The sequence below is a fragment of the Roseivivax jejudonensis genome (assembly GCF_900172265.1).
Lineage (GTDB): Bacteria > Pseudomonadota > Alphaproteobacteria > Rhodobacterales > Rhodobacteraceae > Roseivivax > Roseivivax jejudonensis.
Map to the genome: position 1 here is coordinate 500,664 of NZ_FWFK01000001.1, position 53,303 is coordinate 553,966.

Annotated in this window: 64 protein-coding genes and 1 riboswitch (2 of these 65 cut by a window edge); of the genes, 30 read left to right on the forward strand and 34 right to left on the reverse strand. The window is 70.2% G+C overall.

Annotation, left to right across the window (positions count from 1 at the left end; translation table 11 throughout):
- Positions 1-459, reverse strand: the 5' portion of a protein-coding gene (petA, locus tag ROJ8625_RS02465; protein ID WP_085790249.1) for a ubiquinol-cytochrome c reductase iron-sulfur subunit. 105 nt of this gene lie to the left of the window's left edge; only the first 459 of its 564 coding nucleotides appear in the window; its start codon is at positions 457-459; its stop codon lies beyond the left edge, outside the window.
- 221 nt (positions 460-680) lie between these two features.
- On the opposite strand from petA, the gene ROJ8625_RS02470 reads away from it, so the two are divergent.
- Positions 681-1,361: an outer membrane protein gene (locus ROJ8625_RS02470; protein ID WP_085790250.1), complete on the forward strand. Its 681-nt coding sequence runs from the start codon at positions 681-683 to the stop codon at positions 1,359-1,361.
- Between the two features lie 4 nt (positions 1,362-1,365).
- Here ROJ8625_RS02470 and ROJ8625_RS02475 read toward each other — a convergent pair whose 3' ends face one another.
- The 6 genes from ROJ8625_RS02475 to ROJ8625_RS02500 all read right to left on the reverse strand — a co-directional run bounded on the left by ROJ8625_RS02475 (position 1,366) and on the right by ROJ8625_RS02500 (position 6,995).
- Positions 1,366-1,971, reverse strand: a complete 606-nt coding sequence (locus ROJ8625_RS02475; RefSeq protein WP_085790251.1) for a glutathione S-transferase — start codon at positions 1,969-1,971, stop codon at positions 1,366-1,368.
- Positions 1,972-2,041: 70 nt separating this feature from the next.
- Positions 2,042-2,968, reverse strand: coding sequence for a tyrosine recombinase XerC (locus tag ROJ8625_RS02480; protein ID WP_085790252.1), 927 nt, complete (start codon positions 2,966-2,968; stop codon positions 2,042-2,044).
- The gene (locus ROJ8625_RS02485) at positions 2,965-3,672 is read right to left on the reverse strand and encodes a DUF484 family protein (RefSeq protein WP_085790253.1); all 708 of its coding nucleotides are present in this window, start codon (positions 3,670-3,672) and stop codon (positions 2,965-2,967) included. Before ROJ8625_RS02485 ends, ROJ8625_RS02480 begins: the two co-directional genes overlap by 4 nt.
- Before the next feature lie 143 nt (positions 3,673-3,815).
- Positions 3,816-4,514 (reverse strand): thiamine ABC transporter ATP-binding protein, encoded by a 699-nt coding sequence (locus tag ROJ8625_RS02490; protein ID WP_085790254.1) that lies wholly within the window; start codon positions 4,512-4,514, stop codon positions 3,816-3,818.
- Positions 4,501-6,018 (reverse strand): ABC transporter permease family protein, encoded by a 1,518-nt coding sequence (locus ROJ8625_RS02495; protein WP_085790255.1) that lies wholly within the window; start codon positions 6,016-6,018, stop codon positions 4,501-4,503. Before ROJ8625_RS02495 ends, ROJ8625_RS02490 begins: the two co-directional genes overlap by 14 nt.
- Positions 5,994-6,995 (reverse strand): thiamine ABC transporter substrate-binding protein, encoded by a 1,002-nt coding sequence (locus ROJ8625_RS02500; protein ID WP_085790256.1) that lies wholly within the window; start codon positions 6,993-6,995, stop codon positions 5,994-5,996. Before ROJ8625_RS02500 ends, ROJ8625_RS02495 begins: the two co-directional genes overlap by 25 nt.
- Positions 6,996-7,047: 52 nt before the next feature.
- A riboswitch (TPP riboswitch) is annotated at positions 7,048-7,168 on the reverse strand.
- Between the two features lie 124 nt (positions 7,169-7,292).
- Here ROJ8625_RS02500 and ROJ8625_RS20910 point away from each other — a divergent pair.
- Positions 7,293-7,433, forward strand: a complete 141-nt coding sequence (locus ROJ8625_RS20910) for a hypothetical protein (protein WP_159456708.1) — start codon at positions 7,293-7,295, stop codon at positions 7,431-7,433.
- Between the two features lie 48 nt (positions 7,434-7,481).
- On the opposite strand, the gene ROJ8625_RS02505 is transcribed toward ROJ8625_RS20910, so the two are convergent.
- Positions 7,482-7,922, reverse strand: a complete 441-nt coding sequence (locus ROJ8625_RS02505; protein WP_085790257.1) for a MarR family winged helix-turn-helix transcriptional regulator — start codon at positions 7,920-7,922, stop codon at positions 7,482-7,484.
- Between the two features lie 126 nt (positions 7,923-8,048).
- On the opposite strand from ROJ8625_RS02505, the gene ROJ8625_RS02510 reads away from it, so the two are divergent.
- Both ROJ8625_RS02510 and aroC read left to right on the forward strand, forming a co-directional pair.
- Positions 8,049-8,519: a hypothetical protein gene (locus ROJ8625_RS02510; protein WP_085790258.1), complete on the forward strand. Its 471-nt coding sequence runs from the start codon at positions 8,049-8,051 to the stop codon at positions 8,517-8,519.
- 48 nt (positions 8,520-8,567) lie between these two features.
- Positions 8,568-9,668, forward strand: coding sequence for a chorismate synthase (aroC, locus tag ROJ8625_RS02515; RefSeq protein ID WP_085790259.1), 1,101 nt, complete (start codon positions 8,568-8,570; stop codon positions 9,666-9,668).
- Between the two features lie 253 nt (positions 9,669-9,921).
- Here aroC and ureG read toward each other — a convergent pair whose 3' ends face one another.
- The 6 genes from ureG to ureC all read right to left on the reverse strand — a co-directional run bounded on the left by ureG (position 9,922) and on the right by ureC (position 14,181).
- The gene (ureG, locus tag ROJ8625_RS02520; protein WP_085790260.1) at positions 9,922-10,557 is read right to left on the reverse strand and encodes an urease accessory protein UreG; all 636 of its coding nucleotides are present in this window, start codon (positions 10,555-10,557) and stop codon (positions 9,922-9,924) included.
- 3 nt (positions 10,558-10,560) lie between these two features.
- Positions 10,561-10,968 (reverse strand): DUF3995 domain-containing protein, encoded by a 408-nt coding sequence (locus ROJ8625_RS02525; protein ID WP_085790261.1) that lies wholly within the window; start codon positions 10,966-10,968, stop codon positions 10,561-10,563.
- Positions 10,965-11,594 (reverse strand): urease accessory protein UreF, encoded by a 630-nt coding sequence (locus ROJ8625_RS02530; RefSeq protein WP_085790262.1) that lies wholly within the window; start codon positions 11,592-11,594, stop codon positions 10,965-10,967. Before ROJ8625_RS02530 ends, ROJ8625_RS02525 begins: the two co-directional genes overlap by 4 nt.
- A complete protein-coding gene (locus tag ROJ8625_RS02535) occupies positions 11,584-12,108 on the reverse strand; it encodes an urease accessory protein UreE (protein ID WP_085790263.1) in 525 nt (174 codons plus the stop codon). The genes ROJ8625_RS02530 and ROJ8625_RS02535 overlap by 11 nt, the downstream gene beginning before the upstream one ends.
- 22 nt (positions 12,109-12,130) lie before the next feature.
- Positions 12,131-12,349 carry a hypothetical protein gene (locus tag ROJ8625_RS02540; RefSeq protein ID WP_085790264.1) on the reverse strand — a complete coding sequence of 73 codons (219 nt, stop codon included), beginning with the start codon at positions 12,347-12,349 and terminating at the stop codon, positions 12,131-12,133.
- 119 nt (positions 12,350-12,468) lie between these two features.
- Positions 12,469-14,181, reverse strand: a complete 1,713-nt coding sequence (gene ureC / locus ROJ8625_RS02545; RefSeq protein ID WP_085790265.1) for an urease subunit alpha — start codon at positions 14,179-14,181, stop codon at positions 12,469-12,471.
- Positions 14,182-14,260: 79 nt separating this feature from the next.
- Here ureC and ROJ8625_RS20535 point away from each other — a divergent pair, with 79 nt between their 5' ends.
- Entirely contained in the window at positions 14,261-15,118 is an 858-nt protein-coding gene (locus ROJ8625_RS20535; protein ID WP_143535021.1) for a hypothetical protein, read from the forward strand.
- 230 nt (positions 15,119-15,348) lie between these two features.
- Here ROJ8625_RS20535 and ROJ8625_RS02555 read toward each other — a convergent pair whose 3' ends face one another.
- From ROJ8625_RS02555 to tsaA, 6 genes are all read right to left on the reverse strand, one after another.
- The gene (locus ROJ8625_RS02555; protein ID WP_085790267.1) at positions 15,349-15,714 is read right to left on the reverse strand and encodes a lysozyme inhibitor LprI family protein; all 366 of its coding nucleotides are present in this window, start codon (positions 15,712-15,714) and stop codon (positions 15,349-15,351) included.
- Complete coding sequence (locus tag ROJ8625_RS02560; protein WP_085790268.1) at positions 15,714-16,019, reverse strand: urease subunit beta; 306 nt, start codon at positions 16,017-16,019, stop codon at positions 15,714-15,716. The genes ROJ8625_RS02555 and ROJ8625_RS02560 overlap by 1 nt, the downstream gene beginning before the upstream one ends.
- Entirely contained in the window at positions 16,016-16,183 is a 168-nt protein-coding gene (locus tag ROJ8625_RS21125; RefSeq protein WP_200813265.1) for a hypothetical protein, read from the reverse strand. The genes ROJ8625_RS02560 and ROJ8625_RS21125 overlap by 4 nt, the downstream gene beginning before the upstream one ends.
- A 28-nt stretch (positions 16,184-16,211) precedes the next feature.
- Positions 16,212-16,514 (reverse strand): urease subunit gamma, encoded by a 303-nt coding sequence (locus ROJ8625_RS02565; RefSeq protein WP_085790269.1) that lies wholly within the window; start codon positions 16,512-16,514, stop codon positions 16,212-16,214.
- A 3-nt stretch (positions 16,515-16,517) separates the two neighbouring features.
- Positions 16,518-17,339 carry an urease accessory protein UreD gene (locus ROJ8625_RS02570; RefSeq protein ID WP_503128377.1) on the reverse strand — a complete coding sequence of 274 codons (822 nt, stop codon included), beginning with the start codon at positions 17,337-17,339 and terminating at the stop codon, positions 16,518-16,520.
- A gap of 154 nt (positions 17,340-17,493) precedes the next feature.
- Complete coding sequence (tsaA, locus tag ROJ8625_RS02575; RefSeq protein WP_085790765.1) at positions 17,494-17,982, reverse strand: tRNA (N6-threonylcarbamoyladenosine(37)-N6)-methyltransferase TrmO; 489 nt, start codon at positions 17,980-17,982, stop codon at positions 17,494-17,496.
- Positions 17,983-18,086: 104 nt separating this feature from the next.
- On the opposite strand from tsaA, the gene ROJ8625_RS02580 reads away from it, so the two are divergent.
- A complete protein-coding gene (locus ROJ8625_RS02580; RefSeq protein WP_085790271.1) occupies positions 18,087-18,965 on the forward strand; it encodes a substrate-binding domain-containing protein in 879 nt (292 codons plus the stop codon).
- Between the two features lie 4 nt (positions 18,966-18,969).
- On the opposite strand, the gene ROJ8625_RS02585 is transcribed toward ROJ8625_RS02580, so the two are convergent.
- The 7 genes from ROJ8625_RS02585 to ROJ8625_RS02615 all read right to left on the reverse strand — a co-directional run bounded on the left by ROJ8625_RS02585 (position 18,970) and on the right by ROJ8625_RS02615 (position 25,432).
- Positions 18,970-19,617: an RluA family pseudouridine synthase gene (locus ROJ8625_RS02585; protein ID WP_085790272.1), complete on the reverse strand. Its 648-nt coding sequence runs from the start codon at positions 19,615-19,617 to the stop codon at positions 18,970-18,972.
- Between the two features lie 43 nt (positions 19,618-19,660).
- Positions 19,661-20,557 (reverse strand): homocysteine S-methyltransferase family protein, encoded by an 897-nt coding sequence (locus ROJ8625_RS02590; RefSeq protein ID WP_085790273.1) that lies wholly within the window; start codon positions 20,555-20,557, stop codon positions 19,661-19,663.
- Positions 20,558-20,591: 34 nt separating this feature from the next.
- On the reverse strand, positions 20,592-21,206 hold the full coding sequence (locus ROJ8625_RS02595) for a LysE family translocator (protein WP_306372281.1): 615 nt from the start codon (positions 21,204-21,206) through the stop codon (positions 20,592-20,594).
- The gene (msrC, locus tag ROJ8625_RS02600) at positions 21,203-21,667 is read right to left on the reverse strand and encodes a free L-methionine (R)-S-oxide reductase MsrC (protein ID WP_085790274.1); all 465 of its coding nucleotides are present in this window, start codon (positions 21,665-21,667) and stop codon (positions 21,203-21,205) included. The genes ROJ8625_RS02595 and msrC overlap by 4 nt, the downstream gene beginning before the upstream one ends.
- Before the next feature lie 178 nt (positions 21,668-21,845).
- A complete protein-coding gene (gene smpB, locus ROJ8625_RS02605) occupies positions 21,846-22,319 on the reverse strand; it encodes an SsrA-binding protein SmpB (RefSeq protein ID WP_085790275.1) in 474 nt (157 codons plus the stop codon).
- 117 nt (positions 22,320-22,436) lie between these two features.
- Positions 22,437-23,324, reverse strand: a complete 888-nt coding sequence (locus ROJ8625_RS02610) for an FAD:protein FMN transferase (protein WP_085790276.1) — start codon at positions 23,322-23,324, stop codon at positions 22,437-22,439.
- Entirely contained in the window at positions 23,321-25,432 is a 2,112-nt protein-coding gene (locus ROJ8625_RS02615; RefSeq protein ID WP_085790277.1) for a 4Fe-4S binding protein, read from the reverse strand. Before ROJ8625_RS02615 ends, ROJ8625_RS02610 begins: the two co-directional genes overlap by 4 nt.
- A 493-nt stretch (positions 25,433-25,925) precedes the next feature.
- Between ROJ8625_RS02615 and ffh the strand changes: the two genes are divergently transcribed.
- The 16 genes from ffh (at position 25,926) to ROJ8625_RS02695 (ending at position 36,647) form a co-directional block, all read left to right on the forward strand.
- Positions 25,926-27,455: a signal recognition particle protein gene (gene ffh, locus ROJ8625_RS02620; RefSeq protein WP_085790278.1), complete on the forward strand. Its 1,530-nt coding sequence runs from the start codon at positions 25,926-25,928 to the stop codon at positions 27,453-27,455.
- The gene (locus ROJ8625_RS02625) at positions 27,452-28,033 is read left to right on the forward strand and encodes a GNAT family N-acetyltransferase (RefSeq protein ID WP_234984146.1); all 582 of its coding nucleotides are present in this window, start codon (positions 27,452-27,454) and stop codon (positions 28,031-28,033) included. Before ffh ends, ROJ8625_RS02625 begins: the two co-directional genes overlap by 4 nt.
- Positions 28,030-28,602, forward strand: a complete 573-nt coding sequence (locus tag ROJ8625_RS02630) for a GNAT family N-acetyltransferase (RefSeq protein WP_085790279.1) — start codon at positions 28,030-28,032, stop codon at positions 28,600-28,602. Before ROJ8625_RS02625 ends, ROJ8625_RS02630 begins: the two co-directional genes overlap by 4 nt.
- The gene (locus ROJ8625_RS02635) at positions 28,599-29,126 is read left to right on the forward strand and encodes a GNAT family N-acetyltransferase (RefSeq protein ID WP_085790280.1); all 528 of its coding nucleotides are present in this window, start codon (positions 28,599-28,601) and stop codon (positions 29,124-29,126) included. Before ROJ8625_RS02630 ends, ROJ8625_RS02635 begins: the two co-directional genes overlap by 4 nt.
- Positions 29,123-29,647, forward strand: coding sequence for a GNAT family N-acetyltransferase (locus ROJ8625_RS02640; protein ID WP_085790281.1), 525 nt, complete (start codon positions 29,123-29,125; stop codon positions 29,645-29,647). Before ROJ8625_RS02635 ends, ROJ8625_RS02640 begins: the two co-directional genes overlap by 4 nt.
- Entirely contained in the window at positions 29,644-30,249 is a 606-nt protein-coding gene (locus ROJ8625_RS02645) for a GNAT family N-acetyltransferase (protein ID WP_085790282.1), read from the forward strand. Before ROJ8625_RS02640 ends, ROJ8625_RS02645 begins: the two co-directional genes overlap by 4 nt.
- A complete protein-coding gene (locus ROJ8625_RS02650; RefSeq protein ID WP_085790283.1) occupies positions 30,242-30,541 on the forward strand; it encodes a chorismate mutase in 300 nt (99 codons plus the stop codon). Before ROJ8625_RS02645 ends, ROJ8625_RS02650 begins: the two co-directional genes overlap by 8 nt.
- 49 nt (positions 30,542-30,590) lie before the next feature.
- Complete coding sequence (rpsP, locus tag ROJ8625_RS02655) at positions 30,591-30,977, forward strand: 30S ribosomal protein S16 (protein ID WP_085790284.1); 387 nt, start codon at positions 30,591-30,593, stop codon at positions 30,975-30,977.
- Between the two features lie 225 nt (positions 30,978-31,202).
- Positions 31,203-32,021, forward strand: coding sequence for a MipA/OmpV family protein (locus ROJ8625_RS02660; RefSeq protein WP_085790285.1), 819 nt, complete (start codon positions 31,203-31,205; stop codon positions 32,019-32,021).
- Positions 32,022-32,062: 41 nt separating this feature from the next.
- On the forward strand, positions 32,063-32,578 hold the full coding sequence (rimM, locus tag ROJ8625_RS02665; protein ID WP_085790286.1) for a ribosome maturation factor RimM: 516 nt from the start codon (positions 32,063-32,065) through the stop codon (positions 32,576-32,578).
- Between the two features lie 94 nt (positions 32,579-32,672).
- Positions 32,673-33,818 carry a hypothetical protein gene (locus tag ROJ8625_RS02670; protein WP_085790287.1) on the forward strand — a complete coding sequence of 382 codons (1,146 nt, stop codon included), beginning with the start codon at positions 32,673-32,675 and terminating at the stop codon, positions 33,816-33,818.
- A gap of 84 nt (positions 33,819-33,902) precedes the next feature.
- Positions 33,903-34,730, forward strand: a complete 828-nt coding sequence (gene trmD, locus ROJ8625_RS02675; protein ID WP_085790288.1) for a tRNA (guanosine(37)-N1)-methyltransferase TrmD — start codon at positions 33,903-33,905, stop codon at positions 34,728-34,730.
- 54 nt (positions 34,731-34,784) lie between these two features.
- A complete protein-coding gene (rplS, locus tag ROJ8625_RS02680) occupies positions 34,785-35,192 on the forward strand; it encodes a 50S ribosomal protein L19 (protein ID WP_085790289.1) in 408 nt (135 codons plus the stop codon).
- Positions 35,189-35,410 (forward strand): 50S ribosomal protein L31, encoded by a 222-nt coding sequence (gene rpmE / locus ROJ8625_RS02685; RefSeq protein WP_085790290.1) that lies wholly within the window; start codon positions 35,189-35,191, stop codon positions 35,408-35,410. Before rplS ends, rpmE begins: the two co-directional genes overlap by 4 nt.
- Positions 35,411-35,640: 230 nt before the next feature.
- On the forward strand, positions 35,641-36,450 hold the full coding sequence (locus ROJ8625_RS02690) for a division plane positioning ATPase MipZ (protein ID WP_085790291.1): 810 nt from the start codon (positions 35,641-35,643) through the stop codon (positions 36,448-36,450).
- Positions 36,450-36,647, forward strand: coding sequence for a hypothetical protein (locus ROJ8625_RS02695; protein WP_085790292.1), 198 nt, complete (start codon positions 36,450-36,452; stop codon positions 36,645-36,647). Before ROJ8625_RS02690 ends, ROJ8625_RS02695 begins: the two co-directional genes overlap by 1 nt.
- On the opposite strand, the gene ROJ8625_RS02700 is transcribed toward ROJ8625_RS02695, so the two are convergent.
- Entirely contained in the window at positions 36,648-37,241 is a 594-nt protein-coding gene (locus tag ROJ8625_RS02700) for an HdeD family acid-resistance protein (protein ID WP_085790293.1), read from the reverse strand. It abuts the gene before it with no gap.
- A gap of 153 nt (positions 37,242-37,394) precedes the next feature.
- Here ROJ8625_RS02700 and nth point away from each other — a divergent pair, with 153 nt between their 5' ends.
- The gene (gene nth / locus ROJ8625_RS02705; RefSeq protein ID WP_085790294.1) at positions 37,395-38,039 is read left to right on the forward strand and encodes an endonuclease III; all 645 of its coding nucleotides are present in this window, start codon (positions 37,395-37,397) and stop codon (positions 38,037-38,039) included.
- On the forward strand, positions 38,036-39,025 hold the full coding sequence (locus tag ROJ8625_RS02710) for an adenosine kinase (protein WP_085790295.1): 990 nt from the start codon (positions 38,036-38,038) through the stop codon (positions 39,023-39,025). Before nth ends, ROJ8625_RS02710 begins: the two co-directional genes overlap by 4 nt.
- A gap of 623 nt (positions 39,026-39,648) precedes the next feature.
- On the opposite strand, the gene polA is transcribed toward ROJ8625_RS02710, so the two are convergent.
- From polA to ROJ8625_RS02725, 3 genes are all read right to left on the reverse strand, one after another.
- The gene (polA, locus tag ROJ8625_RS02715; protein WP_085790296.1) at positions 39,649-42,462 is read right to left on the reverse strand and encodes a DNA polymerase I; all 2,814 of its coding nucleotides are present in this window, start codon (positions 42,460-42,462) and stop codon (positions 39,649-39,651) included.
- Between the two features lie 79 nt (positions 42,463-42,541).
- Complete coding sequence (trhA, locus tag ROJ8625_RS02720) at positions 42,542-43,219, reverse strand: PAQR family membrane homeostasis protein TrhA (protein WP_085790297.1); 678 nt, start codon at positions 43,217-43,219, stop codon at positions 42,542-42,544.
- 45 nt (positions 43,220-43,264) lie between these two features.
- Entirely contained in the window at positions 43,265-43,444 is a 180-nt protein-coding gene (locus ROJ8625_RS02725) for a zinc-finger domain-containing protein (protein WP_085790298.1), read from the reverse strand.
- Between the two features lie 74 nt (positions 43,445-43,518).
- Between ROJ8625_RS02725 and ROJ8625_RS02730 the strand changes: the two genes are divergently transcribed.
- The gene (locus tag ROJ8625_RS02730) at positions 43,519-44,469 is read left to right on the forward strand and encodes an ABC transporter ATP-binding protein (protein WP_085790299.1); all 951 of its coding nucleotides are present in this window, start codon (positions 43,519-43,521) and stop codon (positions 44,467-44,469) included.
- Positions 44,470-44,659: 190 nt separating this feature from the next.
- On the opposite strand, the gene ROJ8625_RS02735 is transcribed toward ROJ8625_RS02730, so the two are convergent.
- Together ROJ8625_RS02735 and ROJ8625_RS02740 are read right to left on the reverse strand one after the other, a co-directional pair.
- Positions 44,660-45,028 (reverse strand): histidine triad nucleotide-binding protein, encoded by a 369-nt coding sequence (locus ROJ8625_RS02735; RefSeq protein ID WP_085790300.1) that lies wholly within the window; start codon positions 45,026-45,028, stop codon positions 44,660-44,662.
- 8 nt (positions 45,029-45,036) lie between these two features.
- Complete coding sequence (locus ROJ8625_RS02740) at positions 45,037-46,614, reverse strand: DUF5928 domain-containing protein (RefSeq protein WP_085790301.1); 1,578 nt, start codon at positions 46,612-46,614, stop codon at positions 45,037-45,039.
- A 155-nt stretch (positions 46,615-46,769) separates the two neighbouring features.
- Between ROJ8625_RS02740 and ROJ8625_RS02745 the strand changes: the two genes are divergently transcribed.
- Together ROJ8625_RS02745 and ROJ8625_RS02750 are read left to right on the forward strand one after the other, a co-directional pair.
- Positions 46,770-47,588 (forward strand): sulfotransferase family protein, encoded by an 819-nt coding sequence (locus ROJ8625_RS02745; RefSeq protein ID WP_085790302.1) that lies wholly within the window; start codon positions 46,770-46,772, stop codon positions 47,586-47,588.
- 76 nt (positions 47,589-47,664) lie between these two features.
- Positions 47,665-47,982, forward strand: coding sequence for a hypothetical protein (locus ROJ8625_RS02750; protein ID WP_234984147.1), 318 nt, complete (start codon positions 47,665-47,667; stop codon positions 47,980-47,982).
- A gap of 52 nt (positions 47,983-48,034) precedes the next feature.
- On the opposite strand, the gene ROJ8625_RS02755 is transcribed toward ROJ8625_RS02750, so the two are convergent.
- A complete protein-coding gene (locus ROJ8625_RS02755; RefSeq protein WP_085790303.1) occupies positions 48,035-48,625 on the reverse strand; it encodes a DUF1285 domain-containing protein in 591 nt (196 codons plus the stop codon).
- A 67-nt stretch (positions 48,626-48,692) separates the two neighbouring features.
- On the opposite strand from ROJ8625_RS02755, the gene ROJ8625_RS02760 reads away from it, so the two are divergent.
- The 3 genes in view from ROJ8625_RS02760 to ROJ8625_RS02770 are tightly spaced (each overlapping or abutting the next) and all read left to right on the forward strand, a layout consistent with a single transcriptional unit that may run on beyond the window.
- Positions 48,693-49,700 (forward strand): AAA family ATPase, encoded by a 1,008-nt coding sequence (locus ROJ8625_RS02760; RefSeq protein WP_085790304.1) that lies wholly within the window; start codon positions 48,693-48,695, stop codon positions 49,698-49,700.
- Positions 49,697-50,572: a DUF58 domain-containing protein gene (locus ROJ8625_RS02765; RefSeq protein ID WP_085790305.1), complete on the forward strand. Its 876-nt coding sequence runs from the start codon at positions 49,697-49,699 to the stop codon at positions 50,570-50,572. Before ROJ8625_RS02760 ends, ROJ8625_RS02765 begins: the two co-directional genes overlap by 4 nt.
- A protein-coding gene (locus ROJ8625_RS02770; RefSeq protein ID WP_085790306.1) for a DUF4159 domain-containing protein crosses the window boundary here: on the forward strand, positions 50,569-53,303 show its 5' portion. The gene runs 49 nt beyond the window's last position; the window shows 2,735 of its 2,784 coding nt (coding positions 1-2,735); the start codon lies at positions 50,569-50,571; the stop codon falls past the right edge of the window. Before ROJ8625_RS02765 ends, ROJ8625_RS02770 begins: the two co-directional genes overlap by 4 nt.

A 53,303-nucleotide genomic window follows, 5' to 3' on the forward strand; every position in this document is an offset into this window, starting at 1 on the left:
GCCGTGGCAGGGGCAGAACCACCCGCCGAAGTCGCCGGCGCCGTTGCCGAGCGGGACGCAGCCCAGATGGGTGCACACGCCCATCATCACGAGCCAGCGGCCCTCTTCGTCGAGCGTCCGGTTTTCGTCGGTCGCGTCGGCCTGCCCCTGAATGTTCTCGTTCCGGGCGATCGGATCAACGAGATCGGACAATTCGACGCTGCGCGCCTGCTCGATCTCTTCCTGCGTGCGGTGCCGGATGAAGACCGGTTTGCCCAGCCACTGCACCGTGAGCTGCGTGCCCTCGGACACGCCGCCGATGTCGACGCGGATCGACGACAGCGCGCGCACGTCGGCGGAGGGGTTCATCTGGTTGACGAGGGGCCAGACCGCCGCGCCTGCGGCGACGGCCCCGGCACCCGCGGTGGCGTAGTAGAGGAAATCCCTACGGGTGCCTTCGGTATCGTCTGCGTGGGACACGAGGTTTTCTCCGTTCCTGAGCCCCGGACCCCGGGGCGCAATTGCCGAGCCGCTCGCGGACGCACCGCAAGCCTTGTGGGAGCGGTGTTTAACGGCGGTGCCCGCACGCGTCCAGAACACAAACGCTTGTAATCGCGCACAGCGCCGATCTGTCGCGGTTGAGCGGAACCCGCGAACGGTATATCGGTTGGTCCTGCGTCAAGACGCCGACTGGATACCCGATGACTCTTACCGTGCATGCGCCCCGCGCATGGATCTTTGCGACCGCTTTCGCCCTCCCGACCGTCGCGGCCCTGCCCGCTGCGGCGCAGGACTACGAGTTCTCGCTCTATTCCGGGGTTCAGAGCTCTCCGCACAGCCGCATCGAGGGCGAGCTGCCGAACGGCGACTCGTTCGACGAACTGATCGGCTGGGAGGGGCGCTCGTTCGAGATGCCGCCCTATTACGGTCTGCGCGGCACCTATTGGCGGACCGATCGGCTCGGGTTCGGCGTCGAGTTCACGCATTCCAAGGTCTACGCGCCCGATGACGAAGCTGAAGATGCCGGCTTCGACAATTTCGAACTGACCGACGGCGTGAACGTCCTGACCGCCAACACGATGTACCGCTGGCCCGACAACTTCCGCGCGCTGACGCCCTATGTCGGCGGCGGGCTCGGCGTGGCCGTGCCGCATGTCGATGCCGATCCGTCGGACGGCGACTCGACATACGAATACCAGTTCGGCGGTCCCGCGCTGCGACTCATGGCCGGTGCGAGTTACGACCTGACCGACCGGCTGGCCGTGTTCGGCGAATACCAGTTCACCTACTCGACGATGGATCTCGATCTCGAGGATGGCGGCGACGTCGAGACCGACATCAAGACGAACGCCGTGAATGTCGGCCTGACGCTAAAATTCTGAAGTCTCAGGCGGGTGCGCTGTCGCGCATCGAGTCACGCTCCGCAAATCCGGCCTGCCACCCCGCGAGGGTCGGGCGCCCCGTACGCCAGGCCCGTGCGTCGTGGCGCAGGTCGAGATAGCCGAGCGCACAGGCCAGCGCGATCTGAGCCGCCGTCACCCGCCCGGCAAGATGCGACGACCAGCGCGATTCCACCGCGTCCAGCGCGCGGGCGACCTTGGACCACTGCGCCTCGATCCACGGTTCGTGCACCTTGTCCTCCGGGCGGAACCGTGCCTCGTAGACCATGGCGACCGCGGCCTCCATGACGCCGTGTGCCGTGGCCTCGAGGGTCAGGATTTCCCACAGGCGGCTCTCGGGGTAGAGGCCGGCATCGCTCCTTGCGTCGAGGTAGCGGCAGATCACCCGGCTATCGTACAGCGTCGGCCCGTCCTGCCGGCCGAGCGCCGGGATCTTGGCCAGCGGGTTGGCGGCGGTCAGCGCCGGGTCGGGATCGAGCGCGTCAGCGCGGACGTCGCGCAACTCCGTCCCTTGGAGAAGGCCCGTTTCGGCGAGCGTGACGCGCACGGTGCGCACGAAGGGCGAAGCGGCGGAGCCGTAGAGAACGAACATGGCGAACCCGTGAACGGAGTGGCAGGAACGCGCGCAGCCTAGGCCCGTGCGGCGCAGGGCGGAAGGGCCGTCAGCGCGCCTTCGGGTGCGCGGCCTCGTAGACCCGCATCAGGTGCGCACCGTCGACGCCGGTATAGGCCTGCGTCGTCGACAGCGACGCGTGGCCGAGAAGTTCCTGGATCGCGCGAAGATCGCCGCCCGAGGCCAGAAGATGTGTCGCGAAGCTGTGGCGGAAGGCGTGCGGGGTCGCGGTGGCCGGAAGGCCGAGCTGCATCCGGGCCCGCTCGCACGCCTTCTGGACGAGCCGGGGATTGAGCGGCCCGCCCCTTTGTCCGCGAAAGAGCGGCGCGTTCGGCGCTGCGGGATGCGGGCAGGCCGCCGCGTATCGTTCGACCGCCGTGCGCGCGATCGGCAGTAGCGGCACCACGCGTTCCTTTCCGCCCTTGCCGCGGATGCGCAACGCCTCGGCAAGCGGCAGGTCGGCGCCGGTGAGGCCCAGCGCCTCCGACACGCGCAGCCCGCAGCCGTAGAGCAGAGTCACCACGGCCACGTCGCGCAGCGCGATCCATTCCTCGCGGGCCTGCAGTTCGACCGTGCCGATCATCTCCCGCGCGGCCTCCTCGGCCATCGGGCGCGGCAGCTTTTTCTGAAACCGCGGCGCGCGGGCCGACAGCACGGCAGTAGGCTCCACGCCCTCGCGTTCGGCGAGCCAGCGGTAGAAGGCCTTGACCGCAGAGAGCTTGCGCGCGACCGACCGCGCACCCACCTCGCCAGAGCGCAGGCGCGCCATCCAGGCGCGCATGTCGCGGGTCTCGACCCGCATCAGGGCGGCGAGGCCCTGCGGATCGGCGCGATGCCCGGTCATGAAGGCGATGAAGTCCGCCACGTCGCGGCGATAGGCGTTCACCGTCGCGTCGGCGGATCCTTCGACCGCGCGACGCGCGGCCAGCCAGTCCTCGAGCGCGTCGCGCGCCTGAGGGCTGATCGTCAGGGTCACGAGAGCCAGCGCCGCATGGACCGCTCGAACACGCCGGCGAAGAAGGCGAGGAGGTCGGTGCCGTGCTGTGGCGTGAACTGGTGCGGATCCTCGGCCCCGAGCACGAGCAGCCCGGGCAGACGGCCATCGCCGAAATCGAGCTTCAGGCACGCCTCGGACCGGATCCAGTCGCCCAGATCGCCGTAGATCGCGGTATCGCCCGCCGCCCGCTGGCGCAAGGTGACCTGCCGGATCGGGGCGCCTCGGCCCTCCGAAATGTAGGCATCGACGAAACCGGGCTCGGCGACCGTAAGCACCTCGCCCAGCTTGCGCACGGCGGGCACCTCGCCGCCCTCGCGGCTTTCGAGGACGAGTTTCACGCAATCCACGCGCAGGATGTCGGCGACGTCTCCGCCGAGATCGCGCAGGAACGCCTCGAACTCGATGGGATCGAGCAGGCGCAGGATCGCGCGATGGATCTGGTTGGTCCCTGCGAGGTTCTCGTAGGCGGCCGCGATGACCGAACGGTGGGTCTCTTCGAGCCGGTCGAGCCGGGTCTCCAGCCGCTCCATCGCGATGCCGCGCAGATCGACGATATTGGCGCCCATGGCGCGCTCGTTCGCGGCGACGAGCGCGCGCATGAGATCCTTGTCGTCGAGGACCATGTCGGGCTTGGCGATGATCGTCTCGCGCAGGGTGTCTTCGATGCGGGCGGGATCGGTCATCAATACCTCTTCGTGCGGCAGCGCAGGATGGCGCGGTCCAGCGCGCCGGTCGGTTCTTTCGTGTGTCTCCGGCCGGGCGGGCCAAGTCAATCTGGCACGGGGCCGCCGCCGTGCCGGGGTGACCTCCACGCCACGGCCGCTCCTCAGTCGCCGAGATACGCGCGGAGCGCGTCCGGCGGGTCGGCGAACAGCGCTTCGGTGTCCCGAGGCGCTGCCGCCCGTCCCTCGGATACGAGGATCGTGCGGGGCGCGACGCGGTGCGCATCGGCCGGATCGTGCGTAACGAGAAGCGCGAGCGCCCCGGTTTCGGACACGACGCGGCGCGTCTCCTCCAGCATCTCGGCGCGAAGCGCCGGGCCCAAAGCCGCGAACGGCTCGTCGAGCAGCAGGATCGGACGCGCCTGCAGGAGCGCGCGGGCAAGCGCCGCGCGGCTTTGCTGCCCGCCGGAGACCGCGCCGGGTTTCCGGTCGCCCAGCCCGTCGAGCCCCATGCGCGCGAGCGCGGCATCGCGGCGCGCGCGCGCCTCGTCCGTCAGGCGCCCGCCCCGGGGCCGCAGCGCAAGGTCGAGGTTGCCCGCGAGCGTCAGGTGCGGAAACAGGTTGTTGTCCTGAAACAGCGTCGCCACCGGCCGGTCGCCCGGACCGAGCGGGGTCAGGTCCTGCCCATGCCAGAGGATCCGGCCCTCCGACGCGGGGCGGAAGCCCGCGATCACGTCGAGAAGCGTCGACTTGCCCGCGCCCGAGGGCCCGATCACTGCCACGAGGCCCGGCGCCTCCACGCGCAGATCCGCCGCCAGCCGAAAGGCCCCGGCACCGGTGACCACGCCCTCAAGCGTCAGCATTCACGCGCCCTCCGCGATCGAAGACCCAGAACAGCCCGAGCGACAACGCCAGCAGGACGAGGGCCGCACCCTGCGCCGCCTCCATCCGGTACGATGCCATCAGCCGGTAGACCTGCAGCGGCAATGTCGCCCTTTCGGGATCGGCAAAGAGCGCGATCACGCCGAGGTCGCCCATCGACAGCGCCGCCGTCAGCCCCGCCGCGAAACCGAGTGGCCGGCGCAGGCGCGGCAGGAAGACCCGGATCAACCAGACCCGCCCCGACAACCCAAGCGCCGCGGCGAGGCGGCCGTAATCGGCGCGCACCGCCTCCGCCTCCGGCCGCAGGATCCGCAGCGCGAAGGGCAGCGCCATCAGCGCGTTGACAATCGCCGTGACCGGCAGCGCCAGCGCCACCGGGTTCACGTAGGGCCGCGCGAGGATGAAGAGCCCGGTGCCCAGCACGAGCGGCGAGACCGCGATCCCGGGAAGACCCGCGACCTCGCCCCGGCGGGTCGCCAGCGGCAAGGCCCAGAGCAGGCACAGCGCCGTCGAGGCCAGCGCCACCGTCACGGACCGCCCCGCCGCGCGCCAGACCGGCGCGTCGAGATCGAAGAGCCCCGCCGCTCCGTTGCCCCCGACGAGCGCCAGCGGTGTCAGCAGAAAGACTGCCGCGGCGCCGATCGCGATTGTATCCACGAACCGCGCGCCGGCCCTTTGCGCATCGTGGCGGGGCACCGTCCGGTCGAGCCCGGCGCCCATCCCGGCCGCGCCCGACAGCGCCAGCGCCGCGAGCCCGGCCGCCATTGCGAGCGCCAGCTGCAGGCAGGCCAGCATCGCCGCGCGGCCGAGGTCGAACTCGAACCGCATCGCCTGGTAGATCGCGAGCTCGACCGTCGTTGCCCGCGGCCCGCCGCCGAGCGTCAGCGCCACGGCGAAGGACGACAGGCAGATGACGAAGATCACCGCGGCCGCCTGCGGCGCGACCCGGCGCAGCATCGGCCACTCGACGACGCGGACGACCTGCCACGGCCCGAGGCCGAGCGCCGCGGCGAGCCGCAGCCGTTCGCCCGGGATCGCCAGCCATCCCTGCAGGATCATCCGCGTCGCCAGCGGCAGGTTGAAGAAGACATGCGCCAGGATCACGCCGTGCGCGCCGTAGACGGTGACACCCGGCAGGCCCAGCGCCTCGAGCCCGCGATTGAGGATCCCGGCATTGCCGAAGACGGCGATCAGGCCCAGCACCGCAACGATGACCGGCAGGATGAACGGCGCCCCGAGCAGCGTCACCAGTACCGCGCGCCCGGGAAACGCGCGCCGCGCGAGCGCCCGGGCCACCGGCACGGCGAGCGCCACCGACACCGCCGCCGAAACGGCGGCCTGCCACAACGTGAAGCGCAGCGCCTGCCCGTCGCCCGCCGCGAAGGTCGCCGGCCCGCCGGCGCGCCAGAGCACCGCCGCAACCGGCACCAGCGTGAGCGCGGCGACGAGCCCGCCCGCGATCAGCGCGAGAGGCCGGCGCGCCACGCTTCGATCGCCGCGTCGCGGCGCTGCGCCGCTTCATCCTCGTCGTAGAACAGCACCGTCTCGGGCAGCTCCAGCGCCTGGAACCCCTCGGGCCATTCCTCGCGCGGCAGCTTCGCCGGGATCGACCAGTTGCCCGTCGCGATCATCTGCTGGAACTCCTCGCTCATCATGAACGCCATGAACGAATCGGCGAGTTCGGGCACGTCGGTCGTGGCGACCTTGGCCGCCAGTTCGACCATGAAGTAGTGCCCCTCGGGAAAGATCGCCGCCTTCACCGTGTCGTCGTCCTCGGCGATCAGGTGATAGGCCGGCGAGGTGGTGTAGCTCAGCACCATGTCCGCCTCGCCCTCGGTGAAGAGGCCGTAACTCTCCGACCAGCCCTGCGTGACCGTCAGGATGTTGTCCGACAGGTCGGCCCAGGCGGCCTCGGCGTCCTCGCCGTAGACGGCATCGACCCAGAGCGCGAGCGCCAGCCCCGAGATCGAGGTCCGCGGATCCTGGATCACCAGCGTCAGGTCGTCCGGCGCCTCCCGCAGCGCGTCGAAGCTCTCGGGCGGCTCGGTCACGCGCTCGGTATCGTAGACGAAGGCCGTGTGCCCGTAATTGTAGGGCAGGAAGACGTCGTCGGTCCAATCGACCGGCAGCGTCAGCGCCCCGGTGTCCTGCCCGTGCGGGGCGAACAGCCCGCTCTCGCGCGCCCGCCGCGTCACATCGGTATTGAGCCCGAAGACCACGTCGGCATCGGTGTTTTCGCCCTCGAGCAGAATCCGCGGCAGCAGGTCGCCGGTCGAGAACTGCAGGTCGCAGTCGCAGCGCGCCTCGAACAGCTCCTCGATTCGCGGGCCGGGGCCCCATTCCGACGCGACGTAATCGCCGGCATAGACGGTCAGCACCCGTTCCTGCGCGCCGGCGGCGGATGCAAGGACCGCAAAGCCGGCGGCGGTCGCGGTGGCAGTGAAGATCGTGGTGGCGCGCATGGCCCGTCCTCCTCGTGGTGGCGGAGGGGCAAGGGGACCGGACGATGTCTGTGCTCGCCCGCGCGACCTTCCCTCCGCCGGTCTTAACCGGTTCAGGTTCAACGGGTTCGCGGGCTCTCCCGCATCTCAGCCCGGCGCGCGTCCGCACGCCCAGGGCACCCCGAGGTGTGACACACAGGTAGACGGGCGTCGCACGATGGGCAAGGGTCGGCCTGTTCTCGCGCAGGGGGTTGGCGGATCGGACGACCGCCCCATCGTCATCCGACAGGCATCGGACACACGAAAGGAGCCGCGGCCATGACCGACATTCGCGACACGATCAAGCGAGTCTGGACGAATCTCAATCCCAGCGAACCGAGCCCGTGGTTCCTGCTGAAGCTCTGGGTCTTCATGGTGAGCTGCATGTTCGTGGCCCTGATCATCGGCCTCGTCACCTGATCTCCGCCCGCGCGGCGTCCTCGGCCGCCGTCGGCGAATCCACCGGGTTCAACCGGCCGCATTCCCCTCGAACTGCGCGATCGTCTTCTGCATCAGCTGCACGAACGCGTCCCGCTCTCTCTCGCTCAGACCCGACAGCGCCGCGGCGTTGACCTCCTCGGCCGCCGCGACCGCCGGCGCGCGCAGCGCCCGGCCCCGCTCCGTCAGCCAGCTGCGCGCGATCCGGCCGTCATGCGGATCGCCCCGGCGCACGATCAGCCCGTCGCGCGCCATGCGCGACAGCGTGTTGGCGACGGTGGCCTGCTCGAGTCCCAGCCGGTCGACCAGCTCGCGCTGGGTCAGCCCGTCGCGCTCCCACAATTGCAGCATGAGCGGGAACACCCCGACCGACAGGCCGAGCGGCCGGATCCGCGCCTGCAACTCGGCGGCAAAAAGCCGCCCCAGGTGATTGACCAGGTAGCCCGGAGAGCTGCGCATCGTGAACGTCATGCGGCTCTCGTGCCACTCAATAGCGTGCTATGCAAGTCACCAATAGCATGCTATACTATAGACCGTGCGGCGCCCCGCGACCCCGTTTCCGCGCGCAATTACATAGCAAGCTATCGGATATCGCCCATGTCACTCCGCTCCCTCCGCGCGATCGCCGGAACGCTGGCCCTCGCGATCGTCATCGCTTTCTGGACGGCCACGGTCGTGGTCGAAACGCTGGGCGAAAGCACCGCGATCGTCGCCGTGAAGACCGCCATCCCTTGGGCACTTGCGCTGCTCGTGCCGGCGTTGATCGCCGCGCGCGCCACCGGGCAGGCCCTTGCACGCGGTCGTGGCGGTGCGCTCGTGGCGGCCAAGCGCCGCCGGATGTCGATCGTCGCCGTGAACGGCCTCGCCATCCTGGTCCCCGCCGCGCTCTACCTGTCGCACAAGGCCCGCGCCGGCGAGTTCGACGCCCTGTTCTACGCCGTGCAGGCGGCCGAACTCGCCGCTGGCGCGATCAACATCGCGCTTCTCGGCCTCGCCTTCCGCGACGGGCTGCGCCTCGGTGGCCGTCTGCGCACCGACCCGGCCGCGTCCCCAGCGTCCCGGCCTTGAGCCGCGCCGCGGCCTCGCCTAACAGGGGGCGATCAACGGAGCGCCCCAATGTCCTTCAACACTTTCGGCCACGTCTTCCGCGTCACCACCTGGGGCGAGAGCCACGGGCCCGCGCTCGGCTGCACGGTGGACGGCTGCCCGCCGAACGTGCCCCTGGACGAGGCGGCGCTCCAGCACTGGCTCGACCGCCGCAAGCCGGGCCAGAACAAGTACACGACCCAGCGGCGCGAAGCCGACGAGGTGCGCATCCTCTCGGGCGTGTTCGAGGGCCGCACCACCGGCACGCCGATCCAGCTGATGATCGAGAATACCGACCAGCGGTCGAAGGATTACGGCGACATCGCCGAGACCTTCCGCCCCGGCCACGCCGACATCACCTACTGGCAGAAGTACGGGATCCGCGACTATCGTGGCGGCGGCCGGTCGTCGGCGCGCGAAACGGCGGCGCGGGTGGCCGCCGGCGGCGTCGCGCGTGCCGCGCTGGCGGCGCTGGTCCCGGGCCTCGCGATCACCGGCTACATGACGCGCATGGGCGCGCACGGCATCGACGGGCCGCGCGACATGGCCGAGATCGACCGCAATCCCTTCTGGGTGCCCTCAGCCGCCGCGGCCGAGAGCTGGGCCGACTATCTCGACGCGTTGCGCAAGTCCGGCAATTCCTGCGGCGCGGAGATCGAGATAACGGCCGCGGGCGTGCCCGCGGGCCTCGGCGCCCCGGTCTACGGCAAGCTCGACACCGATCTCGCCGCGGCGATGATGTCGATCAACGCCGTCAAGGGCGTCGAGATCGGCGAGGGCATGGCGGCCGCCCGGCTGACCGGCGCGGACAACGCCGACGAGATCTTTCTCGGCAACGCGGACGCCCCGACCTATTCCTCCAACCACGCCGGCGGGATCCTCGGCGGCATCTCCACCGGTCAGGACGTTGTGGTGCGCTTCGCGGTGAAGCCGACCTCGTCGATCCTGAAGCCGCGCGCCTCGATCACCAAATCCGGCCGCCCCACCGAAGTCGTGACCAAGGGCCGGCACGATCCCTGCGTCGGGATCCGCGCCGTGCCCGTGGGCGAGGCGATGATGGCCTGCGTGCTGCTCGATCACCTCCTGCTCGACCGTGCCCAGACCGGCGGACACCGCGGGCAGATCGGCTGAGGGCCCGTCCCGCCAACGATCCGCCCGGACCAGGGCGTCTGCGCAGGGAGAGAGTCCCCGAAACGACGCCCACCAGCCCCGCGACCCGCACCGCACCGCTCCGCCAGAACGTCCGGCACCGGGCTTCTTCTTGGCCCCAGTACTCCGGGGGTGAATTGCGCCACAGGCGCAAGAGGGGGCAGCGCCCCCTCAGCCCGGCACAACGACGACCGGGCGGACCCGCGGACCAGCCGCCCCCTTCGCCGCGCCCGCCCTACTCCGCCGCCTGGCGTGCGAGGTCGAGCCCGCCGATCTCCGCAAGCGTCGAGACGATCTCGTCCACGCCCGCCCCGTGCTTCAGTTGCGCGAAGATCGTCGGCAGCGCCGGGCGCATGCGGGCGGCATCGCGCGCCATCGCCTCGAGAGAGGCGCCGACATGCGGCGCCAGGTCGGCCTTGTTGACGACGAGGATGTCCGAGCGGGTGAGGGCCGGCCCGCCCTTGCGGGGGATGTCCTCCCCGGCCGCCACGTCGATCACATAGATCGTCACGTCCGCGAGCTCTGGCGAGAACGTCGCCGAAAGGTTGTCGCCGCCGCTTTCGATGAGCACCAGCTCGAGGTCCGGCAGCGCCTCCGTCAACTCGGCGATGGCGGCGAGGTTGATCGAGGCGTCCTCACGGATCGCGGTGTGCGGGCAGCCGCCGGTCTCGACCCCGCGGATACGGTCGGAGGGCAGGACCTGCAGGCGCATCAGCGCCTCGGCATCCTCGCGCGTGTAGATGTCGTTGGTCACCACCGCCATCGACAGCTGCGGCGCAAGCGCGCGCGCGAGTGCGGCGGTCAGCGTCGTCTTGCCGGCGCCGACCGGACCGCCGATGCCGACGCGCAGGGGACCGTGGGGGGATGGCATGGCTCAGCCTCCTGTGCCGTGGACGAGGAACGCCGCGCCCAGCGCCGCCCAGAGCGGGCCGTAGACGCGGCGGTCGAGAGTCGCGAAGGGCTCCTCCGGCGCCAAGCGCCGGACCGCCGGCAGGTAGGCGGCGCCGGCGCGCGCCAGCATCGCCGCCCCCGCAAGCGTCAGGAGCGCCGACCGGAGCGGAAACCAGGCGAGTGCCGGCAGGATCGCCAGGAAGAAGAACGCCACGGCCGCGAGCGCGCAGGGCACCGCGCCCGGCATCCGGGTCACGCCGTCGAGCCCGTAGACCGTCCGCGCGAGCCGGGTCTCGTCGCGGACCGGCACCCAGTAGCCGATGGCCCAGAGCAGATGCAGGGCCGCGAGCACGACCAGCACGGCGCAGGTGATCCAGCCGAGCGCGGTCACGAGCGGAACACCCGGACCGGCAGCGTCTCGTGGCGCGCCGCGGCGGCGTCCATCACCGGGGCGAACCCGCCGAGGTCGTCGGGATCGGCCGCGAAGGCCGCGTCGGCGGCGGCGGCGCAGGCCGGCGCGAGCGCGGCGAGCGCGGCCTGCCCCGCGCTTTGCCCGATGGGCAGGAGGCGCTGTGCCGCGCCGACGAAGCCGGAGGCGGTGTTGAGCAGCATCGTCCCCAAAGCCGTGCGCGGATCGAGTCCGAGCAGGGCGACGGCGCGCCCCGCGGCCACCGGGTAGGCCATGTCCGACAGGTCGAGCGCCCAGACGTGCCGGCAGGTCGCGGCGAAGGCCGCGCCCTGCTGGACCGCTTCGCGCCGGCGTTCGGCGCTTCCCGCGAGCGCGCGGGCCAGCGCGTCGAGCGGCGCGGGATCCTCGCCCCGCGCGGCGCGCGCGAACAGGATCGCGTCGCTGCGCCCGGCGCCGTGCGCCAGCCACGTCCGAAGCCAGTCCGTCAGAGTGTCGGCATCATGCACGAGGCCCTCGGCGGCCAGCGTCTCCAGTCCATGGGAATAGGCGAACCCCCCGGTGGGGAACGCGGGCGAGAACAGCTGATGCAGCTTCAGATCAGACGTCATGCCCCTGCCCGATCTCTGCGTGTCCAGGCGCGGAGCCGTGGCCGTGCGCGTGGCCGTGGTCATGTCCGTGATCGTGGCCGTGCGTACGACCGTGGCCGTAGGCGCCGCCCTCGGGCCGGAACGGCGCGATCACCTCGGACACGCCGGCGCCAAGCCGCGCGAGCAGGTCGCGCATGACGTGGTCGCGGCGGATCAGCAGGCGGTCGGGGTGGATTTCGCAAGGAGTGTGGCGATTGCCGATGTGCCAGGCGAGCCGGGCAAGATCGCCGGTGACCGCCAGGAGTGGCTCCTCGGCCGCAGCGACGCGGATCTCGTCGCCGGCCTCGGTCACCAGCACCGCGCCGTCGTCGAGCGACACGGTCTGCGGCAGGTCGACGAGGCAGCGCCGTCCGTCCTCCAGCGTCAGGACGCGCCTGCGCAGGAAGCGGCTGTCGTAGTCGAGCGCGACACGACCCGACGGGGCGCCGTGGCCATGTGGGTGCCAGGCGCGGGCGACGAGGGCGGGCGCGCTCATGGCGCGCCCCCCTCGGCAAGGATCAGAGGTAGAACTGGTCCTGGAAGGCGCGGCGCACCATGTCGGCGCGCGACGTGCCGCGGGCGGCGAGTTCGTCGTCGGTCATCCGGTTGACGGCCGCGATCTTGCCGTAGCGCGGGTTGTTCTCGATCAGGAAGGTCAGGCCGCGCGACAGGCCCTGCGAAAGTCTGGAGACGAGGCTGTCTGCGGTGGAGAAGTCTGCGGGTGCACTCTGTGCCATTGATATGGTCCGTTCTGTCGGTTTCGTCTCCTCCCGTGCCCACGAAATAGGCAGGATAAGAACGCGCCCCAACCGACAATGCGGTATCGCTGCGATGCGGCAAACGCATGGCTCGGGCCTCAGAACAGGAAGTATCGCTGCGCCATCGGCAGCTCGGTCGCCGGCTCGCAGGTCAGCAATTCGCCATCGGCGCGCACCTCGTAGGTCTCGGGGTGCACCTCGACCTGCGGACAGTGATCGTTGAGCACGAGATCCGCCTTGCCGATGCCGCGCGTGCCGCGGACCGGCAGCGTCTGCTTTGCGAGGCCGAGCTCGGCACCGATGCCTGCGCCCGCTGCGGCCTCGGCCACGAAGAGCACGGCGGAGCGTTCGACCGCCCGGCCGAACGCGCCGAACATGGGGCGGGAATAAACCGGCTGCGGCGTCGGGATCGACGCGTTTGGATCACCCATCTGGGCACAGACGATCGACCCGCCGATCAGCACCAGTTCCGGCTTCACCCCGAAGAAGGCCGGCGACCAGAGGCAGAGATCGGCGCGCTTGCCTTCCTCGATCGATCCGATCTCGTGCGCCATGCCGTGCGCGATGGCCGGGTTGATCGTGTATTTCGCGATGTAGCGGCGGACTCGGAGATTGTCGTTCTCGCCGGTCTCGTCGGACAGGCGACCACGCTGCTTGCGCATCTTGTCGGCGGTCTGCCACGTCCGGAGGATGACCTCGCCGACGCGGCCCATAGCCTGGCTGTCGGAGGCGATGATCGAGAACGCGCCCATGTCGTGAAGGATGTCCTCGGCGGCGATGGTCTCGCGCCGGATCCGGCTCTCGGCAAAGGCCACGTCCTCCGGCACGCGCTTGTCGAGGTGGTGACAGACCATGAGCATGTCGAGATGCTCCTCGATCGTGTTCACCGTGTAGGGCCGCGTCGGGTTCGTCGACGAGGGCAGGACATGCGGCTCGCCGCAGATGCGGATGATGTCGGGCGCGTGTCCGCCCCCCGCGCCCTCCGTGTGGAAGGCGTGGATCGTGCGACCCTTCATCGCCGCGACCGTGTTTTCCACGAAGCCCGACTCGTTGAGCGTGTCGGTGTGGATCATCACCTGCACATCCATCTCGTCGGCGACGCTCAGGCAGTTGTCGATCGCGGCCGGCGTCGTGCCCCAGTCCTCGTGCAGCTTGAGCGCGCACGCCCCCGCCGAGACCATTTCCTCGAGCGGGGCGGGCAGCGACGCGTTGCCCTTGGCCGACAGGCCGAAATTCATCGGGAAGGCGTCGAGCGCCTGCAGCATCCGGCCGATATGCCACGGCCCCGGGGTGCAGGTGGTGGCGAGCGTGCCGTGCGCCGGGCCGGTGCCGCCGCCGAGCATCGTCGTGATCCCGGAGTGCAGCGCGTCCTCGATCTGCTGCGGGCAGATGAAATGGATGTGGCTGTCGAACCCACCGGCGGTGAGGATCTTGCCTTCAGCGGCGATCGCCTCGGTGCCCGGACCGACGACGATGTCGACATCGGGCTGGGTGTCCGGGTTCCCGGCCTTTCCGATCTTCGCGATGCGCCCGTCGCGCAGGCCCACGTCGGCCTTGTAGATGCCGGTCGCGTCGACGATCAGCGCGTTGGTGATGACGGTATCGACGGCGCCCTCGGCGCGGGTCGTCTGCGACTGGCCCATGCCGTCGCGGATCACCTTCCCGCCGCCGAACTTGACCTCTTCCCCGTAGGGACCGGTCAGATCGCGCTCGACCTCCACGATCAGGTCGGTGTCGGCCAGGCGCACCCGGTCGCCGGTGGTGGGGCCGAACATGGCCGCGTGATCGGCGCGGGAGATCGTGGCGGGCATGGGCTCGGCTCCTTGGCTGGACCGGTCCGGGCGCAAGCGGCGCCCGGACCGGAGGGGTCAGTTCCGCGACTTCTCCGGCATGGCCGGCGGGGTCGAGGGCTGCTTGCGCGCGCGGCGGCGGGGCGTCGCGGCGGGTTTAGCGGTCGTTTCGTCACCTTTGGCGCGCGGCGTGTCCGGCGTCTTCGGCGAGGTCGCGACGGTCCTGGTCGCGGGATCGGACGTCGATGCGGCCTTGGTGCCGGATCCGCTGCCTTTCGACGGGGTCGAGGTCGACGATGCGGTCTTGGCCTTGTCCGCTGACGACGTGGTGTTGGTCGCGCTTGCGCCGGTCGCCTTACCGGCAGTGCCGGTGGCCTTCGGGTCGTCGCTCTTGGGCGTGGCCGCCTTCGCCTCCTCCGTCGGCTTGGCGACGGGATCCTTGGCCGGCGTCGAAGCCGACGCCTTTTGCGCCGAAGCGGAGGATGCGGAGGATCCGCCCGATTTCGCGCTCGCGGCGGCCGCGTTCGCGCTTGCGGTCGAGGCCTTCGCACTCCCAGCCGACGTCTTCGCACTCTCGCTCGACGTCTTCGCGGAGGACGCTTTCGGCGCGGCCTTGCGCGCGGTGCTGGCCGCCGCCTTCGCGGTGCTGGCCGCGCTCTTGGAGGTCGTCGCGCGTCCGCCGCTCGCCGCGGACTTGGCGGTCGGTTCGCTTTTCGCGGTCGTCTCGGCACGGTCCGCCGGCGCCTTTGCGGCAGGGGCCTGTCCCGCCTTGGTGCCGGCAGCGCGCGCCGGCGAGACCTCCGCGCGGCGCGGCGTGTTGGCCGCCGCGCGCGGCGCGCTCGCCGTCGCCTTGGGCGCCGGGGCCGCCGCGGCGCGCGGCGTGTCGCGGGCGGGAGCGACGCCGCACAGGCTTTGCATCTGTGCCGCCGGCAGGCCCCAGATCATCCGGTTGCCCTGAAGCGCGGCGTCGTAGAACACGCGCGCCATGCGCATCTGCGCGCCGACGGCCTGGGCCGACCAGACCGCCATCACGCTTGCCGCGGTCATCGGTGTCATCACGAACATGTCGTCTCTTCCCTTGTCCTGCGATCGGGCGCGGCGCCCTCACGGCCCCGCATTGCAGGTGCAGAAAACCACGACGCCGCAGCGCGGCACAAGGGCGACGAGAGGCCCCGGCCCGACCTCGCGTCAATAATCATATTGCCACAGCTCCTGCGTGCGCGTGCGCGTCACGCGGGCCAGGCAGGCAAAGCCGATCATGGGCGCGATCGTTCCGCCCTCGTACTGGTTGCGTTCTGCGTCACAGGTCGCGTCACGAAACTGCAGCCACGCCCGTTGCGCCTGCAGAAGACCCTGCCCCTGCCCGCGCCGGTCGGCCTTGGGCTTCACGATCTTCCACGCGCGGTTGAGCTCGGCATCGGCCGCCTGCCAATCCTCGTAGGCACATTGGGTCAGTTCCATCTGCGTGGCTTCGGACCGGCACGGAAAGGACTGTGCCGCAGCCCAGGACGGAGCCGTGGCCGCCAACAGCGCGAACATGCACACCAGTCGCATCAGAGATCTCCCATGACATGCGCGTTGAAGCCGAAGACGCGCCGCGCGCCGGCATAGGGCACCAGCGCGACCTCGCGCCGCTGGCCCGGCTCGAAGCGCACGGCGGTTCCGGCCGCGATGTCGAGCCGGCAGCCACGCGCCGCGTCGCGATCGAAGTCGAGCGCGGGGTTGGCCTCGGCGAAGTGGTAGTGCGACCCGACCTGCACCGGGCGGTCGCCGGTATTGGCGACCATCAGCGTGACCGGCTCGCGCCCCTCGTTGAGGGTCAACTCGCCCTCGCGGACAAAGATCTCTCCGGGGATCATCGCGGCCTCCGGCTCTGACGCAGCGCCACAAGAGCCGCCACAGCGACGAGGGCCAGCGCGGCCGCCAGCCAGGGCGTCGCGACGTGCGGATGCGGATGCGCGCCCGGATGCGCCGCCGCCGGCGCGGCGAGGATCCCGAGCGGGAGGACAAGGCTGCGGATCATGCGGGGTCTCCTCGTCAATTCGGTCTGGTCAGCGGATCGGGTTGTGAACGGTCACGAGCTTGGTGCCGTCCGGAAACGTCGCCTCGACCTGCACCTCGTGGATCATCTCGGGCACGCCCGTCATGCATTGCTCGGCGGTGATGACCTCGGCGCCGGCCTGCATCATCTCGGCCACCGACCGCCCGTCGCGCGCGCCCTCGACGACGGCGTCGGTGATGAGGGCAATGGCCTCGGGGTGGTTGAGCTTCACGCCGCGGGCGAGCCTGCGCCGCGCCACCTCGGCGGCCATGGCGACGAGAAGCTTGTCCTTTTCTCTTGGGGTCAGTTGCATGGGTCAGATCATCCAGGGTCTGGGAAGGTCCGCGCCGGACAGGCGCGCGAGTATGGGGCAAAGCGCGCGGCGCATCTCGAACCCGTCGGGCGCGAGGAGGCGCGCGACCACGAGGTCGTCCGACAGCGCCGAGGCACCGGACATGGCCGGCAGCGCCGCCCGGAGATCATCGAGCGCCGTGGCCGCGCCGGTGCGCGCGAGCACGATAGTCGCCATCGCCCCGGCGCCGTCGGCGACGCAGCGTTGCCGGAGCGTCTCCTCGGCGTCCCCCTCGAGACGGAGCCTGTCCGCGTAGAGCAGCGCACCCTCCCGGCGCAGATCGATCCGGTCGCGCAGGTGGATGCCGCGCACGCGCTCGCCCATCGCGCGGCGCCCGAAGATCAGGGTCTCGACCCCGAGAAAGGCGGCATCGCCGGCGAGATCCACGGACAGCGTGCGGTCGAGCGCGGCCCGGTCGTAGAGGATGGTTTCCTGCGGCAGCCAGTGCAGGACCGCGCCGGCCTCGGCCGACAGCGTCGTCTCCACGCGTCCGACCTCTCCCGGCAGCGCGCGGTAGACCCGCTCGGCCGCTTGCGTGGTCAGCGTGGCGGCCGCACCCGCCGCCACCGCGACGTCGAGCGCGAAACTGTCGCCACCGGTGATCCCCCCGGCGGTGTTGAGCCATACCGCGTCGAGCCGCGGCGCACGCGAGTTGGGAAACAGGAGCTTGGCCGAGCCGGACATGGCCAGCGCGGCGATCCCGCAGCGCGCGCCACGCCGGCGGACGCCGAGCCGCGCGCGACCGCGGGCGCGCTGCGCCGTGCCTATGCCTTGATCGTAGGGGATGAGTCCGCCTCCGCCTGTCCCGCGCCAAGCCTCACGCGGAGGCCCGGGCGCCGCAAACGATGCGCCTGATCGGACGGCACTCCACCGCTCGATAGGTGTGCGGATGCCCGATTCCCGGGCGTATCACGACCGGACTGCCATCGAATTGGGCAGGTCATGATTCGGCCACGTCCGCGGCCTTGCGCGGTGCTTCGGGCGAATAGCTGCAGGCGTCGGGCTTGATGTCGAGAAGCGGCGTGCCGTCGAGGCAGTCGAGCCCGCGCACCACCAGCCGCGGCCCGTCCCGCCGTACGACGCGCACCCGCGACAGCCCGATCGGGTTCGGCCGGACTGGCGAGCGCAGCGCGAACGTACCCCGAAGAGCGCCGTCGCTCTTGGGGCTCTGCTGCACGAGGTCGCGGCGCGACCGGTCGAGCCAATAGAGCACGTCGGCGAAGTCGAAGCGCTCGATTCCGTCGAGCGCCCCACCCCAGACCGGATCGAGCTCCAGCACGCAGTCCGGCCCGTCGTGCCGGCCCTGCCGGGGGCAATCGGCCCGACTGGCGAAGGGCGTGCGAATCCGGCCGATGAAGCGCAGCCGCGCATCGTCCGGCGGATCCAGTTCGATCGCCCGCTCCCCGGGCCTGAGGTCGGTGTCGTCCATCGCGCGCCCCTCTCGATCCGCGATCAGTTGGCCCGGCTTCGCGCGCCGGCGCAAGGGTCTTGCCACTTGCTCCTCGCCCGGATCCCGGTCCATTCTCCGCTCCCATGACCGCCCTCGCCCCCGATCCCGAGTTCCTGACCGTCCGCGAGCTCGCAGAGCTGCTGCGCATCAAGGAGCGCAAGGTCTACGACCTCGCGGCCTCGGGCGAGGTGCCCTGCACCAAGGTCACGGGAAAGCTCCTGTTTCCGGCGCGCGACGTGCGCGCGTGGATCGCCGCTGGCGCGATCGGCGGCAGTGACTCCGGCGCGGCGCAGTCGCCGCGCCCGTCGGTCTTCCTCGGCAGCCACGACCCCCTTCTCGACTGGGCCCTTCGGCAGGCGCGCACCGGCCTCGCCACCTATTTCGAGAGCTCCGGCGACGGGCTGACGCGGTTCGCCGCGCGCGAAGGCGTGGCGACGGGGCTGCACGTCTTCGAAGACGGCGCATGGAATGTCGCCGCCGCGCAGCGCGCGGGCGGCGCTGCGGTGCTCCTGGCGTTCGCCACCCGCCGGCGCGGGCTCGTGACCCTGCCCGGGGCCGACATCGCCGGCCTCGCCGACCTGCGCGGGCGCCGCTTCGCCCCGCGCCAGCCCGGATCCGGCACGGAATCGGTCTTCGCGCATCTGCTGACCGAGGCGGAGATCCCCGCGGACGCGATCGACACCGCCGATCCCACGCGCAGCGAGGGCGACGCGGTCACCGCGATCCAGCAGGGCACGGCCGAGGCGACCTTCGGGCTCGAGGCGCTCGCCGTGGCGCACGGGCTCGCCTTCGTGCCGCTGATCGAGGAACGCTTCGACCTTCTGGTGGACCGCGCGGCGTATTTCGATCCGCCGCTCCAGGCGCTCTTCAATTTCTGCCGGACCGGCGCCTTCCGAGAGCATGCCGCGCGGCTCGGCGGCTACGACGTCTCCGACGCCGGTACCGTGCGCTGGAACGGCTGAGCCCTCAGAACGGCGCCGGCGCGCGAAAGCTCTGACCGGCGCCGCCGTCGGGATGGCGCAGGCGCAGCTCCTCGGCATGAAGCATCATCCGCGGATGCGCCGCGGCGGTCTCGGGCGCATAGAGCGGATCGCCCAGGATCGGATGGCCGAGCGACAGCATGTGCACCCGAAGCTGGTGCGACCGCCCGGTTTTGGGGAACAACCGCACGCGCGTCTCGTCCGGGCCCTGCCGCTGCACACGCCATGTCGTCTGCGCCGGACGCCCGGCCTCGGGGTCGACCTTCTGCAGCGGGCGGTTCGGCCAGTCGACGCCGATCGGCAGGTCCACCTCGCCCCGCTTCTCGGCCAGCACGCCGGCAACGCGCGCGACGTAGGTCTTCTTCACCTGCCGCTTCTCGAATTGCAGACCAAGATGACGCTGCGCATGCGGGGTCAGGGCAAAGACCATCACGCCCGAGGTGTCCCGGTCGAGCCGGTGGACCAGGAGAACCTCCGGGAACGCGACCGCGAGCCGCGCGATCAGGCAATCGGCCAACTCCGGTCCCTTGCCCGGAACCGACAGCAGGCCCGCGGGCTTGTCGACCACGAGGATCTCGTGATCGGCATGCAGGACCGGGATGTCGCCCGAGGGCGGATCGTAGGTGTCGCTCATGGCCGCGCGGCTTGCCAGCCCGCGCGCCCCGCCGCAAGGCGCCTCAGACGATCGCGTGGCCGGCGCCCGCCAGCGCGGTGGCGATCGCGGCGATATGGGCCGGCCCGGTCTCGCAGCAGCCGCCGACGATTGTCGCCCCGCGGGCGACCCAGTCCATCGCGTGCGCGGCATAGCGCTCGGGCCCCATGTCGCGCCGCCGCGACAGCCGGTCGACCGTCGGGCTGACGGACAGGAAGTCCTTGGTGATGCCCTCGAACCCGTTGGCATAGGCCCCGACGGGCAGCCCCGACGCGGCCAGCGCATCGATCGCCGGCCCCATCGCCTCGGGCGCCGAGCAATTGGCCAACGCCGCGTCCGCCGGTCCGTCGGCGAGGGGCTGCGCGAGCGCCGCCACCGGTTCACCGGAGCGCAGGCGCGTGCCGTCGTCATCGTCGACCGTCACGGCGATCCAGCCGCGCCGCCCCTCGGCGGCCAGCGCGTCCAGCGCGGCACGCGCATGCGCCACCGACGCCACGGTCTCGAACACCACGAGATCGGCCTGCGGCGCCAGCGCGGCGACAACCTCGCGGTAGATCGCGACGGCCGCGTCGTGCGGCGGCACCAGATCGGGGCGATAGCTCGCGCCGAACGGCCCGATCGTGGCCGCCACCCGGCCTCCGCCATGCGCGTCGCGCGCGGCACGGGCCTCGGACATCGCCATGGCGCGCAGCGCGTCGATCTCCGCCAGCCGGCCCGCCGGCGCCAGCCGGTCTGGCAGGATCGCGTAGGTGTTGGCCATCGCCACCGTCGCCCCGGCAGCGAAGAAATCGGCGTGCACCGCCTGCGCCAGCCCCGGGCTCTCGCGCATCGCCTCGGTCGACCAGAGCGGCCGGTCGAACACGCCGCGACGCGTCACGATTTCCTGTCCGACGCCGCCATCCAGAAGGGTGATCTCCGCCATGCTCCGTGCCTCCTCCTTGCTCCCGCCGGCGGACCTAGGCCAGCGCGAGCCGCGCGGCGAGCCCCGCGAAGACCCCTGCGGCAATTCGGTTCAGCAGCCGTGCGCGCCGCGCCAGGCGCGTGCGAAGCGCGCCGCCTGCCGCGCCGTAGAGCGCCGTCACGAAAAAGGCGGTGAGCGCGAACAGCCCCCCGAGCAGCAGCAGCTGCGCCCAGACCGGCCCGCGCGCCGGATCGGCGAATTGCGGCAGGAAGGCGAGGATGAAGAGCGCCACCTTCGGATTGAGGATGTTGGTCAGCGCGCCGCGCCCGATCGCCGCGAGCCCGCCACCCGCGCGCGCCTCCGCCGTCGCCAGTCCGGCCCGCCACGACCGGACCGCGAGCCACAGCAGGTACGCCGCCCCGGCATAGCGGATCGCGTCGAACGCCGCCGGCGACGCCGCGAGCAGGGCCGCGACCCCGCCGGCCGTCAGCGCCACGTGGAAAAGACAGCCGAGGCTCACGCCCAGCGCCGCGGCGATGCCGGCCCGCGGACCACCGCGGGCCCCCGACGCAAGCGCGAACATCACGTCGGCACCGGGCGTCAGGTTGAGGATCAGCCCCGCCCCCAGGAACCCCAGGAGCCCGGCCGGATCGGGCAGGAGCGCGATCACCCGACGCCGGGCCGCGCGAAGGTGTCCGACAGGAGCGCCGCCAGGCCCGCCGCGTCGTCCGGGCCGAACGCGTCCGGACGGTCACTGTCGATGTCGAGCACGCCGATCAGCCGCCCCGCCGCGTCGCGGACCGGCAGCACGATCTCCGACCGGGTGCTGGCCGAACAGGCGATGTGGCCGGGAAAGGCCTCCACATCCGCGACGACCTGCACCTCCCCGGTGCGCGCGGCGGCGCCGCAGACGCCGCGGTCGAACGGGATGACGAGGCAGCCGTGCCCGCCCTGGTAGGGCCCGATCTTGAGCCGCTCCGGCGCCACGACGCGGTAGAACCCGGTCCAGTCAAAGCGCCCGTCGGAGTGATGGATCTCGCAGGCCAGCGTCGCCATCAGCGCCACCGCGTCCGTCTCGCCCTCGGCCAGCGCCGCCACCCGCGCGCGCAGCGCTTCGTAATCCACCGTCATGACACGCCTCCCTGCGACCCTCGTCCGCCGCCGCTAGCCGAGCCCGCCGCGCGGCGCAAGCCGGCCGGCGGACCCGGAGGCTGCTCCCGCCCCCCTTCTTCTTGGCCGAAATACTCCGGGGAGCGCGAGGGGCCGGCCCCTCGCTCCGCCGCGCGCCACCAGGTCTCCCGGGCCGGTATCAGCCGTGCTCCTTCAGGAGCCGCTGCTTCTGGCGGTTCCAGTCGCGCTTCGCCTCGGTCTCGCGCTTGTCGACGGTCTTCTTGCCCTTCGCGATGGCGATCTTGATCTTCGCGATGCCGCGATGATTGAAGTAGAGCACCAGCGGCACCAGCGTCATGCCCTTGCGGCTGGTCTCGTTCCACATCCGCGACAGCTCGCGCTTGCTCGCGAGGAGCTTGCGCGGGCGCCGGTCCTCGTGCCCGAACATCGCCTGCTCGTATGGCGCGATGTAGCTGTTGATCAGCCACAGCTCGCCGTCCTTCACCTCGGCGTAGCTCTCGGCGATGTTGGCCGTGTTGAGCCGCAACGACTTCACCTCCGACCCCATCAGCACGATGCCGCATTCGACATCCTCCTCGATGGCGTAGTCGAAGCGCGCGCGCCGGTTCTCGGCGATCACCTTGTAGTTCGGGTTGTCCTTGGGCTGTGCCATGGCGGCGGGGTGTATCCTCTGCGCGGGGTCAAGTCCACGATCTAGGACCGCGGCGGCCGTCATGCCAGCCCCGCCGGCTCCTGCGAGCTCCGCCGGCCTCGGGCCAATCCCGCCGGCTCAAAGCGTCGAGAGATCTCCCGCGGCATCGACGGCGGTGATCCGCGCGAGGCGGGCGCGCGTTCGCAGCCGGGCAAGCGCCGCACGGTCGAGGAAGACCGCGGCGGTCGAGAGCGCATCGGCCCGGGTCGCGCGCGACGCCTCCACGCTCAGCGTCGACCAGAGCGGCGCGCGGCCGTCCGGCGCCAGGATGTGACCGTCGTCGCCATCCCGATCTCCGGGCCGGAGCCGGAGCGCGCCCGGGCTGGAGGTGGCGATGGCGCCGCCGTGAAGCGTTCTCTGGCCCAGAGGACCGCCGTCGGGATCGACGAGGCCCAGCCGCCAGGGCCCGCCCAGCGCCGCCTGTTCGCCGATGTCGATCAGCGCGCGGGTGAACCCCCTTTCGGCAAGGCGGTCGCGCACGGTGTCGGTCGCGAAGCCTTGCGCGATCCCGTTGAAGGTCAGCGCCTGCCCGGCCTCGAGCCGGATGCAGTCCGCCCGTCGCACCCGCTGCCAGCCGACGTGGCGGCGCGCGGCCGCGGCGTCGCCGCGCTCCGCCAGCGCGCGCCACAGCGGCTGCACGGTCGGATCGAACAGTCCCCCGGTCAGCCTGTGCGCCGCGTCGGCCTCGGCCACGAGCGCGCGCATCCACGGCGACGGCGACGGCAGCCGACCCGTGCGGTTGAGCCGCGACAGCTCCGAGTTCGGGTCGTACAGGCTAAAGGTCCGCTCGATCCGGTCGAGCAGCGCCGGCACCTCCGCCAGCGCCGCGTCGACCTCCGCGCGCGGCCCGTGCAACGTCACCGACACCTCCGCCCCGAGCGCGCGGCCCTGCCAGGTACCGGCCCGGGCGCCGCGCGGCGTGCAGGCGAAGGCCGCGGCGAGCGCGAGGAAGCGCCGGCGCCTCATTCCGCCACCACCACGTTCGGATGCCCGGTCGCGCGCCGACGCCTTTTCTCGGCCCGCGCGGCGAGGACGAGCGGCACGCATTGCTTCGGATCTTCGTGGATCGTCACGCAGTCGAGGCACTGGAAGCACTCCGAGTAGTCGATCCGGCCGGATTTCGCGATCGCGCCGTAGGCGCATTCGACGCGGCAGAGCTGGCAGGGCGCGCCGCATTCGGCCCGCCGCGGGATCCAGCGCCGGATCCGCAGCACCCCGCCCACCGCCATCAGCGCGCCGAGCGGGCAGACATAGCGGCAAAAGCCCTTGAACAGCACCATCGACAGGAACACCCAGAACAGCGCGTAGGCCGCCCAGTACCACTCGCGCACGAAAAAGGTGGTGATCGCGGTCTTGAACGGCTCGACCTCGGCCGCCTTGTCGAGATGCTGTGGCACCCAGATCGTCACCGCGACGAGCGCCGCGAGCACGCCGTACTTGATCCACTTGAGCCGCGCATCGAGCGCCGCCGACGGTTCGATCTGCCGCAGCCCGAGCCGCCGGCCGAGGTGGTTGGCGAATTCCTGCAAGGCGCCGAACGGGCACAACCACCCGCAGAAGAGGCCGCGGCCCCACAGCACCAGCCCGGCCAGCGCGGCGACCCAGACCAGCGCCGAGAACGGGTCGTAGACGAGGAAGGCGAAGGACCCGCCCGACAGCGCCGCCTGCAGCGTTGCCAGCGGCGTCACGATCGACAGTTGCCCCTGCCCCCACCAGCCGACGAAGCCCAGCGCCACCGCCAGCACGCCGAGCCGAACCGGCGTATAGGCCCGAAGTCCTGCGAGACGCGACTGCGCGAAGAGGAGCACGGGCAGGAGCAGCACCAGCAGCCCCCCGAGCACGGCGAGGTCGTCGGCACGGCCGCGCACAGCCTCCTCGAAGGGCGACAGCCGCGTCACGGCGCCCGGCCGCGAGAAGAACCGTTCGGGTGTCGCGTGCGTGACGGCCAGTGTTTCGGATCCGATCTCGGGCTGGAACATGCCGTGGCTGCGCACCGCCTGAACCTTGAGGGTCCAGTCCCGCGTCGGATCGAAGCCGAGCCGGCGGTCGGTGCGCAGGACCATCGCCACGCCGTCGTGGAGCGCGTCCGGCACGTCGCCCGCCAGCCCCACGAAGAGATCCGCGTCGCGCAGTGCGATCGGCAGGCCGTCCTGCTCGGCGCTCAGCCAGTCGGGGGCAGTGTTGCGCACGAACTCGTCCGACACGAGGCCGTGGCGCCCGGTCTCGACCACGAGGATGGGCTCGTCGTGGTCGGAGATCTCCATGAACCGGCGCAGATCCTCGTAGGTGGCGTCGTCCAGCAGCGCGCGGGCGATCGATGGCGGGCCCAGATCGGCGATCCACAGATCGAGATAGGCCGCGTCGGGATCGGCGGTGGCATCGGGGTCGTCGCGTTCCCAGACGGTGCCCTCGAACCGCGCCTGGACCTCGGCATTGGTGACGACGTGGTGCCTCACCAGCCCCTGATCGACCAGCGACTGCCAGTCGAGATCCTCGGCGTGGTCGGGGTCGGGATAGGCCGGCGGGCCCGCTGCAACGCCCTGCATCTTTTCGCGCGCGACGGCGAGGGTCGCCGCCAGCACGCTTTCATGCGCGATCCGCACGCTGGCCGTCGCCTTCGTCACCCCGTCGAGATAGACCAGCGCGCCGCCGGCGGTGGCGTCGCCGTAGGGCGTGCCGACCACCATCGGCTCCGAGATCGAGCGGCCCTCGTATTGCTCGAAAAAGGCGCGGAACGGCGCCTCGCCGAGCCCCGAGACGAAGATCGGTTCATTGTGGTCGAGCAACCGTACGTTCAGGAACCGTCCCTCGAGATCGAGCGTCACCAGCACGTTGATCGGCGCGCCCGAGAACCCCGGCAGCGGCGCCAGCGGTTCGGTCTCGAAGACGTAGCCCACATGGGCGCCGCCCGAGTTCAGAAGCTCGTAGACGCCGGTTTCGGTGATGGCCTCGCCCAGCGCCATCGGCGCGCGCACCGCTTCGGCAATGCGCGCCCGGTCGCTCGGTGCGGCAACAGCGCCGACCGCCAGACAGAGCCACGCGAGCGCGGCCAGAGCCAGACGCCATCTTCCCATGTGGCGCAGCCTACGGCGGGGGGCCGCCGGCCGAGAATGAGACGATGGTGGGGGGCGGCGCAGCTCCCGGGTCGGAGCCGCCGCGTCGACGGCCGAGCGCGTCGTTGTGGCCTTTTGCAAGGCGCCGTGCCGTCCAAGACGCACCGCGGAGCATGAGCGGCCCAGGCACGGCCGGGACCGGACGCCGACCCTACTGGGCTGCAGCGCGCACACCACCGGCCCGCCTCGGGAGAGCCGCAGCGATGCGCCGGGTCTCCCGCCCCGCGCCGGCCGCCCGCTCTTGACTCGGGCGCTCCGCGCGCGTATCGGCCCGGTCCAATCCCGGAAGTGCAATCGCTTCCGGTCCCGTGGGCCATGCCCGGGATCGCCCTCCGTCAGCGCGTTGCGCCCACGGGGGCGCTTGTCGTTTGGCCCGTGACCGTTTGTGAGAGAGACCGCGCGCCCTTACCTTGGGGACAGCATCGACAAGACCGGCAAGGAGGCCGCGAGCGCCATGTTCGAAAATCTCTCCGATCGTCTCGGCGGCGTCTTCGACCGCCTGACCAAGCAGGGCGCCCTGAGCGAGGACGATGTCCGCACCGCCCTGCGCGAGGTGCGCGTCGCCCTGCTCGAGGCGGACGTGTCGCTTCCAGTCGTCCGCAACTTCGTCAAGTCGGTCGAGAAGAAGGCGACCGGCGCGGCGGTGACGAAATCGGTCACGCCCGGCCAGCAGGTGGTCAAGATCGTCCACGACGAACTGATCGAGATGCTGACCGGCGAGGGTGAGCCGGGCCAGTTGCGCATCGACCAGGCCCCGGCGCCGATCCTCATGGTCGGCCTGCAGGGCTCGGGCAAGACGACGACCACCGCCAAGCTCGCCAAGCGGCTGACCGAGCGCGACAAGAAGAAGGTCCTGATGGCCTCGCTCGACGTCAACCGCCCGGCGGCGATGGAACAGCTCGAGATCCTCGGCAAGCAGATCGGCGTCGATACGCTGCCCATCGTGAAGGGCGAGGATCCGGTCGCCATCGCCAAGCGTGCAAAGACGCAGGCGAGCCTCGGCGGCTACGACGTCTACATGCTCGACACCGCGGGCCGCCTGCACATCGACCAGGAGCTGATCGCGCAGGCCGCTGCCGTGCGCGACGTGGCCAACCCGCGCGAGACGCTCCTCGTGGTCGATGGCCTGACCGGTCAGGACGCCGTGAACGTCGCCACCGAGTTCGACGACAAGATCGGCGTCTCCGGCGTCGTCCTGACGCGGATGGACGGCGATGGCCGCGGCGGCGCGGCGCTGTCGATGCGCGCGATCACCGGCAAGCCGATCAAGTTCGTCGGTCTCGGCGAAAAGATGGACGCGCTCGAGACCTTCGAGCCCGAACGCGTCGCGGGCCGCATCCTCGGCATGGGCGACATCGTCGCGCTGGTCGAGAAGGCGCAGCACACGCTCGAGGCCGAACAGGCCGAGCGGATGATGAAGCGCTTCCAGAAGGGTCAGTTCAACATGAACGACCTGAAGATGCAGCTCGAGCAGATGCAGAAGATGGGCGGCATGGAAGGCATGATGTCGATGATGCCGGGCATGGGAAAGATGGCCAAGCAGATGGACGGCGCGGGCATCGACGATTCCATGCTGCGCCGCCAGATCGCGCTCATCAACTCGATGACGAAAAAGGAGCGCGCCAATCCCGCGCTGCTTCAGGCCAGCCGGAAAAAGCGCATCGCCGCGGGCTCCGGGCTCGAGGTGTCGGAGCTCAACAAGCTGCTGAAGATGCAGCGACAGATGGGCGACATGATGAAGAAGATGGGCAAGATGGGCAAAGGCGGCATGCTCAAGCAGGCCATGTCCGGCATGTTCGGCAAGGGCGGCATGCCCGCCGGCATGGACCCGTCCAAGATGGATCCCAAGGAGCTCGAGGCCGCCGCCAAGGCGATGGGCGGCAAGATGCCCGGCGGCATGGGCGGCCCGGGCGGCGGCATGCCCGGCATGGGCGGCGGCCAAGGCCTGCCTCCGGGCATTTCGGGGTTCGGCAAGAAGAAGTGACGGCACGCCGCTGCATAACCGCGCCCGAGGGCGCCGCGGCCGCGCGGGCGGCCCAGGTGCGCGCGGCGGTGCCCGTGATCGAGACTGCGCGACTGCGCCTTGTTGCGCCGCGCCTCGATCACCTGCCGCTCTGGACGCGGCTGATGGTTCCCGACGACGCCGGGCTGCTCGGCGGTCCGCACACCGACGAAGAGGCGTGGGAGGCGTTCTGCGTCTACACCGCCGGGTGGCTGCTGCACGGCCACGGCGCCTGGGCAGTCGAAGGGCGCGATGACGGCGCGCATCTGGGATTCGTGCATGTCGGCCTCGAATGGGGCGACGCGGAGCCGGAGTTGGGCTTCATGTTCGCGCCAGAGGCCCGCGGCGCGGGCTTCGCGACCGAAGCGGCCCGCGCGGCGCGCGACGCCGGAACGGCGCTCTTCGGGGCCGAGGGGCTCGTGAGCTATGTCGCCGCGACCAACGCGGCATCGGCGCGGCTGGCTGCGCGGCTGGGCGCGCGCCGCGATGCGGCCGCCGAAGCGGCGATCGGCGAGCCGGACCTGCAGGTCTGGCGGCACCGCGCGGAGGCGCCGGCATGAGCGCTGCGCCCGCGACGACATCCGCCACCACCAGGCCCGAGGCGCTGACCGTCGCCCCGCGGATCGAGACGGCGCGGCTGATCCTTCGCGGCCCGGAGATGCGCGACTTTAATGCCTTCGCGACATTCCATGCCGATCCGTCGCGCTGCCTCGGGTTCGGGCCGGAAATGGCGCGCCCGGAGGCGTGGCGCTGGTGGGCCGGCAATATCGGCCACTGGCAGATCCACGGCTATGGCTACCTGACGGTCGAGGATCGCGAGACGGGCGCGCCCGCCGGCATCAGTGGCATCTGGAACCCCGAGGGCTGGCCCGAGCCGGAGATCGGCTGGGTTGTCTACGAAGGCTTCGAGGGGCGCGGGATCGCCTTCGAGGCCGCGCTCGCGGCGCGGGCCTGGGCCTACGATACGCTCGGGATGTCCACGCTGACCTCGAACATCAAGCCGGACAACGCCCGGTCCAAGGCGCTCGCCGCGCGGATGGGCGCAGTCTACGAGCGGACCTACGACAATCCGATCATGGGCGAGGACGAACTCTGGCGTCATCCGGGACCCGCGGAGGCCGCGCGATGAGCGACGTCGTCACCGTTCCCGTAATCGAGACCGAGCGGCTGACCCTGCGGGCACCGCGGATCACCGACCTCGACGCCTTCGCAACATTCTTCGCCGACGAGCGCGCGCGCTTCGTCGGCGGCCCGAGCGACCGGGTCGGAACGTGGCAGATCCTGCTGCGGATGTCGGGCCACTGGCAGCTGCGCGGATACGGACTCTGGGTCGCCGCGCGCCGCACCACCGGAGAGCCGGTCGGCTATGCCGGCATCGTCAACCACGTGGACTGGCCGGAGCCGGAACTCGGCTACGCGATCTTTGCCGCGTGGGAAGGGCGCGGCTACGCGTTCGAGGCCGCGGAGGCGGCCCGCAGCGCGGCGGCCGAGCGGTTCGGGATCGCCCGGCCGATCAGCCTCGTCGCACCGGAGAACACCCGCTCCGTGCGACTGGCCAAGCGCCTTGGCGCGGCGTTCGAGCGCGACATCGAGCTGCGCGGAGAAACGACCTACGTCTTTCGTCATCCCGGCGCGGAGGGCGCCGCGGCATGATCGAGCGCGTCGTTCTGCACACCGAGCGCCTGACGCTCCGGCCGCTGCGCACCTCGGATTTCGAGGCCTATTCCGCGTATTACACCGGGCCGCGCGCACGCTTCGTCGGCGGGCCGGTCACGCGGGGCGAGGCCTTCACCAAGTTCTGCGCGATGATCGGCCATTGGCAGATGCGCGGCTTCGGTCGCTTCGCGATCTGCCTGCGCGACGACGACACGGGCTTCGGCCATGCCGGTCTGCTGCAGGTCGAGGACGCGCGCCTGCCCGAGCTGACCTGGACGCTTTGGACCGCGGACGCCGAGGGCCGCGGGTATGCCCGCGAGGCCGCGACGGCGGTGCGCGATCACGCGTTCGGACCGCTCGGCCTGCCGGCCCTGTCGGCGATCGTGCATCGCGACAACGCAGCCAGCGCCCGGGTCGCCGAAGCGCTCGGCGGCGTGGCGGACCCCGACCTGCCCGTCCGCTTCGACGACGAGCGCGCCTTCCGCTTCGACGCGGCCCCCGTGGAGGTGCCGGCATGACGCAGGAGACGATCCCGAAGATCGAGACGCGCCGGCTGCGCCTCGCCGCGCCGGAGGCCGAGGATTACCCCGACTTCAAGGCGACGTTCGCCTCCTACCGGTCGCGGTTCATGGGCGGCCCGCTCAATGCCTACGAGACGTGGATGCTCTATGCCGCCGAGATCGGGCACTGGCAGATCCGCGGCTTCGGCATGTGGATGGTGCATCTCAGGGACACCGGCGAAACCGTGGGCATGGCCGGGGGCTGGCAGCCCGCGAAATGGCCCGAGCGCGAGATCGCGTGGATCATCTGGCCCGACCGGGCCGGCCAGGGCTTCGCGCTCGAGGCGACGCACGCGGTGCGCCGGCACTTCTACGACCGGGCCGGGTGGACCACCTGTGTGTCCTATCTCGACCCCAAGGATCTGCAGTCCATCCGGCTGGCGGAGCGGCTGGGCGCCGCGCGCGACCGCGAGGCGGCGACGGTCGACGGATCGGACGTCTGCTATCGCCATCCCGCCCCTGCCGCGCTGCGCGACAGCCAGCTCGCGCACGGGATCGAGATGGAGATCCAGAACTACATCGACCCCCTGTTCACCCCGAAAGGCTGGGCCCTTGACTGAAGACGCAATCACCCGCGCGGAAACGCTCCTGAAAGAGCACCGCGACTCGATCGACCGGCTCGACGCCATTCTGGTCTTCACGCTGGCCGAGCGGTTCAAGCACACGCAGGCCGTGGGCGTGCTCAAGGCGCACCACGACCTTCCCCCATCCGACCCCGCGCGCGAGGAAACCCAGATCGCGCGGTTGAAGGATCTGGCGGAGCGGGCCGATCTCGACCCCGACTTCGCCGCCAAATTCCTGAATTTCATCATTCAGGAAGTCATTCAGCATCATCGCAAACACCAATCCTGACGGGGCGCATCCGCCCCAGGCACAGCCATTCGAAAAAGGAGACCCAACGATGGCCATGAAGATCCGACTCTCCCGCGGCGGTTCCAAGAAGCGCCCCCACTACTCGATCGTCGCCGCCGACAGCCGCATGCCGCGCGACGGCCGCTTCAAGGAGAAGCTGGGCACCTACAACCCGCTTCTGCCGAAGGGCGACGAGCGCCGCGTGATCATGGACACCGATCGCGTGCAGTACTGGCTGAGCCAGGGTGCGCAGCCCACCGACCGCATCCAGCGCTTCCTCGAGAACGCCGGCATGGTGGAAAAGAAGGAACGCTCGAACCCCAAGAAGGGCACCCCCGGCAAGGCCGCGCAGGAGCGCGCCGCCGCCCGCGCCGAAAAGGCCGAGGCCGCGAAGGCCGCCGCCGAGGCGCCCGCGGACGATACCGCCTCCGAGTGATCGGTCGCGACGCGACCGGACCCGGAGCAGAGAACGGGGCGCGCCGGCCGGGCGCGCCCCGTTTGCGTTCGGGCGTCGGCTCCCCTGGCCTGGCGCCGCTCCGCCGCCACGCGCGGACGAAAATGCCGCCGGCAATCGCGGCGCGGCTTGCACTGGCGTGCCCTTGAGGGAACACTACGTCGCGACGCGACGCCTGCACGACGCCCGCACAAAGGATCGACCGACATGACGCTCCGCCTCGCCGCTTCTGCCGCAACCCTGGCGACGCTCGCCGCGTTTCCGGCCGCCGCACAGACCTACGACGCCGTCGAAACGCAATCCCCGGTGATCTCGACACAGTCGGGTTCGGGCCTCGTCTTCACGCTGCGGGGCGGCGTCGGCACAAGGCCGGAATACTTCGGCTCGGACGAGTATACGGCGGTGCCGGATATCGGGTTCTCGCTCAACTACCTGAGCCTCGGCAGCTTCAACTTCGGCGATCCCGATCCGTGGGCAGAACGGCGCGGCTTCGGCCTGCGCGGCTCGTTTCGCTACATCGGCGAGCGCGACGCCAGCGAGTTCGACGAACTGGACGGTCTCGACGACATCGACGCGGCCTACGAGCTCGGCCTCGGTGTGGCCTACACCGCCACGTCCTACGAGGTCTTCGGCAACGTCCGCAAAGGCTTCGGCGGCCACGAAGGCGTTGTCGGCGAGGTCGGCGCCGACGCGATCTTCCGCCCGACGGAGGCCCTGCGCCTGACGTTCGGTCCGCGCGTCTTCTTCGGCAACGACGACTACGCCGACACCTATTTCGGCGTCGACGCCGACGAGGCCGCGGCGTCGCAGTTCGGCGCATTCGACGCGGAAGGCGGCATGCTCTCGAGCGGTCTCGCGCTCGGAATGCGCTACCGCCTGACGGACGTGTGGGGCGTCGAAGGCCAGATCACCTACGACGTCTACCGCAACGATGCCGAGGACAGCCCGATCGTCGCCGCCGGCGCGGACGACCAGTGGGGCGCGCGCATCGGGATCACGCGCACCTTCTCGATCGGGGGGCGCTGAGCGGTTGCCGATGGGGCGCGCCACGGGCTAATCCGTCGGTCATGGACGACGACAAGCGCATATGCGTCGGAGCGATCGGCGGCGCCTTTGGCGTGCACGGCGAGGTGCGGCTCAAGAGCTTCACCGCCGACCCCGAGGCCATCGCCGACTACGCGCCGCTGACCTCCGAGGACGGCGGCCGCAGCTTCGACGTCCAGATCGTCCGCCCGATCGGGCAGGGCTTCGCCGCCCGGCTGTCGGGCGTGCGGTCCAAGGAAGACGCGGACGCGCTGAAGGGCGCGCGTCTCTTCGCGCCACGCGAGAGGCTCCCGCAACTGCCCGACGACGAGTTCTATCATGCCGACCTCATCGGGCTCGACGTGCTCGACACCGGCGGCGCGCGGCTCGGCCGGGTGCGCGCGGTGCAGAACCACGGCGCGTCCGACCTGCTCGAGGTTCAGGTGCCCGGAAGCTCGGCCACCGTGCTTTTGCCGTTCACGCGGGAAGCCGTGCCGACGGTCGACCTGACCGCCGGGCGCATCATCGCCGATCCTCCCCTCGGGCTCTTCGACGCATAAACCGGCATTGCGCGCGAGAGGGTGATCGGATCGGCGCTTTTCTGCCCGACTCACGCGCTATGTGCGATAGTCTGCCGATGTGGGAGACTTGGTAGTGACCGGAACGACGACACGCATCCTGCGGTGCCTGACCGCGCTCGTTTCGCCCGCCGTACTCGCGATCTACCTCGCGAGCACGGGGCCGGCGGAGGCGTCGCCATGGATGACGCCGGCGACCCTTGCCGGGTCGGCCGCGATCGGGCTCGGCCTCGCGGTGGGCCTGCCGCTGCGCCGGCGCAGCACCACCGAGACGGCGACGCCGGCCGCGTCCGGCCTGCTGCGCGCAAGCGCGCGACGATCGCTCGCCCGCGGGAGGCCTGCGCCGGAGGCGCGCCGCGCGGCACTGGCAGCACGGCTGGAGACGCTCTCCGCGCAAGTCGATCTGCGCCGGACGGCGTTGCGTGGCTACGTCGCGCCGCAGCGCCCCGACGCGGCGATCGCCGCCGCGCTCGGCCGGGTGATGCGCGCGTGGGAGAGCCCGACGACGAAGACGCTGACCGACGATCAGGTCCTCGACCTCACCGCGCTCGACCGGCTCCTGACCGCGCCGGCTGAGGAGGCCGGCGGGCTGGCGGCGGCCTTCGCCAATCCCGACCGGGCGCTGGCGCTGCGCGCCCGAATCAACGAGATCGCAGACACGCGCGCCCGGTTCGAGCGGCAGGATGCGGCATTTCGCGCCGCGCGGCAGATGTGGCAGCGCCAGACGTCTGGCGACACGGCACCTGACCTCGTAACCGCGCTGCACGAGCTGAACGCCTGTGATCCGGACCTCTGGCACCATGTCGCGCTGCGCCACGATCCGCACGACCCGGCCCAGCGCGACGCCGCCCTGTGGTGCGCGGCCCGGCCAGAGGCTGCGCCGGCTACCGTCGCCGCCTGCCTCGCGGCGCAGGCCGGGGCAGGCACCCTGACCGACTCGCCAGAGGCCCTGCGCCGTGTGCTGGACGCATGGCGTTGCGGCGGCACCGCGCGCGCTGAGATCGGGCTCGACCCGCCGGACGCCGTGGTCGGCGCCGGCGAGACGGTCGTTCGCCTGCTCGCCCGGCACGGCGAGGGCCTTAAGGCGCCGAGCGGGCTCTTCGTACTCCATGCCGGCCCCGCGGCGCGCCAGCGCACGCACTGGGACGTTGCGGCCGCGCGCATGACCGCGCCGCCGAATCCGGCGGACTACTACGATCGCGACGTGCTCGTCCCCGCCTGAGACGGCGCCGGTACGGACGGGCTTTGCACGCCGCGCGACGGCGGGCTAGACCGACGCGACACGCGCATCAGGATCCGCCCGCACATGTCCGAAACTGGCCCCCGGTCGCACGGCCGCAAGAGCATTTCCGCCTCCGTCACGCCCCGCGAGCTTCTGCGGCCGGCGGACCTTGCCGGCGTGTGGAAGGCGCAGGTCATCACGCTGTTTCCCGAGGCGTTTCCCGGTACGCTCGGTCTGTCCCTCACCGGGCGCGCGCTGAAGGAGGGGCTTTGGCAACTCGAAACGGTGCCGCTGCGCCAGTTCGGCGAGGGCCGGCACCTCAACGTCGACGACACGCCGGCCGGCGGCGGGGCGGGAATGGTGCTGCGACCGGACGTCATGGGCCGCGCGATCGACGACGCACGCGCGCGGATCACCGCCCCCGCGCCGATCCTCTACCTTTCGCCGCGCGGGCGACCGTTCGATCAGGCGCGCGCCCGCGCGCTGGCCGGAGGGCCGGGGGTGACCCTGATCTGCGGGCGGTTCGAGGGCCTCGACGAGCGCGTGATCGACCATTACGGCATCGAGGAGGTGTCGCTGGGGGATTTCGTCCTCACCGGCGGGGAGATCGCGGCCCAAGCCTTGATCGACGCCAGCGTCCGACTTATACCGCGCGTGCTCGGGAATCAGGCGTCCGTGGAGGAAGAGTCCTTCTCTCACGGCCTGCTGGAACACCCGCAGTTTACGAAGCCTGCCGTCTGGAACGGTCGCGCGATCCCCGAGGTGCTTCTCTCGGGCCATCATGCGAACATCACCGCCTGGCAGCGGGCCGAAGCCGAAAGGCTGACGAAAGAAAGACGACCTGACCTCTGGCGGGCTCGGACGGCGCAAGACGCGTGCCCCGGGGACCCGGACGAAGACCAAGAGCTCTGAGGATCGCGAGACACCTTCGCGGGTCGAACCGCGAGCAAACCAGGAGATGGTCAGATGGATCTGATCGCGACACTCGAGGCGGAACAGATCGCCTCGCTCGGGAAGGAGATTCCCGACTTCAAGGCCGGCGACACCGTGCGCGTCGGCTACAAGGTGACCGAGGGCACGCGCACCCGGGTGCAGAACTTCGAGGGCGTCTGCATCAGCCGCAAGAACGGCCAGGGCATCGCGGGCTCGTTCACCGTCCGCAAGATTTCCTTCGGCGAAGGCGTGGAACGCGTCTTCCCGCTCTACTCGACGAACATCGAGGCGATCACCGTGATCCGCCGCGGCAAGGTTCGCCGTGCGAAGCTCTACTACCTGCGCTCGCGCCGCGGCAAATCCGCCCGGATCGCCGAAGACGTCAATTACAAGGTGCTCAAGGGCGACGGCAAGAAGCCGGTGCAAGGATCCTCGACATGAAAAAGAACATCCATCCCGACTACCACGCCGTCACCGTCAAGATGACCGACGGCACCTCGTTCGAGACCCGCTCGGTCTTCGGCAGCGAGGGCGACACGATCACGCTCGACATCGACCCCACGGTGCACCCCGCCTGGACCGGCGGATCGTCGCGCCTGATGGACACCGGCGGCCGCGTGTCCCGCTTCAAGAAGAAGTACGAGGGCCTCGGCTTCTGAGCCGACCCCGAGCGATGCTGATTGCGATGCGCCGTCCCGACCCCGGGGCGGCGCATTTCGTTCGGGCGTCCTGCTGTGGACCGTGCCGCGCCGTGCCCTAGACCTGAGGCCGGGCGGCAACGCCCGCCGGCGGCGGCCACGTCAGCGCTTTTCCGCCGGACATCTACAAGATATGGAAGGGCAGACCGGGTAACAGCGTCAGATCTTGCGTCAGCGTCGGGGGTGCGAACGTGGCTCACATCATCGTGGTCGGCAACGAAAAGGGCGGCGCGGGCAAGTCGACGGTGTCGATGCACGTGGCCACCGCTCTCGCGCGGATGGGCCACGCGACGGGCGTGATCGATCTCGACCTGCGGCAGCGCACGACCGGCCGTTACGTCGACAACCGCCGCGAATACCTCGCGGCCGAGGGGCTCGACCTCGCGAGCCCGAAGCTGGCCACCCTGCCCGAGATTCCGGCCGAGAGCGTCGCGCAGGGCGAAAACCCGCTCGACCACAGGCTGTCCGCGGCGGTGGCGACGCTGGAGCCCGATTGCGACTTCATCCTGATCGACTGCCCCGGCTCGCACACGCGTCTGAGCCAGGTGGCGCATTCGCTCGCCGACACGCTGATCACCCCTCTGAACGACAGCTTCGTGGATTTCGACCTGCTGGCGCATATCGCGCCGGACGGCGAGAAGATCGAGGGCCCGTCGGTCTACTCGGAAATGGTCTGGAGCGCGCGCCAGTTGCGCGCTCAGGCCGGTCTGAAGCCGATCGACTGGATCGTGCTGCGCAACCGGCTGGGCGCGCAGAACATGGTCAACAAGATGAAGATGCAGAAGGCGCTCGACCGGCTGTCCAAGCGGATCGGCTTCCGCGTCGGGCCCGGCTTCTCGGAGCGCGTGGTGTTCCGCGAACTCTTCCCCCGCGGGCTGACCCTGCTCGACCTGCGGGACGTGGGCGTGAAGCAGCTCAACATCTCGAACGTCGCCGCGCGGCAGGAATTGCGGGACATGATCAAGGCGCTGCGCCTGCCCGGCGTCGACGTCACGTTCTGATGCCGGACGGGCCGAGCCGCGGCGAACTCGTGTTTCGCCTCGCGTTCAGCCTCGGTGGGCTTGCGCTGGTCGCGGCGGTCGTCGCGGTGCGCGGCGTCGCGAACTCCGCCGCGCTGGTCGAGGTCATCGGCATCGCCGGCGTGTTCTTCGGCGCGACCGCGCTCTGGTCGGCGTGGCGCCTCTGGACCCACCGCTGATCACTGCCGCCGACGCACGGCGAGCGCCAGCGCGACGGCGCCAGCACCGGACGAGATCAGTTCGACGCCGAGGAAGATGCCGAGAAGGCCGATTGCGCCCGCCGGCACCGCGAACAGCACCAGAAGGCCGAGCAGCACGCTGACGACCCCGGCGCCGGCCATCCAGCCCCATCCGTCCCGCGGCCGCAGCCGGAACGCGATCCACACGCGCATCGCCCCCATCGCGACGAAGAACGCGCCGATCAGGATCGTCAGCGACAGGATCCCGGCGATCGGGTTGATCCAGAGCGACAGGCCGAAAAGCGCGAGAACCGCGCCGAAGAGCACCGCACCGATCTTCGAGCCGGTGCCGTCGAGACCACGCAGGCCCATCACCGCCTGCACGATGCCGGCCGCGACGAAGGCCCCGCCGGCGATGGCTGTCGCGGTGAGCGAGGCGACGAACGGGTTGAGGAAGGCGATCACTCCGCCGAGGATCAGGATGATCCCGAGCGCGAAAGTCCATTTCCAGTCCGGCCCGGCGGCCGCGTGATCGGCGAGCGACGCGGCGGTTCCGGTGGTGTCGTCACTATCGTGGCGGGACGTGTCGGTCATGGCATGTCCTCCGGTCAGGTGCGGTTATGTCGGAAACGGGTCACCGCCCGGGCGAGTTCCGGTACCGGTGCCGCACCCGCAGCCCCATGCGATCGGGCCCTGACGCGCAATCGGCGTTGTCAGCGACGGCGCAGCGCGGCATAGACGGTGCGGATGACCCGGCAGCTCGATTATCACACGATCCGCGCGATCTTCGACCGTTTCCACGCGGTCGAGCCCGAGCCGAAGGGCGAGCTCGAACACGTCAACGCCTTCACGCTCGTTGTCGCCGTGGCGCTGTCGGCGCAGGCCACCGATGCCGGCGTGAACAAGGCCACGCGCGGGCTCTTCGCGGTGGCCGACACGCCGGAAAAGATGCTCGACCTCGGCGAAGAGGGCGTGATCGAGCACATCAGGACGATCGGGCTCTACCGCAACAAGGCCAAGAACGTCATCAAGCTCTCGCGCCTCCTCGTCGAGGAGTACGGCGGCGTGGTGCCGAACAGTCGCGCGGCGCTGCAATCGCTGCCTGGCGTGGGACGCAAGACCGCGAACGTGGTTCTCAACATGTGGTGGCGCTACCCGGCTCAGGCGGTCGACACCCACATCTTTCGCGTCGGCAACCGCACCGGCATCGCGCCGGGCCGGGACGTCGTCGCGGTGGAGCGCGCCATCGAGGACCACATTCCGGTCGACTACCTTCAGCACGCGCATCACTGGATGATCCTGCACGGCCGCTACGTGTGCCTTGCGCGCAAACCGCGCTGCGCCGACTGCCTGATCGCCGATCTCTGCAATTTCGAGGACAAGACCGCATGAAACGCTTCCAGGTTGCCGGGATCGGCAACGCCATCGTCGACGTGCTGACCCGCGCCGACGACAGCTTTCTCGATCACATGGGCATCGAAAAGGGGATCATGCAGCTGGTCGAGCGCCCGCGCGCGGAAACGCTCTACGGCGCGATGGAGGATCGCGTGCAGGCCCCGGGCGGATCGGTCGCGAACACGCTGGCGGGCCTCGGCAACCTCGGGCTGCGCACCGCCTTCACCGGCCGGGTGAACGACGACGCCCTCGGCCGCTTCTACGCGGACGCGATGGAGGACATCGGCACCCGCTTCGTCAATCCGCCGCGCGGCGACGGCGAGCTGCCGACCTCGCGCTGCATGATCTTCGTGTCGCCGGACGGCGAACGCTCGATGAACACCTATCTCGGCATCTCCGCCGAGCTCGGCCCCGACGACGTCGATGAGGACGTCGCCGCGAACGCCGAGGTCGTGTTCCTGGAGGGTTACCTATTCGACAAGGACAAGGGCAAGGACGCCTTCATCCGCACCGCACGCGCCTGCCGCGCCGCCGGCGGCCGCGCCGGGATCGCGATCTCGGATCCGTTCTGCGTCGAGCGGCATCGCGAGGACTTCCTTTCGCTGATCGAGAACGAGCTCGACTACGTGATCGGAAACGAGGCCGAGATCCGCGCGCTCTACCAGAACGACCGCCTCGAGGACGACCTCGCCGCGGTGGCGGCGATCTGTCCGCTCGTCGTCTGCACGCGGTCGGGCGACGGCGTGACGATCCTGCGCGAGGGCACGCGCACCGACGTGGCGGTGGACAAGATCGTTCCGGTCGACGCGACCGGGGCCGGCGACCAGTTCGCCGCCGGGTTCCTCTACGGTCTCGTCACAGGCGCCGACATGGAGACCGCGGGCCGCATGGGCCACGCCGCCGCGGGCGAAGTGATCTCGCACATGGGCCCGCGACCCGAAACCGCGCTTCCCGAGCTGTTCCGTGCGCGCGGGCTGATCTGACTGCGCGGGCGGGCCTGTCGCGCGCCGCGCCGCTCGCTTCGGCACGGGCGGAGAGGCCGGGGGCGCTGCCCCCGGACCCCCGGAGTTTTCCGGCAAGATGAACAGGGAAGCGACGCGCGCCGGCGGTGACCATTCGCGGGGCGGCGTGGTTCCGCGGCAGACCGGCGCCGGGCGGCGGCCGACGTTCCCCGCATCGGCGAAGCGCCGGGCGCGGTCCGGGCGGTCTTGATCCATTCGAGCGTGCCGCGCCGGGCCGCGCGCGGCGGCGAGAGCGGCGGGGACCTCGGGCCGCTCGACATCGCCGAAGAGGTGCCCGGGCCGTTCGCCCCGGTGCGCGGGAGTGCCGCCGCGCCCGGGGACCGCATCCGGCCGGCGCGACGCGACGAGGATCGAGGTCCGCGCGGCATCGACGGTGCGCATCACCGAATCGATCCAGCCCCGGCAGAGAAGCTCCGACACGACCGCGTCGGCAGCGCGGTCACGCGACGGGCGCTTGCACGCCACCGGCCAGACCGGTCCGCGATCGGCATTGGGGGGGGCGGCCGGCCAGTCGCGTCGCTCGACGCGCGCGGGTCCGGGCGCGGGGCGCGCCGGCCGCTGCCCCGGTCATCGCGCCCGCGGGCTCAATGCGCGGCGGCCCAGTTGGGTCCCTGTCCCGCCTCGACCACCAGCGGCACGTCGAGGGCGACCACCGGGTCGGCGGCGCCCTCCATCACCTCGGTGGCGCGCGCGACCAGGTCGTCGGCAGCGTCGGCCTCGACCTCGAACAGGAGCTCGTCGTGGACCTGCAGGAGCATTGCCGCGCGGGTGCCGAGCGGAGCGATCGCGCCGGGCATGCGGACCATCGCGCGCCGGATGATGTCCGCCGCCGTGCCCTGGATCGGCGCGTTGATCGCGGCGCGCCGGGCGAAGCCCGCGCGCGGCCCCTTGGCGTTGATCTCGGGCGTGTGGATCACGCGACCGAACAGCGTCTCGACGCGGTTGTGCGCCTTGGCGAAGGCGACCGTGTCGTCCATGTAGGCCTTGATGCCCGGAAACCGTTCGAAGTAGCGGTCGATGAAGCCCTGTGCGTCCGCCCGCGGGATCCGCAGGTTCCGCGCGAGGCCGAAGCCGGAGATGCCGTAGATCACCCCGAAATTGATCGCCTTGGCCTGCCGGCGGACTTCGGGCGTCATCTCGTCCATGGGCACGTTGAACATCTCGGACGCGGTCATGGCATGGATGTCCTGGCCGTCACGGAAGGCCTGTTTCAGCGCGTCGATCCCGGCGACGTGGGCGAGGATCCGCAGCTCGATCTGCGAGTAGTCGAGGCTGACCAGGACCCGGCCGTTCTCGGGCACGAAGGCCTCGCGGATGCGGCGGCCCTCCTCGGTGCGCACGGGGATGTTCTGCAGGTTCGGATCGGTCGAGGCGAGCCGACCCGTCGAGGCGCCGGCGATCGAGTAGGACGTGTGAACGCGGCCGGTGGCGGGGTTGATGTGCTCCTGCAGCGCGTCGGTATAGGTCGATTTCAGCTTGGAGATCTGGCGCCAGTCGAGCACGCGCGCGGGCAGTTCGTGCTCTGTCGCGAGATCCTCGAGGATGTCGGCACCGGTCGCGTAGGCGCCGGTCTTGCCCTTCTTGCCGCCCTCGAGCCCCATCTTGTCGAACAGGATCTCGCCCAGCTGCTTGGGCGAGCCGACGTTGAAGGTCTCGCCGGCGAGCGCGTGGATCTCGGCCTCGAGGCCCGCCATCTTCTGGCTGAAGGCCGCGGACATGCGGCTGAGCGTATCGCGATCGACCTTCACGCCGTGCATCTCCATCGCGGCGAGGACCGGCACCATCGGCCGCTCCATCGTCTCGTAGACACGGGTGACCCGGACGCGGTGCAGCTGCGGCTTGAAGAGCTGCCACAGGCGCAGGGTGATGTCGGCATCCTCCGCGGCGTAGCGGGTCGCGTCGGCGATCGGCACCCGGTCGAAGGTCTTCTGGCTCTTGCCGGAGCCGATCACCTCCTTGATCGGGATCGGCTGGTGGCCGAGATACCGCTCGGACAGCACGTCCATGCCATGGCCGTGCTCGCCCCCGTTCATCGCGTAGGACATCAGCATCGTGTCGTCGATCGGCGCGATGGCGATGCCGGTCCGGGCGAGGATCTTGGCGTCGTATTTCATGTTCTGGCCGATCTTCATGACCGCCGGATCCTCCAAGAGGTCCCTGAGCAGCGACAGCGCCGCCTCGCGATCGACCTGGTTGGGCAGGATGTCGCCCGGGCCGAAAAGATCGCCGTCGCCCTCGGCCCGGTGCGCCAGCGGCAGGTAGGCGGCCTGGCCCGCCTCTATGCACAGCGAGACACCGACGAGCTCGGCGGTCATCTCGTTGAGGCCCGTCGTCTCTGTGTCGATGGCGACCCAGCCGCGCTCGCGGGCTTTGCCGATCCAGGTGCCGAGGGTCTCGAGATCGCGGATGCAGACATAGCTGTCCGGGTCGAACGGCGGCTGTTCGACCGGCGCGTCGTCGATGGTGTCGGCTGTGTCGGGCGCCTGTTCGGGGATCGTCGGCGCGTCGGTTCCGAGCGTCTCGGCGATGCGCTTGGACAGGGTGCGGAACTCCATCTCGGCGAGAAAGCCGAGCAGCGTTTCGGGATCGGGGTCGCGCAGTTCGAGATCCGCAAGGGTGAAGTCGAGCGGCGTGTTCTCGTCGAGCTTCACGAGCGATTTCGACAGCTCGATCTGCGCACGGTACTCGATCAGCGTCTCGCGGCGCTTCTTCTGCTTGATCTCCTCCGCGCGGTCGAGCAGCGCCTCGAGCGTGTCGTACTCGTTCAGGAGCAGCGCGGCAGTCTTGATCCCGATGCCCGGCGCGCCGGGCACGTTGTCGGTCGAATCGCCGGCGAGCGCCTGCACGTCCACGACCTTGTCGGGGGTGACGCCGAACTTCTCCATTACCCCGTCGCGGTCGATGCGGCGGTTCTTCATGGCGTCGAACATCTCGACCCCGTCGCCGACGAGTTGCATCAGGTCCTTGTCCGACGACACGATGGTGACCCGGCCGCCGGCCTCGCGCGCCTGCCGCGCGAGCGTAGCGATGATGTCGTCGGCCTCGTAGCCCTCGACCTCCTTGCAGGCGATGTTGAAGGCCTCGGTGGCGCGGCGGGTGAGCGGGATCTGCGGGCGCAGGTCCTCGGGCATCTCGTCGCGGTTGGCCTTGTACTCGGCGTAGAGGTCGTTGCGGAAGGTGTGGCTGCCCTTGTCGAAGATGACCGCGATATGGGTGGGCGCGAATTCGCCGTGATCGCGGCCGACATAGCGGCGCAGCATGTCGCAGAAGCCCTGCACCGCGCCCACGGGCAGACCGTCGGACTTGCGGGTGAGCGGCGGCAGCGCGTGGAAGGCGCGGAAGATGAAGGCCGAGCCGTCGATGAGATGCAGGTGGCAGCCCTTGCCGAATTCGCTCATGTCGGTGACGTCCCTCTGGCCCAGCGGTCATCGCGTTCTGCCACGATCCGCCGGGCGCTGCCAGCGGAAGGCGGCGGGCTCAGGACACCGGAACGGGCGGCAGCGCGGCGACGAGGAAGATCGCGACGAAGAACACGATCGACGCCGCGACGACGAAGCCGTGCCAGATCGTGTTGTGAAAGCGCATCCGCTCGGCCATCAGGAACAGCGTCCCGGCGGAGTAGATCACCCCGCCCGCCACCATCAGCGCGATGACCGACCACGGCAGGACCGCGAGGAGGTCGTGACCGCCGAGCAGCACCGCCCAGCCCATCGCGAGACAGATCGCGATGCCGAGCACCGCGTTGCGGTCCCGCAGCAGGAACGTCATCGCGGTGGCGCCGGCCGCCGCGGTCCACAGCACGGTGAGCAGGCCGCTGCCGGCGCCCGACAGGAGCGCGAAGGGCGTGTAGGTTCCGGCGATCTTGAAATGGATCGCCGAGTGGTCGAGCCGGCGCAGAAGTCCCGTCCAGCGCGGCCGGCCGACATGGTTGTAGAGCAGCGAGCAGAGCAGCATCAGGATGAGCGTCGCGCCGTAGACCGACACGCCGGCGATGCCGGCCGCATCGCCGCGCCAGACCGCCGTCAGCGTGATCAGCACCGGCACCGCGCCCAGTGCCAGGATCAGGCCGGCGAGGTGCACGACGACGTCGCTCGCCTCTTCTGCACGGGAATAGGCGCGAGGGGTCGATTGCGGGATCGGTCGCGTCTCGGTCATGGGTCCAACATAACCGCCCGCGGCGCCGTCACAAAGCGTCGTCGATCACACTTTTCCCTCGAAGTCGCGATGAATGAATCGCGCGTCGCAATAGCCACACTCGACCCAGCCGCGATCCTGCGGGATCTGCAGCCAGACCCGCGGATGGCCGAGCGCGCCCTCGCCGCCGTCGCAGGCCACGCGGTAGCTGTCGACGATCCTGGTTTCCGGGGCGTCTGCGGACATCGGGCTTCCCCTTTCGCGTTTCGGGCACTAGCTGCGCTTATGAACGAGGGTATCCCGAGGGGCAAGACTGCGGCATGGGCGACGACGCGATCCGGATCGACGGGCTGACCAAGACCTATGGCGGAAGCAACGGCCAACCCGCGAAGGAGGCGCTCCGGGGGATCGACCTGACCGTGCCGCGCGGCTCGGTCTTCGGGCTTCTGGGGCCGAACGGCGCCGGCAAGTCGACGCTCATCAACATCCTCGCCGGGCTCGTGGTGAAGTCGGCCGGCGCGGTGGAGATCTGGGGCTGGGACCAGGACGTGAACCCGCGCCAGTCGCGCGCGGCGATCGGCGTGATGCCCCAGGAACTCAACCTCGATCCGTTCTTCACGCCGCGCGGCGCGCTCGAGGTGCAGGCCGGTCTTTACGGCGTGCCGAAGGCGCAGCGCCGCTCGGACGAGATCCTGCGGATGGTCGGGCTCGAGGACAAGGCGGAGGCCTATGCGCGGACGCTCTCGGGCGGGATGCGGCGGCGGCTGCTCCTGGCCAAGGCGCTGGTGCATCATCCTCATATCCTCGTCCTCGACGAGCCGACCGCGGGCGTCGACATCGAGCTGCGCCAGATGCTGTGGGAGAACGTGCGGCGGCTGAACGAGGAGCGCGGTATGACCGTGATCCTGACCACGCACTACCTCGAGGAGGCCGAGGAGATGTGCGGCGAGATCGCGATCATCAACGACGGTGCGCTGGTCGCCCGCGACCGCACCGCCAACCTGCTGGGGCAGATCGACGCGCGCACGATGGTGATCGAACCCGAGGAGCATCCTGCCGCCCTGCCCCACGGTCCCGGGCTCGAGGTCGAGACGCGGCCGGACGGCACGATCGCGGTCACCTACCACGCCAACGAGATGCGCGCCGAGCGCGTGCTCGACGCGGTGCGGGAGGCCGGCATCCGCATCGCCGACGTCCGCACCGAGCAGGCGGATCTGGAGGACGTGTTCCTGTCGCTGACCCGCGGGACGCACGCCCGCAGGTCCGCCTGATCCGTCCGCCGCGCGGCGGCCTGACAGGGTATCGTGGGGGCTCTGCCCCCACACCCCCGGGGTTTCATGGCAAGATGAAGGGGCGGGCGCGCCGCCCGGCGCGCGGTCACCTGTTCCGGAGAGGCGCACGACCATCCCGGCCGGGATCGGCCCCGTTATGCGGCACGCGCCCGGGTGGCCCGGCCGCCGCTCAGGCGGGCTGGAGCATGCGGCCGAGAGGGCGGCCGGCGAGGATGTGGACGTGGAGGTGCGGCACCTCCTGCACGCCGTGGCCGCCGGCGTTCGAGATCAGCCGGAAGCCGTCCTCCTCCACGCCCTCCATCCGGCAGACCTCGCCGATGGTGCGCATGTAATCGAGGATCTCGGCCTCCGTGGCGTCCCGGGCGAAGTGATCGAAGCTGACGTAGGAGCCTTTGGGGATGACCAGCACATGCGTGGGCGCCTGCGGGCGGATGTCGCGGAAGGCGAGGCTGTGCTCGGTCTCCAGCACCGTGTCGTTCGGGATCTCGCCGCGCAGGATCTTCGCGAAGATGTTGTCGGGGTCGTAGGCGTAGGCCATGGGGCTCCTCAATCGGCGAACAGGTAGCTGGTGGCGGCGATCTCGTGCGCCTTGTCCTGCCCGACGCCGAGGAAGCGCGCAAGCGGTTCGGCATTGGCCTCGGGCGCGTCGAGCTCGCGCATGCGGGTGTAGTTCTGGAACTCGCGATCGCGGATCCGGTCGCTTTCGTGCACCATGTCGTTGCGAATGGTCGGCAAGAGGCGGTTGAGCGTCTCCTGCGGCGTGCGCTCGCCCGCGAGGCCCACGCGCATCGCGTGCCCGATCAGGTAGCTGTCGGAGAACTGGCACTCGACCTCGAGCACCCGCGTGAGCGCACGGTCGTTGCAGAAATCCTCGAGCAGGTCGAGATTCGAGGGATCCATGCAGACGATCAGCCGGTCGCTCTCGTAATAGTCGAAGAGCATCCGCATCAGCGCCCGGCGGTGGCGGTGCCGCTTGCCCAGCGTCGACTGGATGCCGCCGAGATCGGGCAGCGGGGTCGCCTCCTCGTTGAACAGGTACTCGATGCAGGGCACGTTCGTGAGCTGGCGAATGCGGTCCACCAGCCTCTTGGCCACGTGCCATTTCTTGCAGACCACGATCAGCAGTTCGCGCTCGCGGCCGAGCGTGCTCTCGGTTTCCCAGAAGCGCGGCGCGAAGCGCCGGCCGATGCGGCCGCGGCCGGTCAGGAACTTGAACAGCGACCGTCCCTCGTTGGAGATCTGGAAGCGCGCGCCCTCCGAGGCGTAGAGCACGCCGAGCCGGCGCTTCAGCTCGGTCGCCAGCGGGCTGACCTTGCGCGCGAACAGGAAATCCTGGCTCAGCAGCAGGTCGTAGTGATCGTTGTAGAACACCACCGGCATGCCGTAATCGGTGAACATCAGGAAGGTGAGGGTGCGGCTCTCGATCTCGGTTTCGGGAACGAGATGGCGCACCAGCGTCTGGAAGAACGTCTCGTCCGGGATCCACGTCGTCGCGAAGAAGCGGACGACGTCGCGGCGGCGCTTCACGAAGTCGAGCACCCATTCGATGGTGCGGCGGCGCAGGCACCACCACTGGCTGCCGATCATCACCTCGATGTCGTCGGGGATCGGCCGGGTGAGGCCGAGGCGCTTCTGCGCCTCGAACATCGCATAGAAGGCGCGTTTCTGGGTGCGTTCGTTGAACCAGTGCCGGTAGATCAGCCGCTCTTCCTTCCAGCCGGTCTTGATCCAGTCCGACTTGAAGTAATCGAAGCTCTCGATGTAGTCGCATTCGCGCCGGTCGAGGAAGTCGTGCGCGTATTCCGCCGACTTGATCGCCATGCAGTCGCCCGAGAGCATGTAGAAATGCGTCGCACGCGGGAAGGCGTCGACCGCCGCCTCGACGGCGAGCAGCGTGGCCTGCACGAGACTCCATTCGCCCCAGCCACAGCGGACGCGTTTGCGCGCGAAGACGACGTTGGGATTGCCCGCGAGCGCCGCGCGGATCGCCTGGTAGGCCGCGGCGGGCGCGCGGGCATCGAAATGGATCGCCATGTAGTCGCCCACGGCGGTCAGGCTCTGCGCCTGCTTGATGATCGCGTCGGGGTCCTTGTGGCACAGAAGGATGAAGGCGATCTTTGCCATGGCCCGTGACTGCTGCCCTCTTTTCGTCTGATTGTTTATGTTGATAATAAGAAATGGGCATTGAATGAATACGCTTCGTTTCCTTTTTTGCCGCATGCGGACCGGGTGCCGATAACGCCGGGCGCGGGCGGCACGGACGTGGCGAGGGGGCAGGCATGGGCTTTCCGGGCACCTGGATGACCGAGAGCGAGAGCATGGTGTATCGGGTCGTCCCGAAATGCGCCTGCTCGACCATCGGGCAGATCATGTATTATTCCGACCACGGCCGGTTTTTCGAGGGCGACATCCACGATGCCACCGGCGGGCTTCACAAGTGGGCGATCGAGGACAGCCAGGCGGCGATCCGTGCCAACGTGAAGACGCGCTCGTCCTACGCCTTCACGTGCGTGCGAAACCCCTACACGCGGGTGCTGTCGTCGTTCTTCGACAAGATCTGCGGCATCCAGCGCAACGGCAAGCGCTATCGCGGTAACCTCGTGCCGCTGCTGATCCAGAAATACGGGATCGAGGTCGGCGGCCCCGACGGGCGCGAGGAGTTCGACCAGATCAAGAGCTTCCGGCGGTTCCTGCTGTTCGTGCGCGACACGATCCGCTGGCGTCGACCGATGGAGCCCGACATCCACTGGTCGTCGATGTCGGGGCACATCTCGACCTTCATCGTGAACGGCGGGCGCTACAATCACATCTTCTGGACCGAGCGATTCAATGACGGGATGCAGGAGGTCCTGAACGCGGTGCAGACGCCGCAGGCGATCGACCTTGGCGCGATCCCGCGCTTCAACGAAAGCGAAGGGCACGGCCCCAAGCGCGCGCACCCGGTCGAGGCGTATTTCGACGATCTCGCGATGCACCTGGTCAAGGAAATCTACTGGCGCGACTTCGAGCTCTTCCGCTACGATTTCGACGACCCGGCCAACAAGATGCCCGTGGGCGAGATCGACCTCGACGAGGTGCACGCCAAGCTCGGGGATTGATGTCGTGCCGCGCCATGCATGACGTCGGGGAATGGTGCGCTACTTCACGTCCCACGTGCCCGCATCGGAGCGTCCCATGCCCAGCCTGCCCCCGCTTGTCGCCTTCTTCGTCCGTCACGCGCTGGCGGGATTCGGCCTCGCCGCGATCTTCGTGGCGCTCCTGCTCCTCTTCGACGTGGCCGGGCTCTGGCGACTGATCTCCACCTCGCCCGAGGGGATGCTCCCGCTCTTCCTGCTGTGGTTCTTCAACGGCATCGTCTTCGCGGGCGCGCAGACCGGCGCGCGGCTTTTCCTGATGGCCGAGAGCGAAGGCCACGGTGGTGGCGGCGGCACGCCCGTGCCCGTCAGGGCCGAGGCCGCCTCTTCGCACCGCCTCGGCTCGGCGAGGTTGTGAGGAACGCGCGTCGTGCGGTCCCGTCATCGGGGCCTCGCACGGCGCGCCGGCTCTACTCGGGCAGTTCTGCCGAGGGAATCATCGGAAAGAACGCGCCGGACGAGCGCAGCCCGAACCAGCTCTTCCCGTCGACCTCCTCGTGCTCGCCGATCTCGGCCAGGCGGTAGAAGCTCTTGCGATCGATCAATGCCTCGAGGTCGTCGCGCACCAGAACGTAGGGCGACGGCTCGCCCGTTTCGGCGTCGCGTTCCACGCGGATCGGGTGATCGGGGCCGGCGACCGCGTGGTCACCCACATGCGTCACGAAGGTTAGGGTCTGCTCCGCCCCGGCGCCCTCGACCACGAAATCGGTGGCGACGAAAGGCGCGTCGTCGACGGTGATGCCGACCTTTTCCACCGGCGTGACAAGAAAGTATTTGCCATCTTCACGCTTGAGTATCGACGAGAACAGCTTCACGAGGCCGAAGCGGCCGATCGGCGTGCCGAGGTAGAACCATGTGCCGTCGCGCGCGATTCTCATGTCGAGATCGCCGCAGAACGGCGGGTTCCAATCGTGCACGGGAGGCAGGCCCTTGCCCGCCGCGGCGCGTGCGGAGGCAGCAATGCCGTCTGCGGACGGCGTCACGGAATTTTGTGAAGTCATAACTTTTGCCATTCTTCCACGTCACGATACCATTTCCGCAGACGTAGTCGCGAAAGGACATTCCGCCATGGCCGAGACCGAGGATCTGGTCGCCGAGATCGAAGCGCTGGAGGCGAAGCTCGCCGAAGCCAAGGCGGCGATCACCCGCCGGTTCATCGGGCAGGAGCGTGTCGTCGACCTCACCCTCTCCGCGCTGCTTTGCGGCGGCCACGGCCTCCTGATCGGCCTGCCGGGCCTCGGCAAGACCCGCCTCGTGGAGACGCTGTCGACGGTGATGGGTCTCGACGGCAACCGCGTGCAGTTCACCCCGGACCTGATGCCGGCCGACATTCTAGGCTCCGAGGTTCTGGAAACCGGCGCCGACGGCGCGCGCGCCTTCAAGTTCATCGAGGGGCCGATCTTCTGCCAGCTGTTGATGGCGGACGAGATCAACCGCGCCAGCCCGCGTACGCAGTCGGCACTGCTTCAGGCGATGCAGGAAAAGGCGGTGACGGTCGCCGGGGAAACCCGCAAGCTCGAGCTGCCGTTCCACGTCCTCGCGACGCAGAACCCGATCGAGCAGGAGGGCACGTATCCCCTGCCCGAAGCGCAGCTCGACCGCTTTCTCGTACAGATCGACGTGGCCTATCCCGACCGCACGACCGAGCGCGACATCCTTCTCGCGACCACCGGCACCGAAGAGGCCGAGGCGCACCAGGTATTCGACGGGGCCTCGCTCATGGCCGCGCAGCATCTCCTGCGCCGCATGCCGGTCGGCGAGTCGGTGGTCGAGATGATCCTCGACCTTGTGCGGACCTTCCGTCCCACCGACCCATCGGCGCCCGAGCGCGTGCGCGATCTCGTTGCATGGGGCCCCGGCCCGCGCGCGGCGCAGGCGCTCATGCTCACGGTGCGCGCCCGCGCGCTTCTGCAGGGCCGGCTCGCGCCGTCCCCGGAGGACGTGATCGATATGGCGCGCCCGGTGCTCGTCCACCGCATGGCGCTCACATTCTCGGCCCGCGCACGGGGCGAGGATCTGGGCAGCCTCATCGACAGTGTCAGCGAGGGCCTGATCCGCGCCGAGGCGGCTGCGTGAACGAACCGCTGACCCTGCGCCAGCACGCCGAGGAAGAAGCCAGCGACCTTCCCGCGCTCCTCGCCCGCGCCGAGAACCTCGCGGGGACCGTGCTCCTCGGCGAGCACGGGCGGCGGCGCGCGGGTCTCGGCGACGATTTCTGGCAGTATCGGCCGATGGCCGCGGGCGACAGCTACCGCGCGATCGACTGGCGCCGCTCGGCGCGCGGCGACGCGCAATACGTGCGCGACCGCGAATGGCAGATCGCGCAATCGGTCCTGATGTGGGTCGATCGCGCGGCGTCGATGCGCTTCAATTCGACCGACAAACTGCCCACCAAGGCCGACCGTGCGCGGCTCGTCGCTCTGGCGACGACGATCCTGCTGATCCGGGGGGGCGAGCGTGTGGGCCTCACCGGCTGGGCCCTGCCGCCGCGCGGCGGACGCCCGCAGATCCTGCGGCTCGCCCACGCCTTCGCCAGCGACGAGGCCGAGGATTACGCGGCGCCCGAAGCGCGCGGCATGCTGCCCCATGCGCGCGCGATGTTCATATCGGACTTCCTCGGTGACATCGCGCCGATCGAGGCCGCGCTGACCAAGGCGGCTGATCGTGGCGTGCGCGGGGTGCTGCTGCAGGTGCTCGACCCGTCCGAAGAGGCGTTCCCCTTCGAGGGGCGCACGATCTTCCAGTCCGTCGGCGGCGGCGTCGCGCACGAAACCCTGAAAGCGGGTGATCTGCGGTCGCGCTATCTCGACCGTCTGGCCGAGCGCAAGGAGCGCCTCACCGCACTGGCCCGGCTGACCGGGTGGCACTACGAATGCCACCACACCGACGGCCCCGCGCAGTCCGCCCTTCTGTGGGTCTGGCGCGCCATGGACGGAGCCCACGGATGACCCTTTTCGGCGCGATCGGTTTCACCACTCCCTGGCTCCTGCTCGGGCTTCTTGCCCTGCCGGTGCTGTGGATTCTGCTGCGCGCGGTGCCGCCCGCGCCGGTCCGCCGGCTGTTTCCCGGCGTTGTGCTGCTCCTTGGGCTCAAGGACGAAGAACAGGTCAGCGACCGCACGCCCTGGTGGTTGCTGCTGCTGCGGATGCTCGCCGTCGCGGCGGTGATCATCGGCCTCGCCGGGCCGATCCTGAACCCCGAAACCGATGCCGAAACGGCGGGCGACCGGCCGCTTCTGATCGTGACCGACGCAAGCTGGGCGAGCGCCGCGGACTGGCGTGCCCGCGAAGAATCGCTCGATGCGATGCTCTCACAAGCCGCGCGAGACGATCGGCCGGTGGCGCTGATGCGCCTGACTGCGCCCGAAACGGTCAGCTTCCAATCCGCCGGCGCGTTGCGCCAGCGGCTGTCCGGAATCCGCCCCGAGCCGTGGGAGCCCGACGCGGCCCGCATGGGTCGCGCGGCCGAGCTTCTTCCGCAGGCGCCGTTCGACACTTATTGGTTCTCCGACGGAATTGCGCGCGACGGACGCGAGGCGCTGCTCGACGCGCTCGAAGGTTCGGGCCGCGTCACCGTCTACGAAAGCCCGCAGAGTTTGTATGCCCTGGCGCCGGCGCGCTTCGACGGCGGCGATGTCGCGCTCACGCTCAAGCGGCTCCGCCCCGGGCCGGAGCGCGAGGTCACCGTCAACGCCGAGGGGCGCGATCCAGCCGGTAACCCGGCCACGCTCGCGACGTTGCCGATGACCTTTGCCGATGGCGCTGTGATCGCCGAGGGCGCGCTGTCGCTGCCGGCCGAACTGCGCGCGCGGGTCGACCGCTTCGAGGTCGCGACGAGCTCCAGCGCCGGTGCGCTGACCCTGTCCGACGACAGCCTGCGCCGGCGCGAGGTCGCGCTCATCGCCGGCACGGAGAACCGCGAGGGGCTCGAGCTGCTCTCGCCCCTGCATTACCTCGAACGCGCGCTCGCCCCGACGGCCGAGCTCATCGATGGGGCGCTGACGGATGTCCTGCCCGCCAATCCCGACGTGATCGTGCTGGCCGACGTCGCCACGCTCGGCGGCGATGCCGGGACGGTGCGCGAGTGGGTCGAGGGCGGCGGGCTGCTCGTTCGCTTCGCCGGCCCGCGCCTTGCGGCGTCGGATGTCAGCCGCGGCGACGAGGATCCGTTGATGCCGGTGCGCCTGCGGGCGGGCGGGCGCAGCGTCGGCGGCGCGATGAGCTGGGGCGAGCCGAAGACGCTCGCGCCCTTCGACGCCGAAAGCCCCTTCTTCGGGCTGGAGATCCCCGAGGAGGTCACGGTGAGCGCGCAGGTGATGGCGCAGCCGGACCCCTCGCTCGCGTCCCGCGTGGTGGCGCAGCTGTCGGACGGCACGCCGCTCGTCACGCGCAAGCGGGTGGGCGACGGGCAAGTCGTGCTGTTCCACGTCACAGCGAATGCCGAGTGGTCGACTCTGCCTCTGTCGGGCCTGTTCGTGTCGATGCTGGAGCGTCTGGCGGTCTCCTCGATGCCCGCGCAGCCCGAAGTCGACGAACTCGAGGGCACGACGTGGCAGCCCGAGCTCGTGCTCGACGCGTTCGGAGAGCTGCGCGATGCCGGCACCCTGCCCGGCGTCGCGGGCGAGGCGCTGGCCAGCGACCCTCTGGGACCGGATCTCCGCCCGGGGCTCTACAGCGGAGAGGATCGCAGCCTCGCGCGCAACGTGGTGACCGCGGACACCGAGCTGCGCCCGACGGTCTGGCCCGACCGGATCACGGTCGAGGGGCTCGCCGGGCCGGAGGAGCAACCGCTGGCGGGCTGGCTTCTCGCCCTCGCGATCCTGATGCTCTTTGCCGATATCCTCGCCTCCCTCGCGCTCAGCGGCCGGCTGCGCGGCGCCCGCGCGGCCCCCGTGGCGGCGGCGCTCGCGGTGGCGGCGCTGATGGCTCCCACCGGCGCCGACGCGCAGGACGTGACCGAAGCCGATGACGGCGACGCCTTTGCCATCGCGGCGACGGCCGAGGTCACGCTCGCCCACGTCCTGACCGGCGATGACGACATCGACGAGGTCGCCGCGGCGGGTCTGCAGGGCCTGTCCGACACGCTCTTCTTCCGCACGTCGGTCGAACCCGGGCCGCCGATCGGCGTGGATCTGGAAACCGACGAGCTGGCATTCTTCCCGCTGCTATACTGGCCGGTGACCCCCGATCAGCCGACACCGTCGACCGAAGCCTATGCCAAGCTGAACGAATACCTCCGCTCGGGCGGGATGATCCTGTTCGACACGCGCGATGCCGACATCGCGGGCTTCGGCGCGTCCTCGCCCAACGGGCGCAAGTTGCAGGAGCTCGCGCAGCCGCTCGACATTCCGCCGCTGGAGCCGGTGCCGCAGGATCACGTTCTCACGCGGACCTTCTACCTTCTGCAGGATTTTCCCGGCCGCTACGTCGGCCGTGATGTGTGGGTCGAGGCCGCGCCGCCCGATGCCGAACTGGTCGAGGGGATGCCCTTCCGCAATCTCAACGACAACGTCACGCCCGTGGTCATCGGCGGCAACGACTGGGCCGGCGCGTGGGCGGTGGCCGAGAGCGGGCAGCCGCTGTTGCCGCTCGGGCGCGGGTTCTCGGGGGAGCGCCAGCGCGAGATCGCCTACCGCTTCGGCGTGAACCTCGTGATGCACGTGCTCACGGGCAACTACAA

Coding starts and splice junctions, on each gene's coding strand:
- ROJ8625_RS02660 (WP_085790285.1), top strand. CDS start 31,203: ATGACGCTCCGCCTCGCCGCTTCTGCCGCAACCCTGGCGACGCTCGCC.
- ROJ8625_RS02610 (WP_085790276.1), bottom strand. CDS start 23,324: ATGAGGCGCCGGCGCTTCCTCGCGCTCGCCGCGGCCTTCGCCTGCACG.
- ROJ8625_RS02725 (WP_085790298.1), bottom strand. CDS start 43,444: ATGTCCGCAGACGCCCCGGAAACCAGGATCGTCGACAGCTACCGCGTG.
- ROJ8625_RS02755 (WP_085790303.1), bottom strand. CDS start 48,625: ATGACTTCACAAAATTCCGTGACGCCGTCCGCAGACGGCATTGCTGCC.
- rpmE (WP_085790290.1), top strand. CDS start 35,189: ATGAAAAAGAACATCCATCCCGACTACCACGCCGTCACCGTCAAGATG.
- ROJ8625_RS02615 (WP_085790277.1), bottom strand. CDS start 25,432: ATGGGAAGATGGCGTCTGGCTCTGGCCGCGCTCGCGTGGCTCTGTCTG.
- ROJ8625_RS02585 (WP_085790272.1), bottom strand. CDS start 19,617: ATGAGCGACACCTACGATCCGCCCTCGGGCGACATCCCGGTCCTGCAT.
- rpsP (WP_085790284.1), top strand. CDS start 30,591: ATGGCCATGAAGATCCGACTCTCCCGCGGCGGTTCCAAGAAGCGCCCC.
- ROJ8625_RS02750 (WP_234984147.1), top strand. CDS start 47,665: ATGCCCAGCCTGCCCCCGCTTGTCGCCTTCTTCGTCCGTCACGCGCTG.
- ROJ8625_RS02710 (WP_085790295.1), top strand. CDS start 38,036: ATGAAACGCTTCCAGGTTGCCGGGATCGGCAACGCCATCGTCGACGTG.
- ROJ8625_RS02630 (WP_085790279.1), top strand. CDS start 28,030: ATGAGCGCTGCGCCCGCGACGACATCCGCCACCACCAGGCCCGAGGCG.
- ROJ8625_RS02555 (WP_085790267.1), bottom strand. CDS start 15,714: ATGCGACTGGTGTGCATGTTCGCGCTGTTGGCGGCCACGGCTCCGTCC.
- msrC (WP_085790274.1), bottom strand. CDS start 21,667: ATGACGGTGGATTACGAAGCGCTGCGCGCGCGGGTGGCGGCGCTGGCC.
- ureC (WP_085790265.1), bottom strand. CDS start 14,181: ATGCCCGCCACGATCTCCCGCGCCGATCACGCGGCCATGTTCGGCCCC.
- ROJ8625_RS02505 (WP_085790257.1), bottom strand. CDS start 7,922: ATGACGTTCACGATGCGCAGCTCTCCGGGCTACCTGGTCAATCACCTG.
- ROJ8625_RS02540 (WP_085790264.1), bottom strand. CDS start 12,349: ATGGCACAGAGTGCACCCGCAGACTTCTCCACCGCAGACAGCCTCGTC.
- ROJ8625_RS02590 (WP_085790273.1), bottom strand. CDS start 20,557: ATGGCGGAGATCACCCTTCTGGATGGCGGCGTCGGACAGGAAATCGTG.
- nth (WP_085790294.1), top strand. CDS start 37,395: ATGACCCGGCAGCTCGATTATCACACGATCCGCGCGATCTTCGACCGT.
- polA (WP_085790296.1), bottom strand. CDS start 42,462: ATGAGCGAATTCGGCAAGGGCTGCCACCTGCATCTCATCGACGGCTCG.
- ROJ8625_RS20910 (WP_159456708.1), top strand. CDS start 7,293: ATGACCGACATTCGCGACACGATCAAGCGAGTCTGGACGAATCTCAAT.
- ROJ8625_RS02485 (WP_085790253.1), bottom strand. CDS start 3,672: ATGACCGATCCCGCCCGCATCGAAGACACCCTGCGCGAGACGATCATC.
- rplS (WP_085790289.1), top strand. CDS start 34,785: ATGGATCTGATCGCGACACTCGAGGCGGAACAGATCGCCTCGCTCGGG.
- ureG (WP_085790260.1), bottom strand. CDS start 10,557: ATGCCATCCCCCCACGGTCCCCTGCGCGTCGGCATCGGCGGTCCGGTC.
- ROJ8625_RS21125 (WP_200813265.1), bottom strand. CDS start 16,183: ATGATCCGCAGCCTTGTCCTCCCGCTCGGGATCCTCGCCGCGCCGGCG.
- ROJ8625_RS02560 (WP_085790268.1), bottom strand. CDS start 16,019: ATGATCCCCGGAGAGATCTTTGTCCGCGAGGGCGAGTTGACCCTCAAC.
- ROJ8625_RS02740 (WP_085790301.1), bottom strand. CDS start 46,614: ATGGCAAAGATCGCCTTCATCCTTCTGTGCCACAAGGACCCCGACGCG.
- tsaA (WP_085790765.1), bottom strand. CDS start 17,982: ATGGACGACACCGACCTCAGGCCCGGGGAGCGGGCGATCGAACTGGAT.
- ROJ8625_RS02500 (WP_085790256.1), bottom strand. CDS start 6,995: ATGCGCGCCACCACGATCTTCACTGCCACCGCGACCGCCGCCGGCTTT.
- ROJ8625_RS02695 (WP_085790292.1), top strand. CDS start 36,450: ATGCCGGACGGGCCGAGCCGCGGCGAACTCGTGTTTCGCCTCGCGTTC.
- ROJ8625_RS02640 (WP_085790281.1), top strand. CDS start 29,123: ATGATCGAGCGCGTCGTTCTGCACACCGAGCGCCTGACGCTCCGGCCG.
- ROJ8625_RS02490 (WP_085790254.1), bottom strand. CDS start 4,514: ATGCTGACGCTTGAGGGCGTGGTCACCGGTGCCGGGGCCTTTCGGCTG.
- ROJ8625_RS20535 (WP_143535021.1), top strand. CDS start 14,261: ATGGCCGGCGGGGTCGAGGGCTGCTTGCGCGCGCGGCGGCGGGGCGTC.
- trmD (WP_085790288.1), top strand. CDS start 33,903: ATGTCCGAAACTGGCCCCCGGTCGCACGGCCGCAAGAGCATTTCCGCC.
- ROJ8625_RS02470 (WP_085790250.1), top strand. CDS start 681: ATGACTCTTACCGTGCATGCGCCCCGCGCATGGATCTTTGCGACCGCT.
- ROJ8625_RS02745 (WP_085790302.1), top strand. CDS start 46,770: ATGGGCTTTCCGGGCACCTGGATGACCGAGAGCGAGAGCATGGTGTAT.
- ROJ8625_RS02580 (WP_085790271.1), top strand. CDS start 18,087: ATGACCGCCCTCGCCCCCGATCCCGAGTTCCTGACCGTCCGCGAGCTC.
- ROJ8625_RS02635 (WP_085790280.1), top strand. CDS start 28,599: ATGAGCGACGTCGTCACCGTTCCCGTAATCGAGACCGAGCGGCTGACC.
- trhA (WP_085790297.1), bottom strand. CDS start 43,219: ATGACCGAGACGCGACCGATCCCGCAATCGACCCCTCGCGCCTATTCC.
- rimM (WP_085790286.1), top strand. CDS start 32,063: ATGGACGACGACAAGCGCATATGCGTCGGAGCGATCGGCGGCGCCTTT.
- ROJ8625_RS02475 (WP_085790251.1), bottom strand. CDS start 1,971: ATGTTCGTTCTCTACGGCTCCGCCGCTTCGCCCTTCGTGCGCACCGTG.
- ROJ8625_RS02565 (WP_085790269.1), bottom strand. CDS start 16,514: ATGCAACTGACCCCAAGAGAAAAGGACAAGCTTCTCGTCGCCATGGCC.
- ffh (WP_085790278.1), top strand. CDS start 25,926: ATGTTCGAAAATCTCTCCGATCGTCTCGGCGGCGTCTTCGACCGCCTG.
- smpB (WP_085790275.1), bottom strand. CDS start 22,319: ATGGCACAGCCCAAGGACAACCCGAACTACAAGGTGATCGCCGAGAAC.
- aroC (WP_085790259.1), top strand. CDS start 8,568: ATGTCCTTCAACACTTTCGGCCACGTCTTCCGCGTCACCACCTGGGGC.
- ROJ8625_RS02530 (WP_085790262.1), bottom strand. CDS start 11,594: ATGACGTCTGATCTGAAGCTGCATCAGCTGTTCTCGCCCGCGTTCCCC.
- ROJ8625_RS02645 (WP_085790282.1), top strand. CDS start 29,644: ATGACGCAGGAGACGATCCCGAAGATCGAGACGCGCCGGCTGCGCCTC.
- ROJ8625_RS02730 (WP_085790299.1), top strand. CDS start 43,519: ATGGGCGACGACGCGATCCGGATCGACGGGCTGACCAAGACCTATGGC.
- ROJ8625_RS02700 (WP_085790293.1), bottom strand. CDS start 37,241: ATGACCGACACGTCCCGCCACGATAGTGACGACACCACCGGAACCGCC.
- ROJ8625_RS02760 (WP_085790304.1), top strand. CDS start 48,693: ATGGCCGAGACCGAGGATCTGGTCGCCGAGATCGAAGCGCTGGAGGCG.
- ROJ8625_RS02510 (WP_085790258.1), top strand. CDS start 8,049: ATGTCACTCCGCTCCCTCCGCGCGATCGCCGGAACGCTGGCCCTCGCG.
- ROJ8625_RS02735 (WP_085790300.1), bottom strand. CDS start 45,028: ATGGCCTACGCCTACGACCCCGACAACATCTTCGCGAAGATCCTGCGC.
- ROJ8625_RS02535 (WP_085790263.1), bottom strand. CDS start 12,108: ATGAGCGCGCCCGCCCTCGTCGCCCGCGCCTGGCACCCACATGGCCAC.